We start from the raw sequence: 47,844 nt of genomic DNA on the forward strand, positions 1-47,844 counted from the left end.
CGAGAACCGAGAGCTAGCACTCTCGATGTCATCAACCAAAGGAATCCCATCCGGGCACCAGACCCGGAACGGGGTACTACTTGGCACTGACTTTCGGCACGCTGTTGAGTTCTCAAGGAGCGGACGCACACCAACTCGACCCTCTCGGGCTTCCTCGGCGGCTGCTTGTTGTCCAACCCTGCGCCCGCCCGGAGTATTCCCTCGAAGGGCTCTCCGCGCCGGCCCTCCCGGGCCGTGCGGCGCGCAGAGAGAAAGTTACGTGCCTGTCGGGAGCGTGTCAAACCCGCTCGGCCGTGACGCCAGACACCGTTCCGGAACCGGCGTGTCACACGGCGTCAACGCGGCAGGACGTCCTCAGTGCGCGACGCGCTGCACCCCGGCGACGGACCGCTTGCCGCGGCGCAGCACCAGCCAGCCGCCCGGCAACCAGGCCTCCTCGCCCGGGACGGTGTCGGCGTCGGTCACGCGCTCGTTGTTGAGGTACGCGCCGCCCTCCTTGACCGTGCGGCGGGCCTCGGACAGGCTCGAGACGAGGCCCGTCTGCTGGAGCAGCTGCGCGACGGTCGGCGTCCCGCCGTCGACGGTGACGCTGCCGGCCTCCCGCAGGGCGGCCCCGAGGGTGTCGGCGCCGAGGGCGGTCAGGTCGTCCCGCCCGAACAGCGCGCGCCCGGCGGCCTCCGCCTGGCGGAGTTCCCCGGGCCCGTGGACGAGCGCGGTCAGCTCCTCGGCCAGGGCGCGCTGTGCCGCACGCGACGCCGGCCGCTCCCGGCTCTCGGCCAGGACCGCCTCGACCTCCTCGGCCGGCCGCTCGGAGAACTGCGGCAGCCAGGTGAGCGCGTCGGCGTCGTCGGCGTTGAGCCAGAACTGGAAGAAGGCGTAGGGCGTGGTGAGCGCGGGGTCGAGCCAGACGGTGCCGCCCTCGCTCTTGCCGAACTTCTGCCCGTCGGACTTGGTGACCAGCACGGTGGACAGAGCGTGCACCGCGGCCCCCTCCACCCGGCGGACCAGGTCGATGCCGGCGGTGAGGTTGCCCCACTGGTCCGAGCCACCGGTCTGCAGCGTGACGCCGTGGCGGCGGAACAGCTGCAGGTAGTCGTGCGCCTGGAGGATCTGGTAGCTGAACTCGGTGTAGCTGATGCCGGCCTCGGAGTTCAGCCGCGCGGACACCGCCTCCTTCGCCAGCATCCGGCCGACCCGGAAGTGCTTGCCGAGGTCGCGGAGGAAGTCGATGGCCGACAGCGGCTCGGTCCAGGTCAGGTTGTCGACGTAGACCGGCGCGGGCAGGCCCTCCTGCTCGGCCGGCCGGTCGAGGAAGGGCGCCAGCTGGCGACGGATGCTGTCCACCCAGCCGGCCACGGTGGAGCGGTCGTTGAGCTGCCGCTCGGCGGTCGGGCGCGGGTCGCCGATCAGCCCGGTGGCGCCGCCGACGAGGACCACGGGGTGGTGGCCGGCGCGCTGCAGCGCCCGCAGCACCATCACCTGGACCAGGTGCCCCACGTGCAGGCTCGGGGCGGTCGGGTCGAAGCCGCAGTAGTAGGTGACCGGTCCCTCGGCGAGGTGGGCGCGCAGGGCGTCCTCGTCGGTGGTCTGGGCGATGAGCCCGCGGCGCTGCAGTTCGTCGAGGACGGAGGAGGTCACGAGGTACCAGTCTGCCCGGCGGCGCGGCGCCGGCGTTGTCCGCCCGGGCGGAAGGCGCTCACCGACGGCGCCCCGGTCTCCCAGAACCGCCACGGTAGCTCGGTCGCCCGGCTGATCCCGACCCGGGGCCCGGCCGAGACGGCGGACGGCGGCTGCCCCGCGTGCAGCCGCACCGGCGAGGCGGGGTCGAGGACGTCGGCACCGCCGTCCTCCGGCCCGATCGCCAGCGCGGCGGTCAGCCGGGCCGGGCCGCGGGCCAGGTCCCGGGGCAGGCGGGCGGAGGGACGGCGCAGGGCCGCGACCGGCTCCCCCACCACCACCTCGCCGGCGCGCAGCAGCACCGCCGAGCCGCGGCCGGCGGGACCGACGACGACGTTGGCGCACCAGTGCACGCCGTAGCTGAAGTACACGTACAGCCGCCCGGGCGGGCCGAACATGATCGCCGCGCGCGGGGTGGGGCCGCGGTGCGCGTGCGACGCCGGGTCCTCCCCCTCCCCCGAGTACGCCTCGACCTCGGTGAGCCGGACGGCGACGGTCCCCCCGGGCCGGTCGGTGACCACCCAGCAGCCCAGCAGCGCCGGGGCGACGTCGTCGACCGGCCCGAGCAGCTCCTCCGCCGTCAGCAGGCGGCCTGGCTGGCTCAGAGCGCGGCCGCCACGGGCGAGTCGACCGACCAGCGACCGTGGGCGGCGACGACGTCCTTGAGCGCGGCCAGCTGGGCGGCGACCCGCTCGGGCGCCGTCCCGCCGCGGGTGTCCCGGGCGGCGAGCGCGCCGCGCACCGACAGCACCTCCCGGACGGCGGGGGTGAGCCGCTCGTCGATGCCGGCGAGCTGGTCGTCGTCGAGCTGGTCGAGCTCCAGGCCCGCGGCCTCGCAGACGGCGACCATCTCGCCGGAGATCTCGTGCGCCGACCGGAACGGCACGCCGTTCTTGACCAGCCACTCGGCGACGTCGGTGGCCAGCGCGAAGCCCTGCGGCGCGGCGGCCTCGAGCACCTCCGGGCGCAGGGTGAGCGTGGCGACCATGCCGGTGACCGCGGGCAGCAGGAGCAGCAGCTGCTCGAGGGAGTCGAAGACCGGCTCCTTGTCCTCCTGCAGGTCACGGTCGTAGGCCAGCGGCAGCCCCTTGAGCGTGGTGAGCAGGCCGGTGAGGTTGCCGACGAACCGGCCGGACTTGCCGCGCGCGAGCTCGGCGATGTCCGGGTTCTTCTTCTGCGGCATGATCGACGACCCGGTCGCCCAGGCGTCGTCGAGGCGGGCCCAGCCGAACTCGGTCGACGTCCAGAGCACGACCTCCTCCCCCAGCCGGGACAGGTGGACGCCGACCATCGCGGCGGCGAAGCAGAACTCGGCGGCGAAGTCGCGGTCACTGACCGCGTCGATCGAGTTCTCCGCGGCCCGGTCGAAGCCGAGCTCGGCGGCGACGGCGTCGGGGTCCAGCGGCAGCGAGGACCCGGCCAGCGCGCCCGAGCCCAGCGGGCTGACGGCGGCGCGGCGGTCCCAGTCGAGCAACCGGTCGACGTCGCGGGCGAAGGCGTGCGCGTGGGCCAGCAGCTGGTGGCTGATCAACACCGGCTGGGCGTGCTGCAGGTGGGTCATGCCGGGCGCGGGCACCTCGAGGTACCGCTCGGCCAGCCCCGTCAGGGCGTACTCCAGCGACGCCAGCTCACCGACCAGCGCGCGCACGTTGTGCCGCAGGTACAGCCGCAGGTCGGTGGCGACCTGGTCGTTGCGGGACCGGCCGGCGCGCAGCTTGCCCCCGAGGGTGCCGAGCTTGGCGATCAGGCCGCGCTCGAGCGCCTCGTGCACGTCCTCGTCGGCCTCGACCGGCGCGAAGGTGCCCGCGGCGACCTCGGCCGACAGCTCGGTGAGCGCGCCGACCATCTGCCCGAGCTCGTCGTCGGTGAGCAGGCCGGCGCGGTGCAGCACCCGCGCGTGGGCGCGGGAGCCGGCGAGGTCGTAGGGGGCCAGCCGCCAGTCGACGTCGGTGGACTTCGACAGCGCCGCCATGGCCGGCGACGGCCCGCCGCCGAAGCGGCCGCCCCAGAGCCGGGTCTGCGAGGCGGGGGCGGTCGGGTCGGTCACGGGGCTGATCCTCCAGCGGGGTCGTCGGTCTCGTCGGTCAGGTGGGGCGGCTCGCCGGGCGCGCGGCCGGCCAGCGACCGCAGGCGCCGGGCGAGCGCCGCACCGCCGTCGGGGTCGCGCGAGACGACGAGCAGCGTGTCGTCGCCGGCGATGGTGCCCAGGACGTCGGGCAGGCCCACCTTGTCCAGCGCCGAGGCGAGGAACTGCGCGGCGCCGGGCGGGGTGCGCAGCACCGCGAGGTTGGCGCTGCCCTCGGCGCTGGTGAGCAGGTCCCCGAGCAGCCGCGTGAGGCGGGCGGGGGCGGCCTGCGCGGGGCGCAGCGGGGCGTTCTCCGGCGGCAGCACGTAGGACGCCGGGGCGCCGTCGGAGCCGCGCAGCTTGACCGCGCCGAGCTCCTCCAGGTCGCGCGAGAGCGTGGCCTGGGTGACCTCGACGCCGGACTCGGCCAGCAGCGCGGCGAGCTGGGTCTGCGAGGTCACCGGCCGGGCGGCGATGAGCTCGGCGATGCGTGCCTGCCGCGCCGACCGGGTCAGCGCCCCGGTCACACGGATCGCTCCAGCAACCATGTGAGGAGGGCCTTCTGCGCGTGCAGCCGGTTCTCCGCCTCGTCCCAGACGACGCTCTGCGGGCCGTCGATCACCTCCGCGGCGATCTCCTTGCCGCGGTAGGCGGGCAGGCAGTGCAGCACGAGGGCGTCGTCGGCGGCGCGGGCCAGCACGCCGTCGTCGACGGCGTAGGGCAGGAACGGCGCGACCCGGGTGTCGTACTCGTCCTCCTGGCCCATGGAGACCCAGGTGTCGGTGGCGAGGACGTCGGCTCCGTCGGCGGCGGCCGCGGCGTCGGCGGTCCACTGGACCGAGCCGCCGGTCTCGGCGGCGATCTCCGCCGCCCTCTTCAGCACGTCGGGCGCCGGCTGGTACTCCTCGGGCGAGCCGATGCGCACGTGCATGCCGGCGGTCGCGCCGCCGAGCAGGTACGAGTGCGCCATGTTGTTGGCGCCGTCGCCGAGGTAGGTCAGCGACCGGCCGGCCAGCGAGCCCTTGTGCTCGGCCACCGTCTGCAGGTCGGCCAGGATCTGGCACGGGTGGAAGTCGTCGGTGAGCGCGTTGACCACCGGCACCCGGCTGGTGGCGGCCATGGTCTCGAGCCGGTCCTGGCCGAAGGTGCGCCACACGATCGCGGCGACCTGCCGGTCGAGCACGCGGGTGGTGTCCTCCACCGGCTCGCCGCGGCCGAGCTGGCTGGACCCGGCGTCGATCACGAGCGGGTACCCGCCGAGCTCGGCGACGCCGACCGAGAACGACACCCGGGTGCGGGTGGAGGGCTTGTCGAACAGCACGGCCACCGCCCGCGGCACGCCGTTCGCCGCGCGCAGCGGGGTGGGCGCGGCGTCGGTGTGCCGGGTGCGCTTGAGCTCGGCGGCCAGCGCGAGGACCTCGGCCTGCTCGCCGGGGGTGAGGTCGTCGTCGCGGGTGAGGTGCCGGGTCACGAGTGGGTCTCCTGCAGGGCGGTGTCGAGGGCGGCCGGCAGCGCGGCGACGAAGGCGTCGACCTGGCCGTCGGTGAGGACCAGGGAGGGCGCCAGGCGCAGCACGTCGGGAGCGACGGCGTTGGTGAGGAAGCCGGCCTCGCGCAGCGCGGCCTCCAGCGCGCCGGCGACCGGGGCGGTGAGGACGACGCCGAGCAGCGCGCCCCTCCCCCGCACCCCGGAGACGCCGGGGTGCCCGAGGCCCTCGATGCCGGCGGTGAACCGGTGCTCGAGCTCCTTGGCGCGCTCGAGCAGGCCCTCGTCGCGCATCGTGTCGAGGACGGCGAGCGCGGCGGCGCAGGCGATCGGGTTGCCGCCGAACGTGGAGCCGTGCGAGCCGGCGGTCATGAGCTCCGCGGCGTCGCCGAAGGCGAGCGTGGCGCCGATGGGCAGGCCGCCGCCGAGTGCCTTGGCCATGGTGACCAGGTCGGGCTGCAGGCCGTCGGCCTGGTGGGCGAACCAGTGGCCGGTGCGGCCGGTGCCGGTCTGCACCTCGTCGACGGCGAACAGCGCGCCGGCGTCCGCGGCGGAGCGGGCGGCGGCGGCGAGGTAGCCCGGCGGCGGGGGCTGCACGCCGCCCTCGCCGAGCAGCGGCTCGAGCAGCACCATCGCGGTCCGGTCGCCGACCGCCCCGGCCAGCGCGCCGGCGTCGCCGTAGGGCACGTACCGGACGCCGCCGGGCAGCGGGGCGAACGCGGCGGCCTTGGACGGCTGGCCGGTGAGCGCGAGCGCGCCCATCGTGCGGCCGTGGAAGGCGCCCTCGGCGGTGACCACCTCGGGCCGCCCGGTGAGCCGGCTGATCTTGAAGGCGGCCTCGTTGGCCTCGGCGCCGGAGTTGCAGAAGAACACCCGCCCGGGCCGGCCGGCCAGCTCCAGCAGCCGCTCGGCGAGCGTGACGCCGGGCTCGTGCATCGCCAGGTTGGAGACGTGCCCGAGGGTCTGCGCCTGCCGGGTGATCGCCTCGACCACCCTCGGGTGGGCGTGGCCGAGGATCGTCGTCGCGATGCCGCCGAGCAGGTCGGTGTACCCGCGGCCGTCGACGTCCCAGACGGTCGCGCCCTCGCCGCGTGCGAGCGCGACCGGCGGGGTGCGGTAGTTGCCCATCATCACCGCCGACCAGCGGGTGGCCAGCTCCTCCGTGTGGGTCATGCCGGCTCCTCTCCGCTCAGTGAGTGGGCGGGGACGACCATCGTCCCGGTGCCCTCGGTGGTGAACATCTCCAGCAGCAGGGCGTGCGGGGTCCGGCCGTCGACGACGGTCGCCCGCTTCACCCCGCCCTCGACCGCCCGCAGGCAGGCGGCCATCTTCGGGATCATCCCGGCGTCCAGCGTCGGGAGGATCTCGGCGAGCTCGGCGGCGTCGATCTGCTGCACCAGCGAGTCGCGGTCGGGCCAGTCGGCGTAGAGGCCCTCGACGTCGGTGAGGACGACGAGCTTCACCGCGCCGAGCGCCACGGCGAGCGCGGCGGCGGCGGTGTCGGCGTTGACGTTGTGCACCACGCCGTCGCGGTCGGGCGCGACCGTGGCGACCACCGGGATCTTCCCGGACTGCAGCAGCGCGGTGACCGGCGTCGGGTCGACGGCGACGACGTCCCCGACCCGGCCGACGTCGACCGGCTGCCCGTCGACGAGCGCCCGGGTGCGCTCGGCGGTGAACAGGCCGCCGTCCTCGCCGGACAGGCCGACCGCGAGCGGGCCGTGCTGGTTGACCAGCCCGACCACCTCCGGCGTGACCTGGCCGGTGAGCACCATGCGGACCACCTCGACGGTCTCGTCGGTGGTCACCCGCAGGCCGCCGCGGAACTCGCTCTCGATGCCGAGCCGGCCGAGCATCTCGGTGATCTGCGGGCCGCCGCCGTGGACGACGACGGGCAGGATGCCGCAGGTCCGCAGGAACACCATGTCCTCGGCGAAGGCCCGGCGGCACTCCTCGTCGACCATCGCGTGGCCGCCGTACTTGATCACCACGACGTTGCCGTGGAACTCCCGCAGCCACGGCAGCGCGCCGGTGAGGACGGCGACCTTGCGGGCGTCGCCCTCCGGGTCGTAGGTGCGCATGACCCGGGTGGTGCCGAGCCGCCGGCGCGGCGGGGGCGCCTCGTCGACCCGGACGTCGGGCGGGGTGGGGTCCTCGTGGGTGTTCTCGTGGGTGTTCTCGTGGGTGCTCACGTCGAGTAGGCCGAGTTCTCGTGCACGTAGGCGAGGGACAGGTCGTTGGTCCAGATCGTGGCCTGCTCGGTGCCGGCGCCGAGGTCGACGTCGATGGTGATGGCCCGGCCGGTGAGGTCGACGCCCTCGCGCGGGTCGCCGATCGCGCCGCCCCGGCAGACGGTGACGCCGTTGATCGTGACGTCGACCCGGTCGGGCTCGAAGGCGGCGTCGGTGGTGCCGATCGCCGCCAGGACCCGGCCCCAGTTGGGGTCGTTGCCGAACAGCGCCGTCTTGAGCAGGTTGTTGCGGGCGCAGGCGCGGCCGGCGGTGAGCGCGTCCTCGGCGGTCGCCGCGTTGCGCACGGTGATCGCGATGTCCTTGGTCGAGCCCTCGGCGTCGGCGAGCAGCTGCATGGCGAGGTCGGTGGCCGCGGCGGTGAGCGCCTCGGCGACCTCCTCCGCACCCGGGCCGACCCCGCTGGCGCCGTTGGCCATCGCCACGACGGTGTCGTTGGTGGACAGGCAGCCGTCGGAGTCGACCCGCTCGAAGCTGACAGCGGTGGCGGCCTTCAGCGCCTCCTGCAGCACGGCCGGGTCGACGGCCGCGTCGGTGGTGAGGACGACGAGCATCGTGGCCAGGCTCGGCGCGAGCATGCCGGCGCCCTTGGCCATCCCGCCGACCGACCAGCCGTCCCGCTCGACGACCGTCGTCTTGGGCACCGAGTCGGTGGTCATGATGGCCCGGGCGGCGTCGGGACCGCCCTCGGCCGACAGCGCCTTCGCTGCGTCGGTGACCCCCGGCAGCAGCCTGTCCATCGGCAGCCGGACGCCGATCAGCCCGGTGGAGGCGACCGCGACGTCGATCGCGCCCAGCCCCAGCTGCTCGGCGGTGTGCTCGGCGGTGGCGTGGGTGTCCTGGAAGCCCTCGGGGCCGGTGCAGGCGTTGGCGCCGCCGGAGTTGAGGACCACCGCGCGCAGCCGGCCGGTGGCCAGCACCTGGCGGCTCCACTGCACCGGCGCGGCCGGGAAGCGGTTGGTGGTGAAGACGGCGGCGGCGTCGTCCCGCGGCCCGTCGTTGACGACCAGCGCGACGTCGGCCGCGCCGGTGCTCTTCAGCCCGGCCGCGACGCCGGCGGCCCGGAAGCCCTGCGGGGCGGTGACGCTCACGGGGCCACCCCCACCAGCGGCAGGCCCGTGGTCTCGGGCAGCCCGAGGGCGACGTTGGCGCTCTGGATCGCGCCGCCCGCGGTGCCCTTGGTGAGGTTGTCGACCGCGGCGACGACCACCAGCCGACCGGCGTCCGGGTCGACCGCGACCTGCACCGCGACGGTGTTGGCGCCGAGCACCTGCGCCGTCGTCGGCCACTGGCCCTCGGGGAGCAGGTGCACGAACGGCTCGTCGGCGTACGCCTTCTGGTAGGCGGCCCGGGCGGCGTCGGCGTCGATCCCGGGCCGCAGCGGCGCCGAGCAGGTGGCGAGGATACCCCGGCTCATCGGCACCAGGGTCGGGGTGAAGCTGATCCGCACCGGGCCCCCGGCGGCCGCGCCGAGGGTCTGCGCCATCTCCGGGGTGTGCCGGTGCACGCCGCCGACGCCGTAGGCGCTGACCGAGCCCATCACCTCGCTGCCGAGCAGGTGCGGCTTGGCCGCCTTGCCCGCGCCGGAGGTGCCGGAGGCGGCGACCACGACGACGTCCGGCTCGACCAGCCCGGCGGCCAGCGCCGGGGCCATGGCGAGGGTGACCGAGGTCGGGTAGCAGCCGGGGACCGCGATCCGCCGCGCGCCGGCCAGCCGCTCCCGCTGGCCGGGCAGCTCCGGCAGGCCGTAGGGCCACGTCCCCGGGTGCGGCGTGCCGGCGTCGCCGCCGTACCAGCGGGCCCAGGCGGCCGGGTCCTGCAGCCGGTGGTCGGCGCCGCAGTCGACGACCAGGGTGTCCGGGGACAGCTGCGCGGCGATCGCGGCCGACTCCCCGTGCGGGAGCGCGAGGACGACGACGTCGTAGCCGGCGAGGTCCTCGGGCGCGCTCGGCCGGACCTCGAGGTCGGCGAAGGGCAGCAGGTGCGGCTGCAGCTCACCCAGGCGTCGGCCGGCGCTGCTGTTCGCGTGCACCCCGGCCAGGCGGAGGTGCGGGTGCCCGGCCAGCAGCCGGCACACCTCTCCCCCCGCGTACCCGGTGGCGCCGGTGACCCCGACCGTCCACGTCTGCCCTGTGTTCACGATGCATGACCATACAGGTCTGTGCATGACCTTCCATGACCGGGGTCCGGGGGTGTTCCGGCGCCCGCTCGTGCTCTGCTCCCACGTGGGGGGCAGAGCACGAGCGTCCGGGAAAGGAGGTCGCCGCTCCCGTCGGTCGCGCTCCGCGCACGCGGGACACCCACGAGACGAGACGCACTCAGGAGACGAGGTGGGCGGACCGAGCGGGTTCCACGCCGGCGTAGGGACTCAGCCCTCCCCAGCGGGTCAGCTCGCGCTCCAGCCACGGCGGCCCGGCCAGCACCATCTGGCGGGACTCCCGGGCCGCGGCGAGCCCGAGCCGGCCGGCGCTCCAGCGCACGAGCGAGCCGACGTCGGTGGTGACCACGCCGTCGTCGGGGAATCCGGGCGGCTCGACACAGACCTCGTTGCCCCTTCGGTCGAGCAGCAACCAGAGGTGGTGCGGCGCCCGGGGCCCGCGGACGTCGAACCGCACGACCACGCGCGGCCGCGGCAGGGACGCCGGGTCGATCAGCCGGGCCAGGGTCCACAGCGCGAGATAGGGGTCCCGGTCGCCAGGTGCCACCTCGCGCCACCTCGCCCCCCACCTCCCCAGCGCGGAGCAGACGTCGCCCAGCTCCCGGCCCATCGGGGTCAGGGTGTACTCCGTGGTCCGGCCGGACCTCGTCCGCTCGACCACGCCGTCCCGTTCCAGCGTGTGCAACCGCTGGGCCAGGACGCTGCGCGAGAGCCCGGGGGCGCCGTCGAGTATGTCGCCGAAGTGGACGCACCCCAGGGACAGGTTCCGGATGATGATCGGCGTCCACCGCTGGGCGAAGACCTCGGCCCCGAGCGCCAGGGGGCAGTACTGACCGTAGCCACCCATGACGGACACCCTCCACCCGCGAGGGGCCCCGTGGGGTGACCGAGGACGCGGCACGTCCGTACGAGTCCGTTTTCCGGACTGACGGCGCCGGCCCCGGAGGAGTGCACTCGACGGACCCCGCTCGCCCGAGGAGTCCCCATGCGCCGGTCCCTGCCCACCGTCGTCGTGGCGGCCGTCCTGACGGTGACGCTGACGTCGGTCTCCCCCGCAACCGCGCACGACGTGCCCGACGGGGCCAGCGTCCGCGCGTGGAACGCCATCGCCGTCGACACGCTCGTCGCCGCGGTCCCGCCCGTCCCGGGCCCGGTGGGCCCGCTCTACCTGACCTACGTGCACCGCGCGGTGTACGAGGCCGTCGAGGACGCCGTCCACGACGACGCCTCGGTCCCCGCCGCGGTCGCCGCCGCGGCCTCCGTGGTGCTGGTCCACCACTTCCCGGCCCAGGGACAGGCCCTGCGCGACCGGTACGCCGCCGCGCTGGCCGAGGTCCCGAACGGCCCGGCCGAGCGCCACGGCATCGCCCTCGGCCGGGCGGCTGCTGCGGCGCTGATCCGCGAGCGGACCGGTGACGGTCTCGGCGGCCCACCCCCGCCGCTGACGGCGTCGGGTCCGGGGGCCTGGGCGCCGGCCGACCCGAACGTGCCCGCGGTGGCGACCTGGCTCGCCGGGGTGCGGCCCTTCGTGCTCGACTCCCCCTCGGCGCTCCGGCCGGCGGGGCCCCCGTCGCTCACCAGCGACCTGTACGCCCGGGACTACGAGGAGGTCAGGGTCCTCGGCTCCGCGTCGTCGACGCAGCGCACCCCCCAGCAGACGGCCGTGGCCCTGTTCTGGGCCGATCCGCCGGCGGTGCAGAGCCAGCGGGCGCTGCGCGGCTACAGCGAGCAGGAAGGCCTGGACGCGCTGGCCACGGCCCGGCTGTTCGCCCTGGTGGACACCGCGAGCACCGACGCGCTGATCGCCTGCTTCGACGCCAAGGTGCGGTACGACTTCTGGCGGCCGGTCGGGGCCATCCCCGCCGGTGACACCGACGGCAACCCCCGTACCCCGGCCGAGCCGGACTGGACCTCGCTGGTGCCGACGCCCAACTTCCCCGAGTACCCGAGCAACCACGCCTGCGCGACGACCGCGCTGGTCACCGTCATCGACGGGCTGGACGGGCGGGGGCCGTTCTCGCTGACGATGACCAGCGTCCGGGGCACGCCTCCCGCGGTCGCCGACACGCACACGTGGACCTCCCCCGAGCAGGTGGTCCGCGAGGTGGCCGACGCGCGCGTGTGGGGCGGGCTGCACTTCCGGTTCTCCACCGTCGTCGGCGCCGACATCGGCCGGGCGGTCGCGCAGGCGGTGCTGGAGTCCGACCGGTAGCCGGGCCGGCGTCAGGCCAGCGGGTCGCCGTCGCCGTACGGGAGCAGCCGCAGCCGCCGCGCGTCGTCGGCCGGCGTGGTGGCCCGGAGGGTGTCGAGGTCGTCGACGCCGGCGCGGAAGAACCGCCCCGACCACTGGTCCAGCTCCCCGGCGGCGATGGCCACCACCAGGTCGACGACGTCCTCGGGACGGGTCCAGTCGGTGCGGCCCTCGTGCATCGGCATGGCGCGGGTCATCGCGGTGTCGACGACGCCCGGCGCCAGGTCGAACGCCCGCACGCCGTGCGCGGCACCGGCCAGGTCGATCGACTCGGTGATGCGCATCTGCGCGGTCTTGCCCGCCGAGTAGGCGCTGTAGTGCGGGTTGGCGCGGGTGCTGATCCCGCTGGCCAGGTCGACCACCCGGCCGCCGCCGACGGCGACCATCCCGGGCAGGACCGCGCGGGCCACGAGGAACGGCCCGCGCACCTGGCTCTCCACGACCTCCCACCACTGGTCGGGGTCGGCCTCCCACAGCGGCACCTCGGCGGCGTCGATCAGGCCGGCGTTGTTCACCAGCAGCCCGATCGGCCCGAGCTCGCGGACCACCCCCGCGACGGCGGCGTCGACGGCGACGCGGTCGGTGACGTCGGCGGGCAGCGCGAGGGTGCGGGCACCGGTGGCGGCGGCGACCTCGGCCATCGCCGTCCGCAGCCGCTCCGCGCCCCGGGCGACGCCGGCGACGGCGGCCCCGCGGGCGGCCAGCCCCTCGGCCAGGTGCCGGCCGATGCCCGCCGACGCCCCGGTGACGAGTGCGACCAGGCCGGTGAGGTCCGCCATCAGTCGCCGCTGCGCAGGGTGATCCCCTGCAGCTCGACGACGGCGACGATGCCCTCGCGCACCCGGGCGACGTCCTCGGCGGTCAGCGTGCGGTCCGGCGCGCGCAGCACCAGGGAGTACGCCAGCGACCGCGACCCGGCCGGGACCGGCGGGCCGGAGTACACGTCGAACAGGCGGACCGCCTCGAACAGCTCCCCCGCGCCCCCGCGGACCAGCGACTCGACGTGCGCGGCGGTGATCCCGTCGGGCACGACGAAGGCCAGGTCGAGGAAGACCGGCGGGAACGTCGAGATGCGCGGCCCCACCGGGACCGGCGCCGGCGGGAACGCGTCGACGTCGAGCTCCATCACCGAGGTGCGGGCCGGCAGGTCGAGGGCGGCGCACACCCGCGGGTGCAGCTCGCCGGCGTACCCGACCACCCGGTCGTCCACGACCAGCTCCGCGCAGCGCCCCGGGTGCCAGGGGGCCTGCTCGCCGGGGCGGACGAACAGCTGCACGCCCGCGGCGGCGGCCACCAGCCGGGCGGCCTGGACGGCGTCCGCCCAGCCCGCGGCCCGGCCCGGGCCCCACCAGCCGCGCGGCTCGCGCTGCCCGGTCAGCGCCACGGCGACGTGCCAGGGCTGGTCGGGCACCGCGCCGAGCAGGGCGGCGAGGGTGTCGTCGTCGGGCCGGCGGTCGACGCCGGGCAGCGGCGCGGGGGTGCGCCGGTCGCCGGGGAAGACCGCGCCGTGCTCGAACAGGGCGACGTCGCGGCGGCCGCGGGAGAGGTTGCGGGCCAGCGTCGCGAGCAGGCCGGGCAGCAGCGTGGTGCGCAGCGCCGGCTCCTCCTCCGACAGCGGGTTGCGCACGAGCACGACGCGGCGGCGCGGGTCGTCGGCGGCGAGGCCGAGGGCGTCCAGCGCCGGGGTGCCGACGAACGGGTAGGACGGCGCCTCGACGTAGCCGGCCTCGGCCAGCGCGCGGCCCACCGTGCGACGGCGGCGCTGGGTCTCGGTGAGCCCGCGCCCGGGCGGGGCGGTGGGCAGCACCGAGGGGACGTCGTCGTAGCCGGCCAGCCGGACGACCTCCTCGACCAGGTCGGCCGGGTCGGTGAGGTCCGGGCGCCACGACGGCGGCGTGACGGTCAGCGAGCCGCCGCCCCCGGCCGCCGGACCCTCCACCGCGCAGCCGACCGCGCCGAGCAGCTCGACCACCTGGGCGGGCGAGTAGGGCACGCCGGAGACCCGGCCGGGCCTCGCGGCGTCCAGCGCGATCGACGGGCGGGGGGCGCGGGTGTCGACGTCGACCAGCGCGCCGACGACGCGGGCGCCGCCGTGCTCGGCGAGCAGCTCCGCGGCGCGGGCCAGCGCGGCGACGGTCATCTCCGGGTCGACGCCGCGCTCGAAGCGGCGGGCGGCCTCGCTGGGCAGCCGGTGCCGGCGGGCGGTGCGCGCGACGCCGGTGGGCTCCCAGTGCGCCGCCTCGAGCAGCACGTTCGTGGTGCCGTCGCCGATCTCGGTCGAGGCGCCGCCCATCACCGCGGCCAGCCCGATCGGGCCGGTGTCGTCGGTGATGAGCAGGTCGTCGCCGGACAGCGCCCGGTCGGCGCCGTCGAGGGTGGTCAGCCGCTCGCCCTCGCGGGCCCGGCGGACGACGATCGGGCCGGTCACGGCGTCCCGGTCGAAGGCGTGCATCGGCTGACCCAGCTCGAGCATCACGTAGTTGGTGACGTCGACGGCCAGGGAGATCGAACGGACGCCCGACTGGGCCAGCCGGCGGCGCATCCACCACGGGCTGGGCCGGGTCGGGTCCAGCCCCTCCAGCGCGACCATGGAGAACCGGTCGCAGCGGTCGGCGTCGGCGACGGTCACCTCCCACGCCGGCTCGCCGGACCAGGCGGCCGGAGCCGCGGCGCCCGGGTCGCGCCACGGCACGCCCAGGCCGGCGCCCACCTCGCGGGCGATGCCGCGCATGGACAGGCAGTAGCCGCGGTCGGGGGTCACGTTGAGCTCGATGACGACGTCGTCGAGGCCCACGACGGGGCGGGCGTCGGCGCCGGGCTCGAAGCCCTCGCCCAACACCAGGATCCCGGCGTGGTCCTCGCCGATGCCGAGCTCGCGGACCGAGCAGATCATCCCGTCGGAGACGTGGTCGTAGGTCTTCCGCGCGGCGATCTCGAACCCGCCGGGCAGCACGGCGCCGGGCAGCGCGACGACGACGCTGTCCCCCGCGACGAAGTTGCTGGCCCCGCAGACGATCCCGCGCGGGGCGCCCTCGCCGACGTCGACCTGGCACCACCGGATCGGCTTCTTGAAGCCGGTGAGCTCCTCGATCTCCAGCACCCGGCCGACCACGAGCGGGCCGGTGACCTCGGCCGGGGTGTGGACCTCCTCGACCTCCAGGCCCAGCCGGACGAAGGCGGCGTCGAGGTCCTCGACGGGGGTCCCGGCGGGGACGTCGACGTACTCGGCCAGCCAGCCGACGGGGACCCGCATCTACAGCTCCACTCCGAACGCACTCGTGAACCGGACGTCGCCCTCGACGATGTCGCGCATGTCGCCGACGCCCGAGCGGAACTGCAGCGCCCGCTCGATGCCGACGCCGAAGGCGAAGCCGCTGTACTCCTCGGGGTCGACGCCGCAGGCGACGAGCACCCGCGGGTTGACCATCCCGCAGCCGCCCCACTCGACCCAGCGCGGGCCGTCGCGGTGCTCGGGGAACCAGACGTCGAACTCGGCCGAGGGCTCGGTGAACGGGAAGTACGACGGCCGCCAGCGGGTGACCGCCTCGGGGCCGAACAGCGCCCGCGCGAGGTGGTCGAGGGTGCCGCGCAGGTGCGCCATCGTCAGCCCGCGGTCGACGGCCAGGCCCTCGACCTGGTGGAAGACCGGGGTGTGCGTCGCGTCGAGCTCGTCGGTGCGGTAGACCCGCCCGGGCGCGACGACGTACACCGGCGGCGTCCGGGACAGCAGCGTGCGGGCCTGCACCGGGCTGGTGTGCGTGCGCAGCACCAGGCCGGAGTCCTCGGGGGCGACGAAGAGGGTGTCCATCATCGTGCGCGCCGGGTGGTCGCGGCCGATGTTGAGCGCGTCGAAGTTGAACCACTCGGCCTCGAGCTCGGGGCCGTCGGCCACCTCGTAGCCCATGCCGACGAACACGTCGGCGATCCGCTCCTGCAGCGTGGTCAGCGGGTGGCGGGCGCCGCGCGGGGTGCGGTCCCAGGGCAGGGTGACGTCGACCCGCTCCTCGGCCAGCGCCCGGGCGTCGCGCTCGGCCTCGAGCTCGGCCCTCCGCGTCTCGTACGCCTCGGTGACGGCGATCCGCGCCGCGTTCACCCGCTTGCCGGCGTCGGCGCGGGCGGCCGGCGGCAGCGCGCCGAGCTCGCGGCGGGCCAGCGGCACGGGCGCGCGGTCGCCGAGGTGGGCCGGGCGCACGGCGGCCAGCGCCTCGAGGTCGCCCGCTCCCGCGAAGGCCTCCCGCGCCGCTGCGACGGCGGCGTCGAGGGCCTCGGCGGACAGGGCCGCGACCTGCTTCGGGTCGTAGGGGTCGTTGGCGCCGGACACGGGAGGCCATTCTGCCCGGCGGCCCCGGGACGCCGCTGCCGGGTTTGCCGCGCCCGCCCGACGGCCGCTCCGTGCCCGCCGCCACCCCGCCCGGGATCGGCGGTCCCGTGGCCACCGGCGCGGACGGCCACGGGACCGCCGGTCCCGGTGCCCGCGGGAGGACGGGAGCCGGCGGCTGCCAGGATCGGCGGGACGGCGGGACGACGACGCGGGAGGCGCACCGGATGGCGATGGTGCTGGCGCTGGCCTCGGCCGTCGTCTACGGGATGGCCGACTTCTGCGGGGGGATCGCCAGCCGCCGGGCCGCCGCGGCCGCCGTCGTCGCGCTGTCGCAGGCGGCCGGGCTGGTCGCCGTCGTGCTGCTGCTCCCCTGGCTCGGCGGCAGCCCCACACCGGCCGACCTGGGCTGGGGCGCGGCCGCCGGTGTCGCCGGCGGGGCCGGGCTGCTGCTGTTCTACCGCTCGCTGGCCACCGGGGTGATGAGCGTGGTGGCCCCGGTGACGGCGGTGGCGGCCGCGGCGCTGCCGGTGGTCGGCGGCCTGCTGCTCGGCGAGCGGCTCGGCGTCCTGGCCGCGCTCGGCATCCTGCTCGCGCTGGTCGCGGTGGTGCTCGTGGCGGCCGAGGGCGGGCTGTCCTCGCTGCGCGCCGCGCGGCTGGGCACCGTCGCGCCGGCGCTGGCCGCCGGCGCCGGCTTCGGGCTGTTCTTCGTGCTGCTGGACCGCACCGGCGGGGACTCCGGCCTGAGCCCCCTGCTGGCCGCCCGTGTCGTGTCGGTGCTGCTGATCGGCGGGCTCGCGCTGGCGTCGGGCCGCTCGCTGCTGGTGTCCCGCGGGGTGCTGCCGGTGGTGGTGCTCGCCGGCGTCGGCGACATGACGGCCAACGCGCTGTTCCTCGTCGCCACCCAGGTCGGCGAGCAGCTGGCGATCACCGGGGTGCTGGCGTCGCTGTACCCGGCGAGCACGGTCGTGCTGGCGCAGGTCGTGCTGCGCGAGCGGCTGGCCGGGGCGCAGCGCGCCGGGCTGGCCGTCGCGGCGGCCGCCGTCGTCCTCATCGCGCTGCCCGCCTGACCCTCCCGGGGGAGCCGGGCGGACCGGCGGGTGTCGCCCCGGGGGTCCGCTGCCGACAACCGGGACGTGACCCGCCCCCACGAGGCACCGGCGCCCTCCGCATCCGACCCCGTCCTCGCCGACGCCCTGCGCGGCGTGCGCAGCGTCTTCCAGCCCATCGTCGAGATCGACACCGGGCGGGTGGTCGCCTACGAGGCCCTCGCGCGCGGCCCGGTCGGCCCGCTGGAGCGGCCCGACGCGCTGTTCGCCGCGGCCCGCGGCGCCGGCCGGCTCGCGGAGCTGGACGAGGCCTGCCGCGCGGCCGCCTTCCGCGGCGCCGTCGACGGCGGGCTCGTGGCGCCGCTGACCGTCTTCGTCAACGTCGAGCCCGAGGTGCTCGACACCGCGCCGCTGGCCGACCTCGTCGCCATCGCCGAGGGCGCGCCCGGCGACCTGCGGGTGGTCATGGAGATCACCGAGCGGGCCATCGCGGCCCGGCCGGCCGAGCTGCTGCGCACCGTCGAGCGGGTCCGGGAACTGGGCTGGGCCATCGCCGTCGACGACGTCGGCGCCGAGTCGATGTCGCTGGCGTTCCTGCCGCTGCTGTGCCCCGACGTCGTCAAGCTCGACCTGCGCCTGGTGCAGGAGCGCCCGGGCCCGGCGATCGCCGAGATCGTGAACGCGGTCAACGCCTACGCCGAGCGCAGCGGCGCCGTGGTGCTCGCCGAGGGCATCGAGACCGCCGGGCAGCTGGCCTACGCCCGCGGGCTGGGCGCCACCCTCGGCCAGGGCTGGCACCTCGGCCGCCCCGGCCCGGGCGCCGCCCCGGGGCTGCCGGTCGGCGAGCTGGTGCTGCCCGGCGCCGGCCGGCCCACCGGCGCGGTCGGCGCGGTCTCCCCCTTCGCCTGCCTGCCCGACGACGTCCCGCTGCGCCGCGCGCCCAAGGCCCTGCTCATCGAGCTGTCCAAGCAGCTGGAGCGGGAGGCCATGCGCCTGGGCGGGACCTGCGTGGTGGCCGCGACCTTCCAGGAGGCGCGCCACTTCACCGTCGCCACCACCCAGCGCTACCGCGACCTGGTCGAGCGCACCGGCTTCGTCTGCGCGCTGGGCGAGGACCTGCCGGTGGAGCCGCTGCCGGGCGTGCGCGGCGCGCACCTCGCCGACGACGACCCGGTGCGCGGCGAGTGGGACGTCGCCGTCCTGTCCCCGCACTTCAGCGCCGCGCTGCTGGCCCGCGACCTCGGCGACGACGGGCCCGACCTGGAGCGCACGTTCGAGTACGCGCTGACCTACGAGCGCACGACGGTGTCCCGTGCGGCGTCGTCGCTGCTGTCCCGGGTGGCCCCGCGCGCCGGCGGCACCGTGCCCGCGGCGGCCGTCGCGCCCCGGCCGGCGGTGGTGGCGAGCCCGGCGGCCGCCGGCCTGGCCGTGGGCACCACGCAGGCGGAGGCGCTGCTGCGGCGGGCGCTGGAGGCCACGCCGAGCGGGGTGACCGTCGTCGACGTGCGGCTGCCCGACCAGCCGATCGTCTACGCCAACGAGGCCTTCCGGCAGCTGGCCGGCCTGTCCTCGGACGAGATCCTCGGCCGCAACTGCCGGCTGCTGCAGCACCCCGACACCGATCCGGGCGCGGTCGCCCGCGTCCGCGCGGCGGTCGGCGCCGGGCAGCCGTGCCGGGAGACGCTGCTCAACGTCCGCGGCCCCGGGCGGACGCCGTGGTGGAACGAGCTGCACCTCGCGCCGGTGCACGACGCCGACGGCACCGTCGTCCAGTACATCGGCGTGCAGGTGGACGTCACCGCGCGCGTGGAGGCGGAACGGGCCCTGGTCCGCGAGCGCGACCGGACGTCGGCCGCGCTGGCCCGCATCCAGGAGCTGGCCTACACCGACCCGCTGACCGGGCTGCCCAACCGGCGCCGGCTGGAGGAGCAGGTGGAGGCCGCGATCTGGGAGGCCCGCGCCCGCGGCGACGCGCTCGCCCTGCTGTTCGTCGACCTCGACGGGTTCAAGGCGGTCAACGACCGGCTCGGCCACGCCGCCGGCGACGAGCTGCTGCAGGTGGTCGCCCGCCGGCTGCGCGAGCGCGTCCGCCGCCGCGACCTGCTGGCCCGCCTCGGCGGCGACGAGTTCCTCGTCGCGCTGCCGGACCTGCGGCCGGAGACCGCGCCGGAGGAGGCGCGGCGGGTCGCCGACGAGCTCACCGCCTCGATCCGCCGGCCGGTGCCGCTGCACGGCACCGAGGTGCACGTGGACGCGAGCATCGGGGTCAGCGTCTGCCCCGCCGACGGCGTCGCGTTCGCCGACCTGCTGCACCGCGCCGACCTGCGCATGTACGACCGCAAGGCGGTCACCCGCGGCGCCGCCACCCGGGCCGCCACCGCGCGGGCCGCCGCGGGCGCCGCGCCGGTGCCGCGGCGGGAGCCGGCCCTGCCGTAGGGATGCGCCCCGGAGGTCCGCCCGCGCACGGTGACGTCGCGGGCGTTCCCTCAGGCGGGGGGCAGCAGGCCGACCAGTCCCCCGGCGGCCAGCGCGGTCAGCTGCTCGACCAGTTCGGCGGCGGGCACCTCGCGGGTGCCCGACCACCAGTGCGCGGCCAGCTGCACCATGCCGACGACGCCGTAGGCCCACGTCGTCACGGCACCGGTGGGCCGGCCCGCGGCGGCCAGCCGCTCGCCGAGCAGCGCCGCCAGCGCGCCGGCGACCTCCCGCTCGGTGGCGGCCACGAGGTCCGGGCGCCCGGCGCGGCCGGCCGAGGCGTAGGCGAAGCGGTAGAGCTCCGGCTCGTCCTCGACCAGCAGCACGAACGCGGCGATGACCGCGCGCAGCCGCTCGACGTCGTCGCGGCGCTCGGTGGCCAGCTCCCCCAGCAGCCGCGGCAGCAGGACCGCCGAGGAGATGCGCTCGAGGACGGCGTCGACCAGCTCGTCCTTGTCGGTGAAGTAGCGGTAGATGACCGTCTTGGACACCCCGGCGGCGCGGGCGACGTCGTCGACGGCGAACCCCGGGCCGGCCGCGCGGACCGCCTCGACGGCGGCGGCGACGAGCTCCTCGCGGCGGGCGCGGCGGTGCTCGGTCCAGCGGGCGCGCCGTCCGTCCGCGGCCGGCCGCGGGTCGCCGTCGAGCCGCTGCCTGGGTCCCACGGTCACGGCCGCCCTCCCCCACGGAGACACCCGCCGACCCGAGGAGGCCGGCAGACCTGCACCCTGCCGTCCGCGCCCCGTGACGGGAAGGCGTCGGCACCCGTCCGGCTCCCGCCGCGGCGCGCCGCTCACCGGGACGTCGCCGCAGCCTCCTCGACCACCGCGACGCAGGCGGCCCGGTCGGCGTCGCCGTCGGGGGTGAGGTCGTCGTCCCGCCGCAGGCCGGCCGCGCCGTCGAGGCCCTCGCGCAGCACGTCGGCGTCCCCGGCGTGGCGGGCCACCTCGGCCGGCACGTGCACCAGCAGCGCGTGCAGCGTGGGGTGCCGCCGCTCCTCGGGCCACCACGGCACCTCGCCGGTGGCGTCGAGCGGCAGCGCGGCGACCGAGGCGTCGGCGTGCGCGGTGGCGCGGGCGTGCAGCGCCGGGACGTCCCCGCGGGACTCGTCGGCGCGCACCCACAGGTCGTCGTCCCCGGCGTCGGGGTCGTCCCAGACCACCGGCCCCGGGAACGGCCGGCCCACGACGTCGCCGAGGTGGCCGGCCTCCACGCAGGCCAGGTGCTCGACCAGGCCGAGCAGGTCGGTGCCGGTGGCCGTCAGCGGCCGGCGGACGTCTCTCAGCCCTGGGCGAGCTGCGTCGCGTAGAGGCAGATCGCCGCGGCGGCGGCCAGGTTGAGGCTCTCGGCGCGGCCGCGCATCGGGATCCGCACCCGGGCGTCGGCGGCCGCGGCCAGCTCCGGCGGCACCCCGCGCGCCTCGTTGCCGAACAGCCACAGCACCGGCCCGGCGAGGGCGTCCCCCAGCTCGTCGAGGGCGGCCTCGCCCCCGCCGTCGGCGGCCAGCACGGTGACCCCGCGCGCCTGCAGGCCGGCGACCAGCGGCTCCAGCGGCGCACCCCGGACGACGTCGACGTGGAACAGGCTGCCGGCGCTGGAGCGGACCGCCTTGCCGCCGTAGGGGTCGGCGGACCCGGCGCCGAAGACCACCGCGCCGGCGCCGCAGGCGTCGGCGGTGCGCAGCACGGTGCCGGCGTTGCCGGGGTCGGCCAGTCCGGCCAGGCCGACGGCGAGCGCGGGCGGGTCGGCGGTCAGCCGGTCGGCGGGCAGGTCGCGCAGCGCGCAGACGGCGACCAGGCCCTGCGGCGTCACGGTCTCGGACAGGCCCGCGGCGGCCCTCTCGGTGACCAGCCGGACGGGGACGGTGGTGCCGGCGAGCAGGTCGCGGTGCGCGGCGGCCGCGGCCTCGGTGGCGAACACCTCGCGGACGTCGTCCGGTGCGGTGGCCAGCGCCTCGGAGACCGCCTGGCGGCCCTCGGCGAGGAAGGCGCCCGCGGCGTCGCGGCCGGCGCGCCGGGTCAGCTTGCGCGCGGCGGCGACCCGGCCCGACCGCTCGGTCAGCAGCTCGCTCACGTCGTCTCCCCTCGTCGGGATCGGCGGTCCCGTGGCCATCGGGCGCTCGTCGCCACGAGACCGCCGACCTGGCGCGCACACGGGCCCCACACGCACCGACGCCGCCGGCGCCGGCCCAGGTGGACCGGTCACCGACGGCGTCGGGAGGGAGTACCTACGCGGCCTGCTCGCCGCCGGCCGGGGCCGCGGCGACGGCGGCCCGGGCGGTCTCCACCAGGGCGGCGAAGGCGGCCGGCTCGTTGACCGCGAGCTCGGCGAGCACGCGGCGGTCGAGCTCGATGCCGGCCAGCTTCAGGCCCTGCATGAACCGGTTGTAGGTCATGTCGTTCTGCCGCGCCGCGGCGTTGATGCGGGTGATCCACAGCTTGCGGAAGTCACCCTTGCGCGCCTTGCGGTCGCGGTAGTTGTAGGTGGCCGAGTGGAGGATCTGCTCCTTGGCCTTGCGGTACAGGCGCGAACGCTGACCGCGGTACCCGCTGGCGGCCTCGAGGGTCGTCCGGCGCTTCTTCTGGGCGTTGACCGCCCGCTTCACGCGTGCCACGTGAGAACTCCTTGCTGGTTACGGGAGGCGGGGGCTCAGATGCCCAGCAGCTTCTTGATGGTCTTGCTGTCGGCCGGGGACATGACCTGGTCCTTCTCCAGCCGGCGCTTGCGCCGCGAGCTCTTGTGCTCGAACTTGTGCTGGTTGTTGGCCTGCTCCCGCATGATCTTGCCGGTGCCCGTGACGCGCACCCGCTTCGCGGTGCCCTTGTGGGTCTTCTGCTTCGGCATGTCCTCGTCGTCCTGTTCGTGGGTGTCGGCGCCGCCCGGCAGCACGAGGCTGCCGAGACGACGCCGGCCGTCTCGGTGGTGCGTGGTCGGCCCTCCTGCAGGGCCCCGCCGCGAGCGTGGCGAGCGGTGGGGGGCAGGAGGGTCCTTCCTCAGGCCGTCGGGGTCTGCCCCTCGGCGGCCCGGTCGGCCTTGGCCTGACGGCGGGCGCCGTCGGTCGCGGCCTGATTCCGGTGCGGGGCGATCACCATGACCATGTTCCGGCCGTCCTGCTTCGGGTTGGACTCGACGACGCCCAGCTCGGAGACGTCGCCGGCCAGCCGCTGCAGCAGGCGGTAGCCCATCTCGGGCCGCGACTGCTCGCGCCCGCGGAACATCACGGTGATCTTGACCTTGTCGCCCGCCTTGAGGAAGCGCTCGACGTGGCCCTTCTTGGTCTCGTAGTCGTGCGGGTCGATCTTCAGGCGCAGCCGCATCTCCTTGATGACGGTGAGCGCCTGGTTCCGCCGGGCCTCGCGGGCCTTCTGGGCGGACTCGTACTTGAACTTCCCGTAGTCCATCAGCTTGACGACCGGCGGCCGGGCCATCGGCGCGACCTCGACGAGGTCGAGCTCGGAGTCCTGCGCCAGGCGCAGCGCCTCGCCGATCGGCACGATGCCGACCTGCTCGCCCTCCGGGCCCACCAGGCGGACCTCGGGGACGCGGATACGGTCGTTGATACGGGGCTCGGTGATGGCCTCTCCTCTGCTCTGTCACACGGGAGGAGGTCGCGCCCACCCGGGCACCGGAGACGGCGAGGGCCCCGTGAGCGGGTGCTCACAGGGCCCGTCTCGCCGGTGCGGCACCGACCCGTCGCCGGGCCGGGCACGTCGCGGAGGACCGGCCGGGGCAGGCCGGACTCCCGCGAACCGGGGACCTGGGCACCTCGACGGCGCCAGGTGGGAGCGGGCTCCTCTTGGTCAGCGGCCCGGGGCGGGGCCGCTGGAGTGGTTCACGCGCCTCGTGTAGCGGGGAGGCACGCTCATGCTACAGCGTCGCGGACGCTGCAGGTATTCCGGGAGCCGGGACGACGCTCACTCGTGCAGCAGCGGGCCGTGCGCCGGCGCGGGACGGGCGGCGACGTCGGCGGCCAGCAGCGCCCGCAGCCCCTCGACGGCGGTGGCCGCGCGCTCGCCGTCGACCGCCTGCAGCGCCGTCATCGCCACCGCGTCGCCGTTGGCGAGCTCCAGCGTGGCCACCCACGCCCGGCGGTCGAACCGGACGCCGCGCACCGCCGCCCAGGGCAGCGTCCGCTGCCCGAGCAGGTTCCGCACCCGGACGCCCGAGGCGTCGGCGTCCACCCGCGGCCGGCCCAGCAGCAGGATCCCCGCGCCGACGAACAGGCCGATCCCGGCGATGGCCACGCGGTCGGCGGCGTCGAAGGGGTTGAGCTCGTCCGAGGGGTGGGTGACGAGCGCGGTGACGACCATGACGACGACGACCGTGACGGCGAGCAGCGTGCAGACCACCCGCATGAGGAGGGGGACGGCGGAGATCCGGGCGGGGGTGGTGGGCGGCGTCGGCACGACCCCATGGTCCCAGCCCGGCGCGCGCCGCCGGGGCTGGCAGAGTGCCGGGGCGAGGACGCCAGCGCCGTGGAGGTGACCGGACGGGCGCAGCGTGCCGCGTGGCGCGAGCGGTCGGTGCCCGCCGTCGAGCGGGTGCGGTCGGGCCTGTGGTCGGTGCCGGTGCCGATGGGCGGCCCGCTGCGGTGGGTCAACGCCCACGTGCTCGAGCTGGCCGGCGGCGGGCTGGGCCTGGTCGACACCGGCTGGGACGCCGACGACAGCTGGGCGGCGCTGCGCGCCGGGCTGGCCGGGATCGGCGCCGGCGTGCGCGACGTCCGCGGCGTGCTGGTCACCCACATGCACGTGGACCACGTCGGCCTGGCCGGCCGGGTGCGGGAGGCCTCGGGTGCGTGGGTGGCGATGCACCCGGCCGACGCCCGCGACCTGACCGCCTTCACCGCCCGCTCGCCCGAGGAGTCCACCGAGGCGGAGGTCGCCTTCCTCGTCGGGCTGGGCGCCCCCGAGCCGGACGCCCGCGCGGACGCCGGGACGCCGGGACGCCGGAGGAGCGCGCGCGGTGGCGGCGGCTGGCGCTGCCCGACCGGCTGCTCGAGGACGGCGACCGCGCGGACCTGCCCGGCTGGTCGCTGCGCGCCGTCCACACGCCCGGTCACACCGCCGGGCACCTGTGCTTCGCCGACGAGGCCACCGGCCTGTTCTTCGCCGGCGACCACGTCCTGCCCCGCATCAGCCCCAACGTCTCGACGCACGCCGGCGGCGCCGCCGACCCGCTGCGCGACTACCTGTCCTCGCTGGAGCGGGTCGCCGGGGAGGAGGCCGGTGAGGTGCTGCCCGGCCACGAGTGGCGCTTCCGCGGCCTGGCCGGCCGGGCCCGCGAGCTGCGGGCCCACCACGAGCGCCGGCTGGCCGAGCTGCTGGCCGCGGTCCGGGCGCACCCGGGGAGCACCCCGTGGGACCTGGCCGCGCACCTGACGTGGTCGCGGCCGTGGTCGCAGTACGAGCGGCGGATGCGGATCTTCGCCGTCACCGAGACCGACGCCCACCTGCGGCTGCTGGTCACCCGCGGCCTGGTCGTCGGCGACGGCGCGCGGGTGCCGCGCTACGCGGCGGCGCACCTGCGCTGATCCGGCACTAGCCTGGGTGCCCACAGGTCGCGGCACCTCGAAGAAGCGGGTGGCCGCGGCCGGTCCCCGCGAGGTGCCCGTGTCCCAGGACGCCACCCGATCCCTCCCCCTGGCCGACGAGCTGTCGGTCGTCTCCGCGCGCGTGGCCGGGCTGCTGCTCTCCGAGGAGACCGTTGCCACCGCACTGGGCCTGGTCGGCTCCCTCGTGCTGCAGACCGTCCCGGCGGCGGCCGGCGCGGGCGTCTCGATCGTCGACCGCACCGGGCGGCGGTCGTCGGGCTCCACCGATCCGGTGGTCGAGCGCGCCGACGCGCTGCAGTACGAGCTCGACGAGGGGCCGTGCCTGGCCGCGGCCGCCGGGCGGGTGCTCGTGCGGGCCGACGACCTGCGCGCCGAGCCCCGCTGGCCGCACTGGGCCGCCGCGGCGGTCGAGCTCGGCCTGCTGTCCACCCTGAGCGTGCCGCTGGTGGCCGGGGACCGGACGCTGGGAGCCCTCAAGGTCTACGGGGCCGACCCCGGCGTCTTCACCGACCACGACGCGCAGGTGCTCACCCTGTCCGCGGCGCAGGCCGCCCTGCTGGTCACCCACGTCACGGCCCGGGAGCAGGCCCGCCGGGCCAGTGACGACCTGCGGAGGGCCGTGACGACGCGCGACGTCGTCAGCACCGCCAAGGGGGTGCTCATGGCCCGGCACGGCGTCGGCGAGGAGACCGCGCTGGCCATGCTGCTGTCCCGCTCCGGAGGGGACGCCGGCACGCTGCGGCAGGCGGCCCGGGCGGTGGTCGACTCGGCCGTCCGCCGGCTCCGCTGATGGTCGCCGCCGGCGTCCCCGACGAGGACCGGCGCACCGTGCTCGTGGCCGCGCTCCGGCACGCCGAGCTCACCCTCGAGCAGCTGTGGCTGCGGTACTTCGAGCTCGGGGGCAACGCCGACCTGTTCGACGTCGAGGCCCACCTGGACGGGCTGGCGCGGCTGTCCGACCTCGACGGCGACCTGCTGGCCGTCGCGGTCAACGAGCGGCTCGACGAGCTGTCCGCGGCCCGCCGGGTGCCCTACTCGCGGCCGCTGCGCCCGCCCCGGCCCACCACCGGGCCGCTGGCGGCGCTGCTGCAGCTGCTCGAGGCCGCCCGCAGCGCCCCGCCGGACCGGCTGCCGCAGCTGGCCGCGGGGGCCGGCCGGGTGCTGGGCGTCGACGTCACGGTGCACGTCGTCGACCACGAGCAGCGCCGGCTGGTGCAGCTGCCCGGCGAGGGCCGCAGATCCGGCGAGCCGGTCGCCGTCGACGGCACCCTGCCGGGGCGCGTCTTCCAGTCGGGGCAGCTGCTGCCGTCGGAGGCCGGGGGGCTGCCGCGCCTGTGGGTGCCGCTGCTCGACGGCGCCGACCGGGTCGGCGTCCTGGAGGTGCGGGTGGAGGCCGCCCGGGACCTCGAGGACCCCGGCCTGCGCGACCAGTGCTGGTGGCTGGCCTCGATGGTCGCCCACCTGGTCACCTCGATGGGCGTCTACGGCGACGTGCTCGAGTGCACCCGGCGCACCCGGCCGCGGACGCCGTCGGCCGAGCTGGTCTGGCAGCAGCTCCCCCCGCTGACCGCCGCGACCGACGCCTTCGTCGTCGCCGGCCTGCTGGAACCCAGCGCCGCCGTCGGCGGGGACGCCTTCGACTACGCGCTCGCCGAGGACGCGGTGTGGCTGACCGTGCTCGACGCCATGGGACACGGCCTCGGGGCGGGGCTGATGAGCGCCGCGACGCTCGCCACCGCCCGCAGCGCACGGCGGGACGGGCGCGGCCTGCACGACCAGGTCCGCGCGGTGGACGAGGTGGTCGCCGCGACGTTCCCCCGCAGCGCCTTCGTCACGGGGGTGCTCGCCCAGCTCGACGTCGCCACGGGGCGGCTGCGCTACGTCCGCGCCGGGCACCCGCCGCCGCTGCTGCTGCGGCGCGGGCGCGTGGTCAAGGAGCTCAGCGGAGGCGGGCGGGTGCCCCTCGGGCTCGGCACGCCGGCGTTCGAGGTCGCCGAGGAGGTGCTCGAGCCCGGGGACTGGCTGGTGCTCTACACCGACGGCGTCACCGAGGCGCGCGACGCCGCGGGACGGTGGTTCGGCGAGCAGCGGCTGGTCGAGTTCCTCACCCGGGCGGTCGCGGCCGGGCACCCCCCGCCGGAGACCGTGCGCCGGCTGGTGCGCGCGGTCCTCGACCACCAGGGCGGCGTGCTGCAGGACGACGCGAGCATCCTCATCGCCTCCTGGACCACCCGCTGACCGGTCGCACCCCCGCGGCCGGCCGGCCGTGCAGGGGCCGTCACACGACCGCAACGCCCACCGGCCACCATGGACCGGTGACCTCCTCCCCCGACGCCCCGGCGCTCGCGACCGGTCCGGAGCAGGCAGCCGGCCCCGCGCCGCTGGCCGGGTACACCGTGGCGGTCACCGCCGCGCGGCGGCGGGAGGAGCTCGGCGCGCTGCTCGACCGCCGCGGCGCCCGGGTGGTGTACGCCCCGGCGATCCGGATCGTGCCGCTGGCCGACGACGCCGAGCTGGTCGCCGCCACCGAGGCGGTGCTCGCCGCGCCGGTGGACCTGGTGGTCGCGACGACGGGCGTGGGCTTCCGCGGGTGGCTGGAGGCCGCCGAGGCCTGGGACCTGCCGCTGGTCGGGCACCTGCGCGGCGCCCGGGTGCTCGCCCGCGGCCCCAAGGCGCGCGGCGCCATCCGCGGCGGCGGGCTGGTCGACGCGTGGTCGCCGGCGTCGGAGTCGTCGGCCGAGGTGCTCGAGCACCTGCTGTCCGGCGCGGAGGGCCCGCTGGAGGGGCGCCGGGTCGCCGTCCAGCTGCACGGCGACCCGCTGCCGGAGTTCGTCGACGCGCTGCGCGCGACCGGCGCCGAGGTGCTGACCGTGCCGGTCTACCGGTGGGTGCTGCCCGAGGACGTCGCGCCGCTGCGCCGGCTGGTCGGTCAGGTCGTGGCCCGCGCGGTCGACGCGGTGACCTTCACCAGCGCACCGGCCGCGGCCAGCCTGCTGTCGGTGGCCGCCGAGCTCGGCCGCCGGGACGAGCTGGTCGCCGCGCTGGCCGGCGGCGGGGTGCTGCCGGTCGCCGTCGGTCCGGTCACCGCCGGCCCACTGACCGCCGCCGGCATCCCGACGCTGCAGCCCGAGCGCTCCCGGCTGGGCGCGCTGGCCCGTGAGGTCGTCGCCCGGCTGCCCGAGCGGGACCCGGTGCTGCGGGTGGGCGGCGCCGCGCTGCAGGTCCGCGGGCACGCCGCCGTCCTCGACGGCCGCCTGGTCGAGCTGCCGCCGGGGCCGATGGCGGTGCTGCGGGCGCTGGCCGCCCGTCCCGGCGCCGTCGTCGCCAAGGCCGACCTGGTGCCCGGGCTGCCCGGCGGCGGGGACGGGCACGCGGTGGAGATGGCGGTGACCCGGCTGCGCGCCGCGCTCGGGCCGGGCGTCGTCGAGACCGTCGTCAAGCGCGGCTACCGCCTGGCGGTGTGAGTCCCCGCGCACGTCCGCGGACGTGCGCGGGGACCGCGCTCACACGCCGACCGCGCGGGCGGTCGGCCGCAGGTAGACCGCCCAGGTGACCGCGACGCAGACCGCGTAGAAGGCGATGAAAACGAGGTAGGCGGCGTCGCCGCTGCCGGTGGTGAGGAACGACTGCCGGAACGCGAGGTTCACCAGCACCCCGCCGAACGCGCCGACCGCGCCGGCGATGCCGATCAGCGCCCCGGACGTCCGCAGCGCCTGCCGGTCGGCGGCGGCGGGGTCGGCGCCGGCGGCCACCCGCTGCCGCGCCCGGGTGCGGGAGACCGCCGGGATCATCTTGTAGGTCGACCCGTTGCCGACCCCGCTGAGCGCGAACAGCAGCACGAATCCGACGACGAACAGCGGCAGCGACCCCACCCGGCTCGCCGCGAGGACCACCGCGGCGCCGGCGGCCATCGCGACGAAGGTCCAGAGGGTGATCCGGGCACCGCCGAAGCGGTCGGCCAGCGACCCGCCGAGCGGCCGGACCAGGCTGCCGAGCAGCGGGCCCAGCCAGGTCAGCGACGCCGCGGCCAGCGGGGTGGCGAAGTCCTCGCCGAACTGGTTCTGCAGCACCTGGCCGAAGGCGAACCCGAAGCCGATGAACGAGCCGAAGGTGCCGACGTAGAGGAACGACATGACGTAGGTGTGCGGCTCGCGGGCCGCCTCGCGCAGGGCCCGCGGCTGGTTGCGCGCCGTCGTCAGGTTGTCCATGAGCAGGGCCGCGCCGACGGCGGCGACGACGATCAGCGGGACGTAGACGCAGAGCACGATCCGCGGGTGCTCCACCCCAGCGGTCGCCAGCACGAGCAGGCCGACGAGCTGCACCACCGGGACGCCGAGGTTGCCGCCGCCGGCGTTGAGGCCCAGCGCCCAGCCCTTGAGCCGGTCGGGGTAGAAGGCGTTGATGTTGGCCATGGAGCTGGCGAAGTTGCCGCCGCCGACGCCGGCGAGGCAGGAGACGACCAGCAGCGTCGTGTAGGAGACGCCGGGCTCGAGGACGACGGCGGTGGCGATCGTCGGGACCAGCAGCAGGGCGGCGCTGACGATCGTCCAGTTGCGGCCGCCGAACGTGGCGACGGCGAAGGTGTAGGGCAGCCGGACGGCGGCGCCCAGCGCGGTCGGCAGCGTGGTGAGCAGGAACTTGCCGGCCGGGTCGATGCCGAACACCGGCTCGGGCAGGAACAGCACCACGACCGACCACAGGCTCCAGACCGAGAAGCCGACGTGCTCGGAGAACACCGAGAAGAACAGGTTGCGGCGGGCGACCCGCCGGCCGGTGGTCTCCCAGAACTGCGGGTCCTCGGGGCGCCAGTCGTCGATCCAGCGCCGGCCGCGCGGCGGGCTCGACGGCGCGGGGGCGGTGGGTGGCGCGGTGCGCGTGGGGGCGGCCATGGACCGGGAGCGTCGCGGGCGGCGGTTTCCCCTCCGTCGCCGTCGGGCTGACCGTGTGTTCCGTTGTGCTCACCGGCCCTGCCCCGCTGTGGTGAGGGTCCGGGCGCCGGGCCGACACGGGGCGGCCGGCTCGGCCATGATCGACGGCGTGGCGGAGTACACGGAGGCGGCACCGGGACGCGCGCTCGTGGAGTCCGGGGAACTGGTCGCCGGGACGATGGCGCGCACGGCCGCGGGGCTGGTGTTCGACGACGGCTCGGCGAAGGTGCGCCTGGACGGCGGGCTGGCCGCGTGGCTGCGGCGCACCGCGACCGCGGCCGACACCGACCCGCCCGCGCCGGTGTCCTCCCGCGCCCGCTGCCGCGCCGGCGCCGCGCTCGCCTTCGCCGCCGAGCTGTCGGTGACCCGCGCCGCCCAGGGCCGCACGGTGCGCACCGACGGGTTCCTCACCCCCGGTCCCGGCGACCGCGCGCCCGCCGACGAGGTGGCCGAGGCCGTGGTGCTCGCCGCGCGTGCCGTCACCGAGGAGTGGCGGGTGCGCCACCTCGGCTACCTGCTCGCCGAGGCCGCCGTCTCCCCCGACCTCGACGCCGCCGTGGTGTTCCGCGGGCTGCGGGTGGCCACGGAGCTCACCGGCCGGCAGTGGGTGCTGCTGGCCGCGGTCGGCCGGCGCGAGCGCACCCCGCTGCCGATGGCGCCGGTGCCGCAGGACCCGCGCGGCTGGACCGCGTGGGGCGCGCTGGAGGACCTCACCGACCTGCAGCGCCGCGGACTGCTCGACCCGCCGCCGGCGACCCCGCGCCCCGGCGGCGCGGCGCTCCCCCGGCTGCGCCCGGCCGACCTGCGGCTGACCCGCCGCGGCGTGCTCGTGCACCGGCTGCTGGCGCTGGACTTCGTGCGCGACGCGACGGTCGCCGCCGCCCTCGCCGAGCTGGCCTGACCTCCCCGGCGGATCGTGACCCGTCCGTGACCTGCCGGTGTGGGTGCGGCGGGTGCCCCGCAGCGTGGAAGGGGTGACGGCCGACCGCGGGAGGGCACGGGTGGAGCAGGGCTTCGAGGACGCGTCCTTCGAGGACTTCGTGTCCCGCGAGCAGGCCGGGCTGCTGCGCCTGGCCGTGCTCCTCGCCGGGGACCGCGGGCACGCCGAGGACCTGGTGCAGACCGCGCTGCTCAAGACCTACCGGCACTGGGGCCGGGTCACCCGCGGCGGCGACCCGACCGCCTACGTCCGCCGGGTCCTCGTCACCACCCACACCAGCTGGCGGCGCCGGCTGGCGAGCACCGAGCAGGTGGTCGAGACGCTGCCCGACCGCGCCGACCCGGCGCGGCCGCGCGAGGACGACGAGGAGCTGCGCGCCGCGCTGCGCTCGCTGCCGCCGCGGATGCGCGCCGCCGTCGTCCTGCGCTACTACGCCGACCTCTCCGAGCAGCAGGCCGCCGAGGCGATGGGCTGCTCGGCCAGCGCGGTGAACACCCACACCACCCGGGGGCTGGCCCGCCTGCGCGCGCTGCTGGCGCCGCCGGTCCTCGTGAGCGGGGAGGACTCCTGATGGACGACCTGACCCACCGGCTGACCCGGCTCGCCGAGCGCACCGCTCCCCCGCCGCGGGAGGACCTCGCCGCCGCGGTGGTGACGCGGCACCGGCGCGACCGGCGCCGGCGCACGGGCATCGCCGCGGTCGCCGTCGCGGTGGCGGCCGTGGTGGTGGCGGTGCCGGTGGTGGTGCGCGGCGGGGACGACCCGGTCCCCGCCGCCGGCGTGGCCGCGCCCGGGAAGGCCGCGGCCGACGTGCTCTCCGGACCCACCCGCGGCTCGCTGGCCGGGGACGCGGCGTTCGTCGAGGGCGTGCGTCGGCTGCCGTGGTCGAGCGCGGACGTCGGCGTGCCCGAGCCGGCCGTGGCCGACCGGCACGTCGTCTTCGCCGGGGACGTCGCCGGCGCGCGCTGGGCCCTGGTGGCCGCCCGCACCGGGGCGCAACCGCCGCCGCTCGTGCCCGACCCCGAGTTGGAGACCGACCTCGGCGTGCGCGGCGGGACCGTCGTCGCCTGGTTCACGGGCCCGGCCGGCGCGACGGCGGAGCAGATGACGGTGCAGGACGTGCCGCACGCCGTCGACCCCTCCCTTCCCCTGGCCTACGCCGACACGGGGATCGACGCGGTGGTGGTCGTGGCCGCGCCGGGTGACGTGGTCAGCGTGTCCGAGCGGCCGGAGGTCGCCGCCGACGGCACCGTCTCGCGCACCTGGACGGAGGTGGCGGCCCCCGACGGCGTCGCGGTGCTCGACCGCGGACCGTCGTCGCTGCCCTCCGACGCCGCCTTCCGCTACCGCGTCGAGCGCGACGGGTCCGTGCTGGCCACCGGCATGCCGGACACCCGCTGGGCCGAGGCCCCGCCGGGCGACCTCGACGTCGCCTGGGCGCGCGAGCAGCCGCCGGCGGCGCCCGGCGACGAGGTGCGCACGGGCGAGATGGAGTCCCTCCTCGCGCGCACCGGGCTGACCGCGGACGCCGTCGCCTTCACCGTGCTGTGGGCCGGCGACGTGCCCGCGCCCACCGTCGGCACCGCCCGGGTGGCCGTCTTCTCCGCCACCCTCCCCTCGGGTGCGGTGTACGTGGGGACGACGGCCGCGGTGGCCGTCGACCGCAGCGGCAGCGCCGGCTGGAGCTGCGGGTCGGCGCTGCGGGCAGCCGGCGAGGGCGACCGGGCGGTGGCCGCGGTGTGCGAGGTGACCGACGCCAGTGCGGACTCGCCCGTGCTGCCGACCCTGGTCGTGGTGGCCCCGCCGGGGGCGACGGCGGTGCGGCTGCTGGACGCAGCCGGCGGCCTGCTCGGCGAGACCGCGCTCGACGACGGCGTCGCGGTGGTCGCGGCCCCCGGGGACCTGGCGTCGGTGGAGACCCTCGACGCGGCGGGCGCGGTGCTCGAGCGCGCCCAGCCGCTCCTGGAGGCGTCGCTCGAGTGAGGATCCCGGTGCTGCTGGCCGCCGCCCTGCTCGCCGGCTGCGCGGGAGCACCCGGCGGCTCCGGCGAGGTCGTCTGCCCGCCGATCGGGTGGGTCCACGCGGTGCGGGTGGAGCTCACCGGCGACTGGACCGGTCCGGCCCCGGCGTCGGTGCGGGTGGTCTGCGAGCCCTCGTGCGGGCAGGTCGTCCGCCTCGACCGGGACCCCGAGCCGCGGCGCGAGGTCACCGCGCCGCTGACCGGGACGACGGCCGGCGTACCGACGGACACGGGGACACCGGACGCCGCGACCGTCACCGTGCTCGCGGCCGACGGCGGTGCGCTCGCCGAGGTCGACGCCGACCTGGACTGGGTGCGGGTCGGGGGCAGCGAGGAGTGCGGCGGGCCGATGGAGGCCACCGTCGTCGTCCCGGCGCCCTGAGCGCTCGGGTGCTCCCACGGGTGTGCGCTCCCGGGGCCCACGGCCCCGTCGGTCGGCCGGGGAGCGCACGCCCGACCGCGCGGAGAGCACGGGCCCGTGCACAGGGCGCGGGATGTGCACGGGGCGCGACCCGGGGCGGTCCGGCACCGCGCTCGGTGCACACGCCGCGCCTCCGACGCCGGCGCGCGGAGCGGTCAGGCCGAGCGGGCGTAGGCGGCGGGCGTCGTCGCCAGCATCCGGCGGAAGTGCCGGGTCAGGTGCGCCTGGTCGAAGAAGCCGACCGCCGTCGCCACCTCCGCGGCGGGCAACCCGTCGAGCAGCAGCCGCCGGGCGCGGTCGACCCGCCGGCCGGTCAGGTACCGGTGCGGCGGCAGCCCGTGCCGGCGGGTGAACGCGCGGACCAGGTGGGTCGGGTGCACGCCCCACCCGGCCGCCGTCGCCTCCAGGGACACCCCGTCGGCGAGGCGGGCGTCGAGCAGGTCGCGCAGCCGGTCGGCGAGCGGGTCGTCCCGCACGGACGGGGCCGCGACGACGGCGCGGTCGAGGTGCCGGCGCAGCCGCTCGAGCACGAACGCCAGCCGGCTCTCCGCCTCCAGCGCCTCGCTGTGCGGGGTGAGCGCGGCGTGCAGCCGGGAGACGCGGTCGCGCAGCACGGGGTCGGCGAGCGCGGGGTGGTCGACGGCGGGACCGATGCGCTGCTCGCCCAGGGTCGCCGGCTCCAGGTAGAGCACCCGCTTCCGGAAACCGCCGGGGAACTGCGACCGCCCGTCGTGCGGCACGCCGGGCGGCAGCAGGGTGACCGCGGCCGGGGAGGCGCCGTGCGCGTGCCGGTCGAGGTCGTAGCGGACGGCGCCGTCGTCGACGAGCAGCAGCGTCCAGGCGTCGTGGGTGTGCGGCGGGTAGACGTGGTCGGTGAAGCGGGCGTGGAACACCTCGGTCAGGCCCGGGACCGGAGGCCGCCAGGCGACCACCTCAGCCGTCACGACAGGAACGTACAAGAACAGGGCCGCCGCCCGGCCCGACGCTGCAGGGCATGGAGATGCTGCAGGGCACGGAGACGCCGCCCGCCGAGGAAACGGAGACGCCGCCCGCCGAGGAGACCGGAGACGCCGGCCCGTCGTGGCCCACGAAGATCGCCGTCCTGCTGCGGGAGGACCTGCTGCCCTGGCAGGAGCTCAACGTGACCGCGTTCCTGGCGAGCGCGGTCGCCGCCGCGGTGCCGGAGCTGGTCGGCCGGCCCTACGAGGACGCCGACGGCACCCGCTACCTCGCGATGTTCCGCCAGCCGGTGCTGGTCCTCACCGGGCCCGGTGAGCTGCTCGCCCGGGCGCGGACGCGGGCGCTCGCGCGGGGGCTGCCGACGTCGCTGTTCACCGCGGACCTGTTCGCCACCGGCGGCGACGCCGAGAACCGGGCCGCCGTGCGCGCGGTCGCCGGTGCCGACCTCGACCTGGTCGGGATCGCCGTGCACGGCCTGCGGAACGCCGTCGACAAGGTCACCAGGGGCGCCCGCATGCACCCCTGAGGGCATCATCGCCGAGGTGGAGCAGTCGCCGCGCGTCCCCGTCACCTTCGAGAACTGCGGGGACGTCCCCGGGCCCTTCTTCCACGGGACGCGGGCGACGCTGGCGGTCGGCGACGAGCTGGTCCCCGGTCGCGGCTCCAACTTCCGGGCCGGCCGGGTGATGAACCACGTGTACTTCACCGCGCTGGTCGACACCGCCGCCTGGGGCGCGGAGCTGGCGACGGCGTTGGCCGGGGACCGGCACCGGGGACACGTCTACGTCGTGGAGCCGCTGGGCCCCTTCGAGGACGACCCGAACGTCACCGACAAGCGGTTCCCCGGCAACCCCACGCGGTCCTACCGGACCCGCTCCCCGCTGCGCGTCGTCGGCGAGGTGGAGGACTGGGAGGGGCACGCCCCGGAGGTGGTGGAGGGGATGCTCGCCTCCCTGGCGCGGCTGCGCGAGCAGGGCCTCGACGTCATCGAGGACTGAGGGTGTGCATCTCCGCGGAAGTGCACGGTGCACGTCCGCGGAGGCGCACCGGGTCAGACGTCGACGACGAGCATCCCGTCGATCTCGCGGACCGGGTAGACGCGCACCGGGCCGACGTCGCCGCCGGTCGACGCGCCGTCGGTCCACCGGAACCCGTACAGGTGCAGCGGGCAGACGAGCACGTCCGGGTCGGTCTGCCCGTCGGCGAGCGGGCCGCCGGCGTGCGGGCAGGCGGCCTGGGTGGCGTGCAGCGACCCGTCGCGCAGCCGGAAGACGGCGACCTGCACGTCCCCGGCGACGAACGCCCGCCCCTCCCCCGGCGGCACGTCCCCGGCCCGCCCGACCGCGTACGCCCGGACGCCGGCGGGAGCGGCCGGCCGGGTGTCGACGACGCTCACCGGACCGGCACCTGCGGCAGCGCGACCAGCGGCAGCGCCGGCCGGAACTGCCCGGGCGTCGCCGGCTCGGGACCGTCCTGCGCCCACGGGTCGGTGTAGGCGTCGACCGAGCGCTGCAGGCCCGCGTCGAGGTCGGCGCAGATCCCGTCGGCGTCGTCGACGACCACCGACCGGACCCGCTCCAGCCCGACCCGCGGCACGAAGTCGTAGGTCCGCTCCAGCCAGTTGGCGTTCTCGCGGTAGTACTGCACGAACCGGCCGACCAGCGTCATCACCGCCTCCGGGGAGTCGGCCGTGGCCAGCAGGTCGCCCTTGCGCACCGTGGCCCCGGCCGCGCCGCCGACGTACACCTCCCAGCGGCCGCTCCCGACCGCGACGACGCCGACGTCCTTGACGTACGCCTCGGCGCAGTTCCGCGGGCACCCGACGACGGCCATCTTGATCTTCGCGGGGCTCTCGATGCCCTGCAGCCGGGTCTCCAGGTCGATGCCCAGCTGCGTGGAGTCCCCGAGCCCGAACCGGCAGAAGTCGCTGCCCACGCAGGTCTTCACCGTGCGCATGCTCTTCCCGTAGGCGTAGCCCGAGGGCATGCCGAGGTCGGCCCACATCGCGGGCAGGTCCTCCTTGCGCACGCCGAGCAGGTCGATCCGCTGCCCGCCGGTCACCTTGACCATCGGCACCTCGTACTTCTCGGCGACGTCGGCGATGCGGCGCAGCTGGGCCGGCGTCGTCACCCCGCCCTTCATCTGCGGGACGACGGAGAACGTGCCGTCGCGCTGGATGTTGGCGTGCACCCGGTCGTTGACGAACTCGGCGTCCTCCTCCCGGACGAACTCGGTGCCCCACACCGTCTTGAGCAGCGAGGTCAGGCCCATCTTCGAGCGGGCGTCCTCCTTGCCGCCGGGAGCGAGCGCCGCGAACACGGCGGAGACGCTGCGCAGGTCCCGCTCCCGGACCGCGGCCACGAGGTCGGGCTTGGCCAGCGGGACGCCCGGCACGTAGTACGAGGCGGCCGGGTCCTCGGCGACGTCGCCGTCGGCGGCCCACTCCACGACCTGCCTCACCAGCGCCTTGCAGGACCCGCAGCCCTTGCCGGCGCGGGTGCGGTCCATGACCGCGCCGACGCTGCCGCAGCCGTCGGCCACCGCCCCGCAGATCGCGCCCTTGGTCACACCGTTGCAGTTGCAGACCTGGGAGTCGGCGGGCATCTCCGCGACGCCGACCTCCTCCTGCCCGTCGGACAGGTCGACCAGCAGCCGGATGCGCTCCTCGGGCAGCGCGCTGCCGCGGTCGAACGCCTGGGTGAGGTAGGCGACCTTGCGGGTGTCCCCGAGCAGCGTGGCGCCGACCAGCCGGTCGTCCCGGACCACCACGGACAGGTGCACGCCGCGCCGGGGCTCGGAGATGACGAGGAACTCGTCGGAGTCGCGCTCGGGGGTGCTCACGCCCATCGTGGCGACGTCGACCCCGGCGACCTTGAGCTTGGTCGCCGTCCGGCTGCCGTGGTACTCGGCGTCCGGGTCGGTGCCGGTGAGCACGTTGGCGAGCACCCTCGCGTGCTCCCAGGCGGGGGCGACCAGGCCGTAGACCGAGCCGCGGTGCTGGGCGCACTCGCCGATGGCGTGGACGTCGGGGTCGTCGGTGCGCAGCTGGTCGTCGACGACGACGCCGCGCTCCACCTCCAGGCCCGAGCGGACGGCGACGTCGGTGTGCGGGCGGACGCCGGCGGCGACGACGAGCAGGTCGCAGTCGATCCGCCGCCCGTCCGCCAGCAGCACGCCCTCGACGGCGTCGTCGCCCAGCACCTCGGTGGCCAGCACGTCGAGGTGGACGGTGATGCCGAGCGACGTGACGCTGCGCTCGAGGACGGCACCGGCCTCCCGGGAGAGCTGGGCGTTCATCAGCCACGGCATCGCGTGCACGAGGTCGACCTCGAGGCCGTGGCCCTGCAGCGCGCGGGCGGCCTCCAGCCCGAGCAGTCCTCCGCCCATGACCACCGCCTTCCGGCAGCGGCCGGTGGCGGCGAGCATCGCGCGGGTCTCGTCGATGGTGCGGAAGCCGTACACGCCGGGCAGCAGGCTGCCGTCGTCGCGCCGGACGCCGGTCATCGGCGGTACGAAGCTGTAGCTGCCGGTGGCCAGCACGAGGTGGTCGTAGGCGGCGGTGGTCCCGTCGGCGGCGTACACGACCTTGGCGGCGGTGTCGATCCGCTCCACCCGGACGCCGGCGCGCAGCGTGACGCCGTTGTCGGCGTACCAGTCGTGGCTGTTGAGGACGATGTCGTCCTCGGACGTCTCCCCGGCCAGGACCGGGCTGAGCAGGATCCGGTTGTAGTTGCCGTGCGGCTCGTCGCCGAACACGGTGATCCGGAACTGCTCGCCGCCGCCGCGCTCGAGCACCTCCTCGACGAACCGGGCGCCGGCCATGCCGTTGCCGACGACGACCAGCCGCGGACGGGGATCGAGGTCGTCGTCCAGCGCGAGCGTGGTCAGCCCCTCGGGGCGGCCGCCGAGCACTCCCGTCATCACACCTCCACCAGGCCCAGGTCGACCACGAGCTCGCCGGTGACGCCCTCGGGCGCGGCGGCGTGCAACTCGACGACGCAGCCGCCGGGCAGGTCCTCGACCACCCGCAGCGGCACGTGCACGTCCCCCCTGGCACCGATCGGGAACCAGCGCATCGGCTCGCCGTCGCGCAGCAGCAGCACGTAGACCAGCTCCGCGGTGGAGTTGCCGCCGCGGAAGTACAGCGCCTGGGCGGTGGCGCCGGCGGGCACCTGGTAGCGCAGCGCCGGGTCGACCGGGCCGGGCTTGGCCAGGCCCTCCCCGGTGAGCGGGAAGACGCCTTGCAGGAATCGGGGGCTGCTTCTCACGGGATGGCTCCTCCTCGGGCTCCGGGTCGGGGGCCGTGGTGCGGGCGGGACGGGGCGGGTGTGCGGCTGCGGGGCGGGCTGGCTCGCGGCGTCGGGGGCGGGCGGCCGCTCGGCCGGGCCGCCGACGCGGGTGACGGCGACCGCGCAGGCCTTGAAGGCGGGCATCCGGCTGACCGGGTCGAGCGCGGGGTCGGTGAGCGCGTTGGCGCTGGACCCGCCGCCCCAGTGGAAGGGCACGAAGACGGTGTCCGGGCGGATGGCGTCGGTGACCGCGGCGGTGAACCGGGCGCGGCCGCGGCGGGTGGCCAGCTCGACGACGTCGTCGTGGGCGATCCCCAGCCGGCGGGCGAGGTCGGGGTGCAGCTCCGCCCGCGGGACGGGGGCCACCAGCTGCAGGCTGCGCGTCCGGCGGGTCTGGGTGCCCGACTGGTAGTGGGCGAGCACCCGGCCGGTGGTGAGCACGTACGGGTACTCGGCGTCGGGCTGCTCGCGCGCGCCGGTGTGGTGCACCGGCACGAACCGGGCGCGGCCGTCGGGGGTGGCGAACCGCTCGGTGAACAGCCGCGGGGTGCCGGGGTGGCCCGGCTCGTCGTCCGGGGTGGCGGGGCACGGCCAGAACACGCCCTGCTCGGCGTCGATGCGGTCGTAGGTGATGCCCGAGTAGTCGGCCGCTCCCCCGGCGCTGGCCCGGCCGAGCTCGGCGAAGACGGTCTCCGGGTCGGCGGAGAAGCCCCGCGCGCCCAGCCGGCCGGCCAGCTCGGCGAGCAGGGCCAGGTCGTCGCGGACGCCGTCGGGCGGGTCGAGCGCGCGCCGCCGGCGGATGACCCGGCCCTCGAGGTTGGTCATGGTCCCGGACTCCTCGGCCCACATGGCGCTGGGCAGGACGACGTCGGCCAGCGCCGCGGTCTCGGAGAGGAAGAAGTCGCTGACGGCGAGGAAGTCCAGGTCGCCCAGCCGGCTGACCACCCGGCGGGCGTCGGGCGCGGAGACGGCGACGTTGGAGGCGAGCACGAGCAGGGTGCGCACCCCGCCGTCGGTGCCGAGCGCGTCGAGCAGCTCGAAGGCGCTGCGCCCGGGCGCCGGCAGGTCGTCGGGGTCGACGCCCCAGACGGCGGCGACGTGCGCGCGGTCGGCCGGGTCGGCGAGCCTGCGGTAGCCGGGCAGCTGGTCGGCCTTCTGCCCGTGCTCGCGGCCGCCCTGCCCGTTGCCCTGGCCGGTGAGGGTGCCCCAGCCGCTGCCGGGCCGGCTGGGCAGCCCGAGGGCCAGCGCCAGGTTGAGCCACGCGGTCGCGGTGTCGGTGCCCGCGCTGTGCTGCTCGGCGCCGCGCGCGGTGAGCACCATCGCGCGCTCCGCCCGGGCGAGCGCGGTCACGGTGCGCCTCTGCTGCTCCACCGGCACGCCGGTGAGCCGCTCGACGCGGTCGGGCCAGTAGCTGCGCACCGCGGCGCGCACGGTGTCGAAGCCGGTGGTGCGCGCGGCCACGTACGCCTCGTCGACCAGCCCCTCGGCCATCGCCACGTGCAGCAGCCCGTTGGCCAGTGCCAGGTCGGTGCCGGGCAGCGGCTGCAGGTGCAGCCCGGCGCTGCGGGCGGTCGCCGTCCGGCGGGGGTCGACGACGACGTGCAGCGCCCCGCGCGCCCGGCCGGCGTCGAGGTGCTGCATCGCCGGCGGCATGGTGTCGGCCGGGTTGCTGCCCACCAGCACGACGACGTCGGCGCCGGCGACGTCGGCCAGCGGGAACGGCAGCCCGCGGTCGAGGCCGAAGGCGCGGGTGGCCGCGGCGACCGCCGAGGACATGCAGAAGCGGCCGTTGTAGTCGATGGCGCTGGTGCGCAGCGCGACCCGGGCGAACTTGCCGAACTGGTACGCCTGCTCGTTGGTCAGCGACCCGCCGCCGAAGCAGCCGACGGCGTCGCGGCCGTACCGGGCCTGGGTGCGCCCGATCGCGGCGACGACGCGGTCGAGCGCCTCGTCCCAGCCGGCCTCGACCAGCGGGCTGGTGCGGTCGCCGGGCACTGCGCGGACCAGCGGGCGGGTCAGCCGCTCGGGGTGGTCGAGCAGCTCGGTGGCCGACCAGCCCTTGCTGCACAGCCCGCCCCGGTTGGTCGGGAAGTCGAGGGGTACGAGCGTCGCCGGACGGTCCCCCGCGGTGACCGCCGTGCCGCACTGCAGCGAGCAGTAGGGACAGTGCGTCTCGGTGGTCCGCGTGCGGGGACCGGCCGGTGCGGCGGTGCCGGACGGGAGGGCTGCGGACACGGCTCCGAGCGTCGGGTGCGGCGGTTTCCCCGCGGCCACGACGACGTCAAGGCTGCGTTCCGGAGACCTCACGGGCGGGCACGGGGTCCGGTGCGGCGACGGTGGTATGCAGGGTCCGACGAGGAACCGGGAGGCGGACGTGGCGCGGACCGACGACACCGTCCCGGTGCACCGTCCCGACCCCGACTCGCCGGAGGCCCGTGGCGGCGCGGCGGCCGTCCTCCCCGCGGGCCCTCCCAGCACCGGGCGGGCCCCCCTCGACCGCCGCCGCATCCTGGGCGCGGCCGTCGAGTTCATCGACCGGAACGGTCTCGCCGCCCTCACCATGCGGCGGCTCGGCGCCTTCCTCGGGGTGGAGGCCATGGCGCTCTACCGGTACGTGCCCGGACGCGAGCAGCTGCTCGACGGCGTCGTCGAGACCGTCATCGACGAGTTGTACGGCGATCCGGACGTGCACATGCGCGCCGCCGGCGGGTGGCAGGACTTCCTGCAGCGGCTGGCCCACGGCGTCCGGCGGATCGCCCTCGCGCACCCCGAGGTCTTCCCCCTGGTGGCCACCCGGCCGCCGGAGGCCCCCTGGGTCCGCCCGCCGCTGCGCAGCCTGCGCTGGGTCGAGTCCTTCCTCACCGCGATGACCGACAGCGGCTTCGGCGTCGAGGCGGCGGTCGCCGCGTACCGGGCCTACTCGAGCTTCCTGCTCGGGCACCTGCTGCTCGAGGTGTCGCAGAAGGGCGTGCAGATCAGTCCCGAGGACGCGCCGGGGGGCGTCCCCGGCACCGGGACCGACCTCTCCCAGTACCCGCTCGTCACCGAACTGGAGGAGCTGCTGTCCCGGGACGAGTCGGCCGCCGAGTTCGAGGAGGCCCTCGAGAACCTGCTCGGCCGCCTGGAGTCCCTCCGGCGGGAGGGGCGCGTCCCCGGGGAGTGAGCCGGAGGGGGTTTACGTCGTAAACGACGGGGCATCCCCGGGGTGGCCAGCTGACCCCCGGCACTCCGCCGCGTGAGGGAGCCGGCCGATCCCCACCCCCTTCCGCGAGGAGCGCACGTGATCGACGACCGGCAGATCAGCGACGTCATCGGCAGCACCGCCGTCGGCCCCGACGGCAAGCACGGCAGCGTCGGCGAGGTCTTCCTCGACGACGAGACCGGCCGTCCCGAGTGGGCGACCGTCCGCACCGGCCTGTTCGGCACCAAGGAGGCCTTCGTCCCCCTGGCCGACGCCACGGTCTCCGGCGGCGAGCTGCGCGTCCCCTACGACAAGGCGAAGGTCAAGGGCGCCCCGCACGTCGACGTCTCCGCCGGCCACCTGTCGCCGCAGGAGGAGCAGGAGCTCTACCGCTACTACGGCCTGGGCACCTCGGGCACCACGACCGGTCAGGCGATGACGACCGGGACGACGACCGGGACGACGACCGGGACGACCGGCGGCCGTGTCGACCTCAGCGGCCGGGAGGGCGTCGTCGGCCGCGACACCTCGGGCCCGACGACCGACAACGCCATGACCCGCTCCGAGGAGCACCTCGAGGTGGGCACCCAGCGGGTCGAGGCCGGCCGGGCGCGGCTGCGGAAGTACGTCGTCACGGAGAACGTGAGCCAGACCGTCCCCGTCTCCCACGAGGAGGTGCGGGTCGAGCGCGAGCCCATCACCGACGCCAACATCGGCAACGCGATGGACGGGCCGGCCATCTCCGAGGAGGAGCACGAGGTCGTCCTGCACGCCGAGCGCCCCGTCGTGTCCAAGGAGGCCACGCCGGTCGAGCGCGTCCGCCTCGACACCCGGACGGTGACCGAGCAGGAGACCGTCTCCGACCAGGTGCGCAAGGAGCAGATCGAGGTCGACGGCGACATCGACCCGACGACCCGTCGCCGCTGACCCCACCGCGGACCGGCCGGCCCGTCGGCCGGTCCGCACCCGCACTCCCCGATCCCCTCGGGAAGGCACCATGAGCTCCTCTCCCGGCGGCGACGCCACCTCCGGCTCGGTCGGTGCGGCGGCCACCTGCGGCAAGGCCCCTGACGCCGTCGACGCGCAGCACGAGCGCTTCGGCGGCATCACGTGGGGAGCGGTCTTCTTCGGTTGGCTGTCCGCCAACGGCCTGTCCGTGGTCCTGCTGGCCCTGCTGTCCGCCGCCGGCGTCGCCTTCGGCCTGGCCCGGGTGTCCAGCGCCGACCAGGCCGCCGAGCCGGCTACTGCACAGGCCGACACCATCGGCGTCATCGGCGGCACCACGCTGCTGGTCGTGCTGTTCCTGGCCCACCCCGCCGGCGGCTACGTCGCCGGGCGCATGGCCCGCTTCGACGGGTCCGGCAGGGCATCGCCGTGTGGCTGGTCGGCCTGCTGGTCGTCGTCGTCCTCGCCGTCCTCGGCGCGGTGCTCGGCTCGGAGTACGACGTGCTCTCGCAGCTCAACCTGCCCAGCATCCCGATAAGCGGGGACACCCTGACCACCGCCGGGATCATCGCCGGCACCGCCGCGCTCCTGGCCACGCTGCTCGGCGCGATCCTGGGCGGCGAGCTCGGTACCGGCTACCACCGCAGGGTCGACCGCGCCGGCTTCTACGTGTGAGTCCGACGCCCCGTGGGGCCGGTCCCGTCCCGGGGGCCGGCCCCACGGTCGCGTCCGGGCCGTGCGCGCGCCGTGGTGTCATGGCTGGCATGAGCGAACCCGGGCCGACGGTCCACGTCGGCGTCCCGGTGGTCCGGGCGGCCGAGCCGCGCGACGTGCCGCGCATCGCCGCCACCCTCACCGTGGCGCTGGCCGAGTCGCGGTGGGTGCGCTGGGCACTGCCGCTGGACGGGCGCACGCAGCGGCTCACCCGGCTGGCCGAGCTCGACGCGGGCCACCGCGGGGTCGCCACCGGCACGACCTGGGTCAGCGAGGACGTCGACGCCGTCGCCTCCTGGGACGCCCCCGCCGGGGCCGCGACGCCGGTGCCGGCCGACGTCCGCGCGGCGCTGGAACGGGAGGTGCCGCGACTGCACGCCGACCGCGCCGACGCCGTCGCCCGCACCGAGGCCCAGCTCGCCACCGCGCTGCCCGAGGGCCCGCACTGGCGGCTGCGCGCGCTGGCCACCCGGCCGCGCTCGCGCCGTCGCGGGCTCGGCGGCGCGGTGCTCGCGCCGGTGCTGGCCCGCTGCGACGCCGACGGGGTCCCCGCCGCGCTGGTCGCCCCCGCGTGGGCGGTCGTGCGCTTCGCCCGCGGCCTGGGGTTCGAGGTGACGCAGGCGACCCGCTCGGCCGACGGGCAGCTGCCGCTGTGGGTGGCGGTGCGGCCGCCGGGCGTGCCGATGCCGGAGCTCTGACGGAGGACCCCTCGCCCCCCCACCGCTCGCGCGCTCGCGGCGAGCCCCTGCGAGGGGGCCGAGGGAGGACCGCAGGCGTCCTCACTCCCAGCTGCCGCGGCGGCGCTTGAGCTCGCCGCGGCGCTTCTTCTCCGCGATCCGCCGCTCCTGCGAACCGCGGGTCGGCTTGGTGCGCCGGCGCGGCGGTGGCGGCGCGGCCAGGGCGGCGCGCAGCACCGCGGCGAGCCGCTCGCGGGCCGCGGCCCGGTTGCGCAGCTGCTGGCGGTGCTCGCTGGCGACGACGGTCAGGACGCCGTCGACCAGCCGCGGGCCCAGCCGCTCGGCCAGCCGCTGCCGCTGCGCGTCGGTCAGCCCGCGCAACTCCAGTGGCGCGACCGACAGCTCGACGCGGGAGTCGGCGGTGTTGACGCCCTGCCCGCCGGGCCCCGACGACCGCGAGAAGCGCCACGCCAGCGCCGCGGCGGGGACGACGAGGGAGCCGGTGACCGGGAGGTCTCCGCTGGTGTCGTCACTGCCGGGCACCCGCCCAGTCTCGTCGACGGCCTGGTCGTCCGCGATCACGGCCCGCGGTGGGGACACGCCGACGTCGCCCGGCGCGTCGCCACGCCAGATCCGTGATCGCGGAGGTCAGGCCGGGACCGGCGGGACGAGCGCGCCCAGCAGGCGGCGCACGACCTCGACGTCGCCGTCGACCCGCAGGTCCCCGGCAGCCAGGGCATCGTCGAGGGACCGGCGGCCGAAGGCGACCGGGCGCAGCACCGCCGGCGCGCCGGACAGGACGGCATCCGGCGCGCCGGTCGTGCCGCGGACGGCGGACAGCCGGCCGTCGGCGACGGTGAGGGTGACCCGGTCGGGCGCCGCGGGGTCGTCGACGGCGAGCTCCACCCGCGCCGACCACCCGGCCAGCCGCGCGGGGTCGGCGACGGTGCGCAGCGCGAGCACGAACGCGTCGGTACCCAGCTCGCCGGCCGAGGTCTGCACCGTGCGCGAGCCCCACCGGCCGAGCGCGAGCAGCACGTCCTCGAGCTCGTGCCCGCGCGAGGTGAGGGCGTAGACCCGCCCGCCCACCGGCGGCCCGGCCACCGACCGCGTGACGATCCCGGCCGCCTCCAGGTCGCGCAGCCGCTGGCTCAGCACGGTCGGGCTGCCGCCGGCCAGCCCGCGCGCCAGGTCGGTGTAGCGCTTGGGGCCGAGCAGCAGCTCGCGGACGACGAGCAGCGCCCACCGCTCCCCCACGACGTCGAGAGCGCGGGCGACCCCGCACGGGTCGTCGTAGCTGCGGCGGTCCGGCACGCGGCCGAGGCTACCCCTTGCACTCTGTCAGACCTAGTCACTACTACTGAATCCGTAGCTATCGATCGGAGGAGGAGTCGTGGGCCGGATCAGCATCGTGGAGAACGTCAGCCTCGACGGCGTCGTGCAGGCGCCGGGCTCACCGGACGAGGACACCCGCGGCGGGTTCGCCCACGGGGGCTGGTTCGCGCCCTATCCCGACGGCGTCCTCGGCGAGGTCATGGGCCGCGGCATGGCGGGCGAGGGCGCCATGCTGTTCGGCCGGCGCACCTTCGAGTCGATGCAGGCCGCGTGGGCGGGCACCACCGACAACCCGTTCGGCCCGGTGCTCGACGCCAGGCGGAAGTACGTCGTCACCCGGGACCCGGGCTACGCACCGACGTGGGCGAACACCACGGTCCTCGCCGGCGACGCCGCCGCGACCGTCGCGGAGCTCAAGGCCACCGTCGACACCGACCTCACCGTCCTCGGCAGCCCCGACCTGCTGGCCACCCTGCTCCCGGCGGGCCTGGTCGACGACGCGTGGCTCGCCGTCGCGCCGGTCGCGCTGGGCGGCGGCCGCACCCTGTTCCCGGCCGGCGCGCACCTGCGCTGGGAGCTGGTCGAGTCGGTGGCGACGACGACCGGCGTCGTCCTGTCCCACTACCGCCTCGCGCGCTGAGCCCTTCCCCGCCGCCCGGGACCGTGGTGCGCTGGCCGCCGTGCCACCCACGCTCTACGAGTGGGCCGGCGGTGCACCGGCCTTCCGGCGCCTGATCGACGCGTTCTACGACCGGGTCGAGCGGGACGACCTGCTCGGCCCGCTCTTCCCCGGCGGCGTGTCCGAGGCGCACCGCGCGCACGTCACCGCCTGGTGGTGCGAGGTGTTCGGCGGCCCGCCGCTCTACACCGAGCAGCTGGGCGGGTACGAGCGGATGCTCGCCCACCACCGCCGGCTGCGGCTGGTGCCCGAGCAGCGGTTCCGCTTCGCCACGTTGATGAGCCGCGCCGCCGACGACGCCGGGCTGCCCGACGACCCCGAGTTCCGCGCCGCCTTCGTCGGCTACGTCGAGTGGGGCACCCGCCTGGCGCTGGCCAACTCGCAGGAGGGCGCCGCCGTCGTCGAGCACGCCCCGGTGCCGCGCTGGGGCTGGGGCGTGGCGCCGCCGTACCAGCCCTCCTGAGGACGATGGGGCGGTGACCTCCCTCCCCGCCGCCCTCGCCGCCGGCCCGGTCCTGCTCGACGGCGGCCTGTCCACCGAGCTCGAGGCCCGCGGGCACGACGTCACCTCGGCGCTGTGGTCGGCGCGGCTGCTGCGCGACGACCCCGGTGCCGTCGTCGCCGCGCACGCCGCGTTCGCCGCCGCCGGGGCCCAGGTGGCCACGACGGCGAGCTACCAGGCGACGGTCGAGGGGTTCGCCGCGGCCGGGGTGGACCGGGACGAGGCGCTGGCGCTGGTCGCCCGCTCGGTGGCGCTGGCCCGGGAGGGGGCGCCGGGGTCGTGGGTCGCCGGGTCGGTCGGGCCCTACGGCGCCGCGCTGGCCGACGGCTCGGAGTACACCGGCGCCTACGCGGCCGAGGTCGGCGTCGACCGGCTGCGCGCCTTCCACCGGCCGCGGATGGCCGCGCTCGCCGACGCCGGCGCCGACGTGCTCGCCTGCGAGACGCTGCCCGCCGCCGCCGAGGTGGAGGCGGCGCTGGCCGAGGCCACGTCGCTGGGCGTGCCGGTGTGGCTGTCGCTGACCACCGTCGTCGACGCCGACGGCGTGGCGCGCACCCGCCGCGGCGAGCGCGCGGCGGACGTGTTCGCGATGGCGCGCGGGGTGCCGGAGGTGGTCGGCGTCGGCGTCAACTGCACCGACCCGGCCGGGGTGCTCCCGGCGCTGACGGCCGCGGCGGCCGCCGGGGTGCCGCTGGTGGCGTACCCGAACAGCGGGGAGGGGTGGGACGCCGCGGCGCGGCGCTGGACGGGCACCGGCGGGATCGCGGCCGGCGACGCCGCGGCGTGGGTGGCCGCGGGCGCCCGGCTGGTCGGCGGCTGCTGCCGGGTGCGCCCGGCCGACGTCGCCGCGCTCGCCCGCACGATCAGCTGAGCTGATCGTGCGGCGGGGGGGGGGGGGGGGCGGGCGCGGGCGGGGGGGCGGCGCCGCGGGGGCGCGGGGTGGTACACCAGCTGGTCGTCGGTTTATTTTTG

Annotated in this window: 48 protein-coding genes and 1 pseudogene; 22 read left to right on the forward strand and 27 right to left on the reverse strand. The window is 76.7% G+C overall.

Going from position 1 to position 47,844, the window contains the following annotated elements:
* Nucleotides 1-354 precede the first annotated feature (354 nt).
* The 10 genes from tyrS to ACI8AB_RS20820 form a co-directional block, all read right to left on the reverse strand.
* Entirely contained in the window at nucleotides 355-1,638 is a 1,284-nt protein-coding gene (gene tyrS, locus ACI8AB_RS20775; RefSeq protein ID WP_456951680.1) for a tyrosine--tRNA ligase, read from the reverse strand.
* Nucleotides 1,635-2,315, reverse strand: a complete 681-nt coding sequence (locus ACI8AB_RS20780) for a DNA-3-methyladenine glycosylase (RefSeq protein WP_456951720.1) — start codon at nucleotides 2,313-2,315, stop codon at nucleotides 1,635-1,637. The genes tyrS and ACI8AB_RS20780 overlap by 4 nt, the downstream gene beginning before the upstream one ends.
* A complete protein-coding gene (argH, locus tag ACI8AB_RS20785) occupies nucleotides 2,279-3,724 on the reverse strand; it encodes an argininosuccinate lyase (RefSeq protein ID WP_456951681.1) in 1,446 nt (481 codons plus the stop codon). Before argH ends, ACI8AB_RS20780 begins: the two co-directional genes overlap by 37 nt.
* Complete coding sequence (locus tag ACI8AB_RS20790; RefSeq protein WP_456951682.1) at nucleotides 3,721-4,269, reverse strand: arginine repressor; 549 nt, start codon at nucleotides 4,267-4,269, stop codon at nucleotides 3,721-3,723. The genes argH and ACI8AB_RS20790 overlap by 4 nt, the downstream gene beginning before the upstream one ends.
* Nucleotides 4,266-5,213, reverse strand: a complete 948-nt coding sequence (argF, locus tag ACI8AB_RS20795; protein WP_456951683.1) for an ornithine carbamoyltransferase — start codon at nucleotides 5,211-5,213, stop codon at nucleotides 4,266-4,268. Before argF ends, ACI8AB_RS20790 begins: the two co-directional genes overlap by 4 nt.
* Nucleotides 5,210-6,400, reverse strand: coding sequence for an acetylornithine transaminase (locus ACI8AB_RS20800; RefSeq protein ID WP_456951684.1), 1,191 nt, complete (start codon nucleotides 6,398-6,400; stop codon nucleotides 5,210-5,212). Before ACI8AB_RS20800 ends, argF begins: the two co-directional genes overlap by 4 nt.
* Complete coding sequence (gene argB / locus ACI8AB_RS20805; RefSeq protein WP_456951685.1) at nucleotides 6,397-7,419, reverse strand: acetylglutamate kinase; 1,023 nt, start codon at nucleotides 7,417-7,419, stop codon at nucleotides 6,397-6,399. The genes ACI8AB_RS20800 and argB overlap by 4 nt, the downstream gene beginning before the upstream one ends.
* Nucleotides 7,416-8,567, reverse strand: a complete 1,152-nt coding sequence (gene argJ, locus ACI8AB_RS20810) for a bifunctional glutamate N-acetyltransferase/amino-acid acetyltransferase ArgJ (RefSeq protein ID WP_456951686.1) — start codon at nucleotides 8,565-8,567, stop codon at nucleotides 7,416-7,418. Before argJ ends, argB begins: the two co-directional genes overlap by 4 nt.
* Nucleotides 8,564-9,616, reverse strand: a complete 1,053-nt coding sequence (argC, locus tag ACI8AB_RS20815) for an N-acetyl-gamma-glutamyl-phosphate reductase (RefSeq protein ID WP_456951687.1) — start codon at nucleotides 9,614-9,616, stop codon at nucleotides 8,564-8,566. The genes argJ and argC overlap by 4 nt, the downstream gene beginning before the upstream one ends.
* Before the next feature lie 178 nt (nucleotides 9,617-9,794).
* On the reverse strand, nucleotides 9,795-10,481 hold the full coding sequence (locus ACI8AB_RS20820) for a winged helix-turn-helix transcriptional regulator (RefSeq protein WP_456951688.1): 687 nt from the start codon (nucleotides 10,479-10,481) through the stop codon (nucleotides 9,795-9,797).
* 138 nt (nucleotides 10,482-10,619) lie between these two features.
* Between ACI8AB_RS20820 and ACI8AB_RS20825 the strand changes: the two genes are divergently transcribed.
* Complete coding sequence (locus ACI8AB_RS20825; protein WP_456951689.1) at nucleotides 10,620-11,846, forward strand: vanadium-dependent haloperoxidase; 1,227 nt, start codon at nucleotides 10,620-10,622, stop codon at nucleotides 11,844-11,846.
* Between the two features lie 11 nt (nucleotides 11,847-11,857).
* Here the strand turns inward: ACI8AB_RS20825 and ACI8AB_RS20830 are convergent, their stop codons facing one another.
* Genes ACI8AB_RS20830 through pheS form a run of 3 tightly spaced genes read right to left on the reverse strand, consistent with a single transcriptional unit; the run spans nucleotide 11,858 to nucleotide 16,206 of the window.
* Nucleotides 11,858-12,664: an SDR family NAD(P)-dependent oxidoreductase gene (locus ACI8AB_RS20830; protein WP_456951690.1), complete on the reverse strand. Its 807-nt coding sequence runs from the start codon at nucleotides 12,662-12,664 to the stop codon at nucleotides 11,858-11,860.
* Entirely contained in the window at nucleotides 12,664-15,138 is a 2,475-nt protein-coding gene (gene pheT / locus ACI8AB_RS20835; protein ID WP_456951691.1) for a phenylalanine--tRNA ligase subunit beta, read from the reverse strand. Before pheT ends, ACI8AB_RS20830 begins: the two co-directional genes overlap by 1 nt.
* Nucleotides 15,139-16,206 carry a phenylalanine--tRNA ligase subunit alpha gene (gene pheS / locus ACI8AB_RS20840; protein ID WP_456951692.1) on the reverse strand — a complete coding sequence of 356 codons (1,068 nt, stop codon included), beginning with the start codon at nucleotides 16,204-16,206 and terminating at the stop codon, nucleotides 15,139-15,141.
* 224 nt (nucleotides 16,207-16,430) lie between these two features.
* Here pheS and ACI8AB_RS20845 point away from each other — a divergent pair, with 224 nt between their 5' ends.
* Nucleotides 16,431-17,273: an EamA family transporter gene (locus ACI8AB_RS20845; RefSeq protein WP_387987058.1), complete on the forward strand. Its 843-nt coding sequence runs from the start codon at nucleotides 16,431-16,433 to the stop codon at nucleotides 17,271-17,273.
* A gap of 66 nt (nucleotides 17,274-17,339) precedes the next feature.
* Nucleotides 17,340-19,688: a diguanylate cyclase domain-containing protein gene (locus ACI8AB_RS20850; RefSeq protein WP_456951693.1), complete on the forward strand. Its 2,349-nt coding sequence runs from the start codon at nucleotides 17,340-17,342 to the stop codon at nucleotides 19,686-19,688.
* A 50-nt stretch (nucleotides 19,689-19,738) separates the two neighbouring features.
* Here ACI8AB_RS20850 and ACI8AB_RS20855 read toward each other — a convergent pair whose 3' ends face one another.
* The 7 genes from ACI8AB_RS20855 to ACI8AB_RS20885 all read right to left on the reverse strand — a co-directional run bounded on the left by ACI8AB_RS20855 (nucleotide 19,739) and on the right by ACI8AB_RS20885 (nucleotide 24,133).
* Nucleotides 19,739-20,398 (reverse strand): TetR/AcrR family transcriptional regulator, encoded by a 660-nt coding sequence (locus ACI8AB_RS20855; RefSeq protein ID WP_456951694.1) that lies wholly within the window; start codon nucleotides 20,396-20,398, stop codon nucleotides 19,739-19,741.
* Nucleotides 20,399-20,520: 122 nt separating this feature from the next.
* Nucleotides 20,521-21,042, reverse strand: coding sequence for a mycothiol transferase (locus ACI8AB_RS20860; RefSeq protein ID WP_456951721.1), 522 nt, complete (start codon nucleotides 21,040-21,042; stop codon nucleotides 20,521-20,523).
* A complete protein-coding gene (locus ACI8AB_RS20865; RefSeq protein WP_456951695.1) occupies nucleotides 21,009-21,800 on the reverse strand; it encodes a TrmH family RNA methyltransferase in 792 nt (263 codons plus the stop codon). The genes ACI8AB_RS20860 and ACI8AB_RS20865 overlap by 34 nt, the downstream gene beginning before the upstream one ends.
* Before the next feature lie 154 nt (nucleotides 21,801-21,954).
* Nucleotides 21,955-22,341 carry a 50S ribosomal protein L20 gene (gene rplT, locus ACI8AB_RS20870; protein WP_075015337.1) on the reverse strand — a complete coding sequence of 129 codons (387 nt, stop codon included), beginning with the start codon at nucleotides 22,339-22,341 and terminating at the stop codon, nucleotides 21,955-21,957.
* A 35-nt stretch (nucleotides 22,342-22,376) separates the two neighbouring features.
* A complete protein-coding gene (gene rpmI, locus ACI8AB_RS20875; protein ID WP_387987043.1) occupies nucleotides 22,377-22,571 on the reverse strand; it encodes a 50S ribosomal protein L35 in 195 nt (64 codons plus the stop codon).
* Nucleotides 22,572-22,720: 149 nt separating this feature from the next.
* The gene (gene infC, locus ACI8AB_RS20880) at nucleotides 22,721-23,251 is read right to left on the reverse strand and encodes a translation initiation factor IF-3 (RefSeq protein ID WP_387987040.1); all 531 of its coding nucleotides are present in this window, start codon (nucleotides 23,249-23,251) and stop codon (nucleotides 22,721-22,723) included.
* A 390-nt stretch (nucleotides 23,252-23,641) separates the two neighbouring features.
* Nucleotides 23,642-24,133 (reverse strand): PH domain-containing protein, encoded by a 492-nt coding sequence (locus ACI8AB_RS20885; RefSeq protein ID WP_456951696.1) that lies wholly within the window; start codon nucleotides 24,131-24,133, stop codon nucleotides 23,642-23,644.
* Nucleotides 24,134-24,301: 168 nt separating this feature from the next.
* Here ACI8AB_RS20885 and ACI8AB_RS20890 point away from each other — a divergent pair.
* The 5 genes and pseudogenes from ACI8AB_RS20890 to ACI8AB_RS20910 all read left to right on the forward strand — a co-directional run.
* A pseudogene (locus ACI8AB_RS20890) lies at nucleotides 24,302-24,496 on the forward strand (MBL fold metallo-hydrolase); the annotation flags it as partial.
* A 29-nt stretch (nucleotides 24,497-24,525) separates the two neighbouring features.
* Nucleotides 24,526-25,260: an MBL fold metallo-hydrolase gene (locus tag ACI8AB_RS20895; RefSeq protein ID WP_456951697.1), complete on the forward strand. Its 735-nt coding sequence runs from the start codon at nucleotides 24,526-24,528 to the stop codon at nucleotides 25,258-25,260.
* Between the two features lie 16 nt (nucleotides 25,261-25,276).
* Nucleotides 25,277-26,071 carry a GAF and ANTAR domain-containing protein gene (locus tag ACI8AB_RS20900; RefSeq protein WP_387987032.1) on the forward strand — a complete coding sequence of 265 codons (795 nt, stop codon included), beginning with the start codon at nucleotides 25,277-25,279 and terminating at the stop codon, nucleotides 26,069-26,071.
* A complete protein-coding gene (locus ACI8AB_RS20905) occupies nucleotides 26,071-27,519 on the forward strand; it encodes a PP2C family protein-serine/threonine phosphatase (RefSeq protein WP_456951698.1) in 1,449 nt (482 codons plus the stop codon). Before ACI8AB_RS20900 ends, ACI8AB_RS20905 begins: the two co-directional genes overlap by 1 nt.
* A gap of 77 nt (nucleotides 27,520-27,596) precedes the next feature.
* Nucleotides 27,597-28,745 carry a uroporphyrinogen-III synthase gene (locus ACI8AB_RS20910; protein ID WP_456951699.1) on the forward strand — a complete coding sequence of 383 codons (1,149 nt, stop codon included), beginning with the start codon at nucleotides 27,597-27,599 and terminating at the stop codon, nucleotides 28,743-28,745.
* A 39-nt stretch (nucleotides 28,746-28,784) separates the two neighbouring features.
* Here ACI8AB_RS20910 and ACI8AB_RS20915 read toward each other — a convergent pair whose 3' ends face one another.
* A complete protein-coding gene (locus ACI8AB_RS20915) occupies nucleotides 28,785-30,170 on the reverse strand; it encodes a nitrate/nitrite transporter (protein WP_456951700.1) in 1,386 nt (461 codons plus the stop codon).
* 148 nt (nucleotides 30,171-30,318) lie between these two features.
* Here ACI8AB_RS20915 and ACI8AB_RS20920 point away from each other — a divergent pair, with 148 nt between their 5' ends.
* The 4 genes from ACI8AB_RS20920 to ACI8AB_RS20935 all read left to right on the forward strand — a co-directional run bounded on the left by ACI8AB_RS20920 (nucleotide 30,319) and on the right by ACI8AB_RS20935 (nucleotide 33,551).
* Nucleotides 30,319-31,110 carry a hypothetical protein gene (locus ACI8AB_RS20920; RefSeq protein ID WP_456951701.1) on the forward strand — a complete coding sequence of 264 codons (792 nt, stop codon included), beginning with the start codon at nucleotides 30,319-30,321 and terminating at the stop codon, nucleotides 31,108-31,110.
* Nucleotides 31,111-31,183: 73 nt separating this feature from the next.
* The gene (locus tag ACI8AB_RS20925) at nucleotides 31,184-31,720 is read left to right on the forward strand and encodes a SigE family RNA polymerase sigma factor (protein WP_456951702.1); all 537 of its coding nucleotides are present in this window, start codon (nucleotides 31,184-31,186) and stop codon (nucleotides 31,718-31,720) included.
* A complete protein-coding gene (locus ACI8AB_RS20930; protein ID WP_456951703.1) occupies nucleotides 31,720-33,132 on the forward strand; it encodes a hypothetical protein in 1,413 nt (470 codons plus the stop codon). Before ACI8AB_RS20925 ends, ACI8AB_RS20930 begins: the two co-directional genes overlap by 1 nt.
* Nucleotides 33,129-33,551 carry a hypothetical protein gene (locus ACI8AB_RS20935; RefSeq protein WP_456951704.1) on the forward strand — a complete coding sequence of 141 codons (423 nt, stop codon included), beginning with the start codon at nucleotides 33,129-33,131 and terminating at the stop codon, nucleotides 33,549-33,551. The genes ACI8AB_RS20930 and ACI8AB_RS20935 overlap by 4 nt, the downstream gene beginning before the upstream one ends.
* Before the next feature lie 194 nt (nucleotides 33,552-33,745).
* Here the strand turns inward: ACI8AB_RS20935 and ACI8AB_RS20940 are convergent, their stop codons facing one another.
* Nucleotides 33,746-34,534 (reverse strand): AraC family transcriptional regulator, encoded by a 789-nt coding sequence (locus tag ACI8AB_RS20940; protein ID WP_456951705.1) that lies wholly within the window; start codon nucleotides 34,532-34,534, stop codon nucleotides 33,746-33,748.
* Between the two features lie 50 nt (nucleotides 34,535-34,584).
* On the opposite strand from ACI8AB_RS20940, the gene ACI8AB_RS20945 reads away from it, so the two are divergent.
* Nucleotides 34,585-35,076, forward strand: a complete 492-nt coding sequence (locus tag ACI8AB_RS20945) for a DUF2000 family protein (protein ID WP_456951706.1) — start codon at nucleotides 34,585-34,587, stop codon at nucleotides 35,074-35,076.
* 16 nt (nucleotides 35,077-35,092) lie between these two features.
* On the forward strand, nucleotides 35,093-35,548 hold the full coding sequence (gene arr / locus ACI8AB_RS20950; protein ID WP_456951707.1) for an NAD(+)--rifampin ADP-ribosyltransferase: 456 nt from the start codon (nucleotides 35,093-35,095) through the stop codon (nucleotides 35,546-35,548).
* A gap of 53 nt (nucleotides 35,549-35,601) precedes the next feature.
* Here the strand turns inward: arr and ACI8AB_RS20955 are convergent, their stop codons facing one another.
* The 3 genes from ACI8AB_RS20955 to ACI8AB_RS20965 are packed head-to-tail and all read right to left on the reverse strand — an operon-like array spanning nucleotide 35,602 to nucleotide 41,074.
* A complete protein-coding gene (locus tag ACI8AB_RS20955; protein ID WP_456951708.1) occupies nucleotides 35,602-35,946 on the reverse strand; it encodes a Rieske (2Fe-2S) protein in 345 nt (114 codons plus the stop codon).
* Entirely contained in the window at nucleotides 35,943-38,471 is a 2,529-nt protein-coding gene (gene nirB / locus ACI8AB_RS20960) for a nitrite reductase large subunit NirB (protein WP_456951709.1), read from the reverse strand. Before nirB ends, ACI8AB_RS20955 begins: the two co-directional genes overlap by 4 nt.
* Nucleotides 38,471-41,074, reverse strand: coding sequence for a molybdopterin oxidoreductase family protein (locus tag ACI8AB_RS20965; RefSeq protein WP_456951710.1), 2,604 nt, complete (start codon nucleotides 41,072-41,074; stop codon nucleotides 38,471-38,473). The genes nirB and ACI8AB_RS20965 overlap by 1 nt, the downstream gene beginning before the upstream one ends.
* A 139-nt stretch (nucleotides 41,075-41,213) precedes the next feature.
* Between ACI8AB_RS20965 and ACI8AB_RS20970 the strand changes: the two genes are divergently transcribed.
* The 5 genes from ACI8AB_RS20970 (at nucleotide 41,214) to ACI8AB_RS20990 (ending at nucleotide 44,377) form a co-directional block, all read left to right on the forward strand.
* The gene (locus ACI8AB_RS20970; RefSeq protein ID WP_456951711.1) at nucleotides 41,214-42,002 is read left to right on the forward strand and encodes a TetR/AcrR family transcriptional regulator C-terminal domain-containing protein; all 789 of its coding nucleotides are present in this window, start codon (nucleotides 41,214-41,216) and stop codon (nucleotides 42,000-42,002) included.
* Nucleotides 42,003-42,119: 117 nt separating this feature from the next.
* A complete protein-coding gene (locus ACI8AB_RS20975) occupies nucleotides 42,120-42,947 on the forward strand; it encodes a DUF2382 domain-containing protein (protein ID WP_456951712.1) in 828 nt (275 codons plus the stop codon).
* Between the two features lie 70 nt (nucleotides 42,948-43,017).
* Nucleotides 43,018-43,503: a hypothetical protein gene (locus tag ACI8AB_RS20980; RefSeq protein ID WP_456951713.1), complete on the forward strand. Its 486-nt coding sequence runs from the start codon at nucleotides 43,018-43,020 to the stop codon at nucleotides 43,501-43,503.
* On the forward strand, nucleotides 43,467-43,640 hold the full coding sequence (locus ACI8AB_RS20985) for a hypothetical protein (protein ID WP_456951714.1): 174 nt from the start codon (nucleotides 43,467-43,469) through the stop codon (nucleotides 43,638-43,640). Before ACI8AB_RS20980 ends, ACI8AB_RS20985 begins: the two co-directional genes overlap by 37 nt.
* Nucleotides 43,641-43,729: 89 nt before the next feature.
* On the forward strand, nucleotides 43,730-44,377 hold the full coding sequence (locus tag ACI8AB_RS20990; protein ID WP_456951715.1) for an N-acetyltransferase: 648 nt from the start codon (nucleotides 43,730-43,732) through the stop codon (nucleotides 44,375-44,377).
* Nucleotides 44,378-44,458: 81 nt separating this feature from the next.
* Here the strand turns inward: ACI8AB_RS20990 and arfB are convergent, their stop codons facing one another.
* Together arfB and ACI8AB_RS21000 are read right to left on the reverse strand one after the other, a co-directional pair.
* The gene (gene arfB / locus ACI8AB_RS20995) at nucleotides 44,459-44,899 is read right to left on the reverse strand and encodes an alternative ribosome rescue aminoacyl-tRNA hydrolase ArfB (protein ID WP_456951716.1); all 441 of its coding nucleotides are present in this window, start codon (nucleotides 44,897-44,899) and stop codon (nucleotides 44,459-44,461) included.
* Nucleotides 44,900-45,004: 105 nt separating this feature from the next.
* Entirely contained in the window at nucleotides 45,005-45,670 is a 666-nt protein-coding gene (locus ACI8AB_RS21000) for a winged helix-turn-helix transcriptional regulator (RefSeq protein ID WP_456951717.1), read from the reverse strand.
* Nucleotides 45,671-45,749: 79 nt separating this feature from the next.
* Here ACI8AB_RS21000 and ACI8AB_RS21005 point away from each other — a divergent pair, with 79 nt between their 5' ends.
* The 3 genes from ACI8AB_RS21005 to mmuM are packed head-to-tail and all read left to right on the forward strand — an operon-like array spanning nucleotide 45,750 to nucleotide 47,743.
* The gene (locus ACI8AB_RS21005) at nucleotides 45,750-46,331 is read left to right on the forward strand and encodes a dihydrofolate reductase family protein (RefSeq protein WP_456951718.1); all 582 of its coding nucleotides are present in this window, start codon (nucleotides 45,750-45,752) and stop codon (nucleotides 46,329-46,331) included.
* 40 nt (nucleotides 46,332-46,371) lie between these two features.
* Nucleotides 46,372-46,833, forward strand: a complete 462-nt coding sequence (locus tag ACI8AB_RS21010) for a group II truncated hemoglobin (RefSeq protein ID WP_387986994.1) — start codon at nucleotides 46,372-46,374, stop codon at nucleotides 46,831-46,833.
* Between the two features lie 13 nt (nucleotides 46,834-46,846).
* On the forward strand, nucleotides 46,847-47,743 hold the full coding sequence (gene mmuM, locus ACI8AB_RS21015) for a homocysteine S-methyltransferase (RefSeq protein WP_456951719.1): 897 nt from the start codon (nucleotides 46,847-46,849) through the stop codon (nucleotides 47,741-47,743).
* Nucleotides 47,744-47,844 lie beyond the last annotated feature (101 nt).

Source organism: Geodermatophilus sp. SYSU D00698 (assembly GCF_054050335.1).

Excerpts from the sequence above, each read along its gene's own strand:
- ACI8AB_RS20800 (WP_456951684.1), bottom strand. The coding sequence starts at position 6,400 with ATGACCCACACGGAGGAGCTGGCCACCCGCTGGTCGGCGGTGATGATG.
- ACI8AB_RS20820 (WP_456951688.1), bottom strand. The coding sequence starts at position 10,481 with ATGGGTGGCTACGGTCAGTACTGCCCCCTGGCGCTCGGGGCCGAGGTC.
- ACI8AB_RS20825 (WP_456951689.1), top strand. The coding sequence starts at position 10,620 with ATGCGCCGGTCCCTGCCCACCGTCGTCGTGGCGGCCGTCCTGACGGTG.
- ACI8AB_RS20830 (WP_456951690.1), bottom strand. The coding sequence starts at position 12,664 with ATGGCGGACCTCACCGGCCTGGTCGCACTCGTCACCGGGGCGTCGGCG.
- pheT (WP_456951691.1), bottom strand. The coding sequence starts at position 15,138 with ATGCGGGTCCCCGTCGGCTGGCTGGCCGAGTACGTCGACGTCCCCGCC.
- ACI8AB_RS20845 (WP_387987058.1), top strand. The coding sequence starts at position 16,431 with ATGGCGATGGTGCTGGCGCTGGCCTCGGCCGTCGTCTACGGGATGGCC.
- rpmI (WP_387987043.1), bottom strand. The coding sequence starts at position 22,571 with ATGCCGAAGCAGAAGACCCACAAGGGCACCGCGAAGCGGGTGCGCGTC.
- ACI8AB_RS20905 (WP_456951698.1), top strand. The coding sequence starts at position 26,071 with ATGGTCGCCGCCGGCGTCCCCGACGAGGACCGGCGCACCGTGCTCGTG.
- ACI8AB_RS20915 (WP_456951700.1), bottom strand. The coding sequence starts at position 30,170 with ATGGCCGCCCCCACGCGCACCGCGCCACCCACCGCCCCCGCGCCGTCG.
- ACI8AB_RS20930 (WP_456951703.1), top strand. The coding sequence starts at position 31,720 with ATGGACGACCTGACCCACCGGCTGACCCGGCTCGCCGAGCGCACCGCT.
- ACI8AB_RS20945 (WP_456951706.1), top strand. The coding sequence starts at position 34,585 with ATGGAGATGCTGCAGGGCACGGAGACGCCGCCCGCCGAGGAAACGGAG.
- nirB (WP_456951709.1), bottom strand. The coding sequence starts at position 38,471 with ATGACGGGAGTGCTCGGCGGCCGCCCCGAGGGGCTGACCACGCTCGCG.
- ACI8AB_RS20980 (WP_456951713.1), top strand. The coding sequence starts at position 43,018 with ATGAGCTCCTCTCCCGGCGGCGACGCCACCTCCGGCTCGGTCGGTGCG.
- ACI8AB_RS20990 (WP_456951715.1), top strand. The coding sequence starts at position 43,730 with ATGAGCGAACCCGGGCCGACGGTCCACGTCGGCGTCCCGGTGGTCCGG.